This window comes from Salinivibrio sp. VYel1 (assembly GCF_009377945.1).
Classification (GTDB): domain Bacteria; phylum Pseudomonadota; class Gammaproteobacteria; order Enterobacterales; family Vibrionaceae; genus Salinivibrio; species Salinivibrio siamensis.
In genome coordinates, this window is the sequence record NZ_RSAM01000008.1 from 115344 (window position 1) to 173014 (window position 57671).

Consider the following 57671-nt stretch of genomic DNA (forward strand, 5'->3'; position numbering starts at 1 on the left):
TGCTGATTTTGCATACCGCTGGAGGTTTGGCTAGAAACCGCACTCACTTCTTCGACCGCACTGCTCAATTGAGTGACCGCGGCAATCACTTCTTCAATCAAGCTACGCAAGCTATCTTGCATGGCGATACTGGAGTCGGCCAATTTACCCATTTCATCATTACCAATCTGGCTACGATCCAACTGGTAAGTCAGGTCGCCCTTGGCAATCGCAGACGACTGCTCCATCACCAAGCGTAGCGGATTGATAATCGCGCGGGTGAAGATAATCGCGACCACAATCATAAAGGCAATCACCGCAAACAATACCCCGATAATGGTCATGCTCACCGTCGACACTTGATTCAGCATGGAGGTGCGGTTTGAGGTAATAAACCCTTGGGTCAGCTCAGACATTTCTTTAAGCGATTTATCCAACTGGCCAAAGGTGCCGAACGAGTTCGACAGGATTTTTTGCGCCGCGGTCAGTTGTCCCGCTTCGACCCTGTCAGGAAAGGCACTGAGCTCTTGATTGTATTGGTCCCAGTGATTTTGAATACGAGTAAAAATAGCACGCTCGTTGTCGTACCAAAGGCTTTCTTCATAGGCATCAAGCGCGCGGCTATAATCGCGCTTCATGACATCGATTTCACCCAAGATTTCACGTCGTTCTGCCGGATCACTAAAGGTGAGAACCGCATACTGATCTTGACGAATACGTATTATCTCTTCATTGAGTCGCTCGATCTCAAGCACTGCGGGGAGGGTATCGTCCGTAAAGTTCAGCATATTATCGCGCATGCCGCTGACTTGGGTATAGATATAAAACCCAAAGATCACCACAGCGATACCAATCAGGGAAAAAGCCGCCGTAAACTTTTTACCAATAGATAGATTTTTCAACATGGAAAAGCGAGTCCTCAACAAATTAGTGATTAGCGTGTTAATGCCTAGACATCCATGTTGAGGCGGGCTTGCGTGTCTGTCCTACACAGCGGCACGAATACTAGCACAAAAAATAACCAAAGTGTGATGAAAGACTCATTATTTTTGCAAAAAGTCTGTCATACGATGATGGCTGATTGTGTAAGCATTCTTGCCCTGAACAGCAACTTATCCCTTTTCCGCCCCAATGGTGTAGCGTATTCGGCTCTATTGACCGATTTATAAAAAGTAGATCAAAAATCGTCCGGCAGCGACTTTAATCACACATCGAGTAGAAAAAAGACAGAACAAGGCTGAGATAAAGAGAGGTTGACTACCGAAAGCACCCCGTTACTGTGCTTTCGGTTGGATTCTTGACATCAAAAGACTAACGCTGGCGAGCAAACCCGCCATCAGACAAACGGAAATAGAGTACCGATTGCCCTTTCTCGGTTTCGATTTGCAGAATATCTAACGCACCACTCTGTGTACGTTTAAAGCGGATCCACTGCCCTGGCTGGATGCGACTAATCGGCTTTCCCTCACCTTCAATATTAGCAATCGCATACAGATCGGTTAACGCTAGATCGTAGCGACGAAAGACTTTGGCCAGCGTGTCACCGGGCTCAATTTGATGGCTCACCCAAGGGCTATTTTCTTTTTTTTCAGCTTGTTGAGTCGCAGGCTCAGCGGTTGACGCCGCGACTGACGAATCACTTTGCGACGCTGACGATACATTCGCCCCTGTATTCAGGGCGACGGGTTGACGAGTTTGGGGCGAGGGGGCTTTGGGCGAGGGACTAGGAAGCACAGCCAACACCAATACAGTCGGGATAAGCACCATCAATAGGCGTCGGTGTAAAGCCGGTAGGCGTTGCCAACCCTGCTTTAGCCCCGTCAAACCATGTAGGCTTTTTACGCTAGGACGGTTTTCCCATCCCGCTGTGAGTTTCTCTCGCCATCCAGCACGCAGTTTGTTCCAGTATGAACGCATTGCTGTTAACTTCATTGCCACTCCGCGCATGTTTTGTTGTTTTGTCCTCATCTTGGACGCCTTATTGGCACAAAAGTTTACCCACGAAACCATCACCTGTTATCCTTTCACACTTTATTGACGCAAAAAAGAGAGACGTTATGTCTGACGTACAACTGGAAACTGTCGAGCAGAAGGCGAGCTATGGCATCGGCCTACAAATGGGCCAACAGCTTGCCGGTAGCGGCCTAGAAGGCTTACATGTTGATGCCATTGCAAAAGGCATCAGCACCGCGCTGGCTGGCGAAATGCCAGAGATTGAAATTGACGACATCAATAACGCATTGCGTGAGCTTCACACAAAAGCGGAAGAAGTTCGTCAAGAGGCTGCAAAAGCACAAGCAGCAGAAGGCGATGCCTTCTTGGCAGACAATGCCAAGCGCGAAGGCGTCACCGTGACAGATTCAGGTTTGCAGTACGAAGTACTGGTACAAGGTGACGGTGAAATTCCAACCAGCGATAAGCAGGTGCGTGTTCACTACCATGGTCAATTGATTGACGGCAGTGTATTTGATAGCTCAGTCACACGTGGTGAGCCGGTTGAATTCCCGGTGACTGGCGTGATTAAAGGTTGGATTGAAGCCCTGCAAATGATGCCAGTTGGCTCTAAGTGGAAGTTGTATGTGCCACAAGATCTCGCCTATGGCGAGCGTGGTGCGGGCGCAGCCATTCCTCCGTTTGCTGCCCTTGTCTTTGAAGTTGAGCTACTCGACATCCTGTAATCGCTGATTGAATACAAGCGCCAAGTCAGGAATGAAAAAAGCGATGCCTCGGCATCGCTTTTTGTCTTTTAGTCCGGCGTTATTGCACGTATTCACGTGGGTTCACTGCGCCCCACCAGCTATAGATTTCTGGGAAAATCACATCCGCATTGGTCTCATACTCTACCGCACCAATGGTTTTATCCCCTTGCTGACCGAATAGCACCACCTCATCGTTGGGGGCCACTTGATCGGCAATATCAGTAATATCAACCATAATAGTGTTCATTGACGCAACGCCGACAACAGGCACGCGATGCCCCTGAATGAGCACATCGGCATCATTACCCATTTTACGGGGGAAACCATCCGAATAGCCGACCGGTAAATTGGCCAGAATAGAATCACGCTCCAAGGTATAAGTGCTGTCATAACCAACCGTGCTGCCCGCGGGTAAATGATGCACAGAGGCCACCTTGGTCTTAAAGCTCATGATGGGCGGAAACTCCCGGTTGGTTGGCTGATCGCCATACAGCGCCCCACCAGGGCGAACCATATCAAAATGACCCTCTGGCACGTTTAAAGTGACAAACGAGTTCGCGGCATGCAGCAAGACATCTTCACGCTTCAAGTCTGCCTGTTCAATCAACCACTCACTGTTGGTTTTAAATTGTCCTAACTTGCTGCGCACATAATCGGCTTCGTAGTTAGGAAAGTGCGTCATGATACCGACCACGTTAAAACGCGGGTCAGTGGCAATATCCAACGCGACTTGCTTACCCGACTCCTCGTTCATCTCGATGCCATTGCGGCCCATTCCACCGGCATTAAACGCCATATGGACTGGAATGGTAATATCATGTTTCTCGGCAAGCTGACGCATTTGTTCGGCTTGCTCTGCCGACCCAATCAGCTCTTGCATATTCAATGCTAATGCGCTCTCCATTTCCTGTAAGGTCGCGGTGCGCACACGCATGATCTCGCCGGTAAAACCGCCTTCACGCAAGGTCCGCGCTTCTTCATTGCTAGCAATGCCAACACAATCAATGCCACTGGCAATCACAGTAGGTAAAAGACCAGCAATACCATTGCCATAGGCATCGGCTTTCATGACCACACAAATCTTGGTGCCTTCGCTGACTTTCTGCTGCACACGTTGAATATTGTCGCCAAAGGTGGAGGTGCTCACTTCTAGCCAGCCGTTGCCATGCCCCATATAACGATTGCCGGTATCAGGCGTCGACGGCGTAGGCGAGGAGTAATCCATGACGGCGGGTGCCCCAAGGGCAACGACACCGGCGACGGCAAGCGCCACTAAAGAGAATTTTTTGTTCATAAGCTTCACTGTTGGTCACATAAATGGAGCATCCGTGACGTGTTAAATAAAAGCTGACCGCTTTTATTTATGCCTCCTGGCAATGCGCGCTGTTTATATCACAGAACACTTCACGGCTGACGAGTCACTCAATAAAAAAGATAGACAAGTTCCGCGTGTTTGAACAAAAAAACGCCACCCTAGGGTGACGTTTGAGAGAAGCGTTGTCGCAGACAAGACTCAACACGCTATATGCCAGCGCCATCATTCAAGTCATCTTCGTGCAATCCACATTCGCGTTTTAGGCCAAAAAAGCGTGTTTGTTCATCTCGCATACCTGGCTCCAAGCGCTGGGTGGTATGCACATCCCCTACCGACACATAGCCTTGGTCTCGCAAGGGATGATACGGCAAATCATGCTCGCGCAAGTAGTCGTCCACCGCTTGGTTTGACCAATCAATCACGGGCAAGAACTTAAATACTCCATGCTGGACACTGAGTATCGGCAGATTGGCGCGAGAGTCTGATTGACCCCGGCGCAATCCCGACAACCAGGTGCCGGCGTTTAGCTCTCGCAACGCGCGCTTCATCGGCTCGACTTTGTTGATGTGATTGTATTGGGTGATCCCCTCCACCCCTTGCTCCCACAGTTGGCCATAACGCGCTTCCTGCCAAGCGGGGCTAAGTGCGGCGCGATACACCCGTAAGTCCAAATCCAACCTTGTGGTTAAGGTATCGATAAACCGATAGGTCTCTGCAAACAAGTAACCCGTGTCGGTTAAAATCACTGGAATATCCGACTTCACCTGGCTGACCAAATGCAGCATCAATGCCGCTTGCACCCCAAAGCTCGACGAGAGGACAAACTGCCCTTCAAGGTGCTCTAACGCCCAGGCGACACGCTCAGATGCCGAGAGTGCCTCCAAGGTGGCATTCACCTCCGCCAATGCCAAGGCTTGCTGACTTTTATTCATCGCGGCAATGTCAGCTAAGGCTAACGTCGCGTTAGGTTGAACGGTTTCAGGCATAAAAATCCCTCTTAGATACATGCACGGGGGCAATCACCTCGCGGCGGATCAAGAAATCACCAAAGTGCTCATCCGCTTCGCGCTCTGTCGCCCAGCGACCAATCAACTGATCCAATTCTTCAAGGATCTGACGATCGGTGATGTTCTCTTTGTACATCTTAGGGATCCGGGTACCTTCCCAATTCCCACCTAAATGCAAGTTATAACGACCCGGCGCTTTACCCACCAAACCCACTTCTGCCAACATGGCGCGGCCACAGCCGTTCGGGCAACCGGTTACACGCAGTACAATCGGATCATCTTGCACCTGATGTTTTTGCTGAATTTTCTCCACTTCCGTGACAAAGTCCGGCAAGAAGCGTTCGGCTTCAGCCATCGCCAGTGGACACGTTGGGAAGGAGACACACGCCATCGAGTTGGTGCGCTGCACACTGTGTTCGTCATCAATTAAACGGTAACGGCGCGCTAACGCCTCAATCTCGTCTTTTTGCGCTTCCGGGATCCCCGCGATGATCAGGTTTTGATTCGCGGTCATGCGGAAATCGCCCTGATGAACTTTAGCTATCTCCGCCATGCCGGTTTTGAGTGGTTTTTCTGGTGTATCTCGCAAACGACCATTTTCGATAAACAGGGCGAGGTGGTATTTACCGTCAATGCCTTTGGTCCAGCCTAAGCGATCGCCGCGTCCGGTAAAGGTATACGGGCGGCTTGGCGCAAAACTCACGCCGGCGCGCTTTTCCACCTCCGCTTTGAACACATCCGCACCAACGCGATCAAGTGTGTACTTGGTTTTCGCATTTTTACGGTTTGAGCGGTTTCCCCAATCACGTTGTGTGGTGACCACGGCTTCCGCGATCTTCAGTGTATGCTCAAGCGGAATAAAGCCAAAGTCATCCGCGCGACGCGGGTAGGTGTTGGTATCACCATGGGTCATCGCCAGCCCACCACCAACGAGGACGTTAAAGCCGACAAGCTGTCCGTTCTCAGCAATGGCGACAAAGTTGAGATCGTTGGCGTGCACATCCACGTCGTTTTGTGGCGGGATCACCACCGTGGTTTTGAACTTACGTGGCAGATAACGCTCACCCAAAATCGGCTCTTTGTCTTGGCTGCCTTCGACTTTTTCACCGTCGAGCCAAATCTCTGCGTAAGCGCGGGTTTTAGGCAGCAAGTGCTCGCTGATCCGCTTTGCCCAATCATAAGCTTGCTGATGGAGCTCTGACTCCACCGGGTTGGACGTACACAATACGTTGCGGTTCACATCCCCAGCGGTGGCAATCGAGTCAATGCCATATTCATTCAAGGTCTGGTGCATGAGCTTGATGTTAGGCTTAAGGACACCATGAAATTGAAAGGTTTGTCGGGTGGTCAGGCGAATACTGCCATAGAGCGAGCTTTCACGGGCAAACTTATCAATCGCCAGCCATTGCTGGGGCGTAATGATCCCGCCCGGCATCCGCGCACGCAACATCACATTGTGCAAAGGCTCCAGTTTTTGTTTTTGTCGCTCGGCACGGATATCGCGATCATCTTGCTGATACATACCATGGAAGCGGATCAGCTGGAAATTATCATCCGTGAATCCGCCAGTGATCGGATCATCCAAGTCTTGATCAATGGTGCCACGCAAGTAATCACTTTGCTCTTTCAAACGCTCGTTATCAGCTAGTGGGCCCAGTGTATCGCCCGCAAATTTCTGCTCACTCATTAGTACACATCCCTTTGATAGCGCTTATCTTTGCGCAATTCATTAATAAAGGTTTCCGCTTGCTCACGGCTTTGTTGACCCTGTGTCTGGGCAATCTCGATTAAGGCTTCATGGACATCTTTCGCCATTTGGTTGGCATCACCACACACATAGATGTAAGCGCCATTTGATAGCCATTGCCACACTGTCTCAGCACGCGCGAGCAACCGGTGCTGGACATACACTTTCTCAGCCTGATCGCGGCTAAAGGCCACATCCATCCGCGTCAGCAGGCCAGATTTAAGGTATTGCTGCCATTCAACCTGATAGAGGAAATCGTCAGTAAAGGTGCGATCGCCAAAGAACAACCAGTTATCACCCTTTGCCTCTCGTTGCTCTCGCTCTTGCAAGAAGGCGCGGAACGGCGCGATACCGGTACCGGGACCAATCATAATGATGGGAGTGTCATCACTGGTTGGCAGTTTGAAGTTATCGTTGTGCTCAACAAACACCTTAACCGTCTCGGCCGCTTCAGCGCGGTGGGCGAGAAAGCTCGAGGCGCCGCCTTGGCGTGATTCTCCGCTCTCATGCTGATAAGCCACCAGCCCAACGGTGAGGTGTACTTCATCTTCCACTTCTGCTTGGCTAGAGGCGATCGAGTACAAACGCGGCGTGAGCCGACGCAATATCGATTGAAATTGCTCGACATTCAGGTTGACGTCCGCCAGTGCCAGCACATCAATCAGCTGAGTGCGATTCGCGAACTCGCGCAAGGCGGCTTTGTCTTCGGTCAATGCGGTGAGTGTGTCGCTTTCCGATAACGCTGCCAGCGCACTGATCTGCTGTGGGTTAGAGGCGGTGATCTCATAGTGGGCAATTAGCGCGTCTCGCAACGAGAGGCTGTCACCGTCGATATCGACGGTTTCATCGCCACGCAGACCCACCTTGGCGACGATGCTGTCCACCAGTTCGGGATCATTTTGATACCACACCCCCAAAGCATCGCCTGGCTGATATTCAATGCCGGATTCATCCAGATCCAGCTCAACATGATAAACCGCTTTATCTGAGCCTCGTCCGGTAATGCGCTGGCAGGTGAGTAGCTCAGCGGTATAAGGCGACTGTTTGGTGTATTTTGCTTGCGCGGTGGCTTGATGAAGCGGCACTACCTGCGCATCACCACTGGCCTTAAATTGTTGCTTCACCTCGGCTAAGGTTTGCTCTCGCCAAGCACTGGCCGTGGCTTCATAATCCACATCGCAATCAAGGCGGGCAACCATCGGCTTGGCGCCAAGCTTTTGCAAAAAGGCATCAAAGTCTTTCCCCGTCTGGCAGAAGTACTCATAACTCGAGTCTCCCAAGCTCAAGACGGCATAATGAAGATGATCCAGTTTGGGAGCTTTTTTCGATTGCAAAAATTCATGTAACTCAATGGCGTTATCGGGCGGCTCGCCTTCACCATTGGTGGAAGCAACAATCACAAGATGGGTTTCTTTGCCCAGTTGCTTGCCTTTGTAGCTATCTGCTGCAACCAATTTGGCCGGGATCCCAGCCGCTTCCGCTTCCTGATGCAGCGCCTCCGCCACGCCTTTAGCATTGCCGGTTTGTGACGCATACAAAATGGTTAGTGTATGGTTGGGAGCAGAACTGGCTTGTGGCATAGCATTGGGTGCCGCCGCTTCACCAGCAGGTGTTTGGCTTAACCCCCAAAAATAACCACTGATCCAGGCCAGTTGCTGCGGTGACAACTCCGCCACGGCTTGTTGCAACTGGCCTATCTGCTGATCATTGAGCGGGCTGGTTAACCCGGAGAGATCCTTGAGTAACATGGTGACGACATTCCTTGCTAACATTGCGTGAATGCTAGCGTACCCTCACCAATTAATAACAATAAAGAATAGATGTGAATGTTTTATAACTTTTTGTAAGGTAGGTGCGCAGCGGCGTGTCATTGAGCGGGAACATAATGTTAGTCAGCAATACGAACTTGCTGAAAACCAATCTCAAGCGCATTCAACGTCGCTTGGTCAATATCGGTAAAGCATTGTTCAATCCCTTCAGCATTGGTAAGCGCCATTAAACCACCACCGGTGTGGCGACACTCAACAACCCACCCCTCGCTATCTAACGAAGGCTCAACAACCGCCTCAATCAAAAGCTGCTGACGGTATAAAGCACGTAGCTGTTCGGCTGTCATGATGCTTTGCCCACTGAATTGGATCACTTATTGAGTTTAGTCTCAGATAAGCAAAGCTGCCATGCAGGAGGCTTGATGAGCCGAGGCGATGTTGTCACCGCCTCCGCATTGAGGTGGTCTCTATTAAAAGAAACCCAATGGATCAATGTCGTAGCTAACGAGTAAGTTCTTCGTTTGTTGATAGTGACCCAGCATCATTTTGTGTGTCTCTCGCCCGATCCCTGACTTTTTGTAGCCGCCAAAGGCGGCATGCGCCGGATAAAGGTGATAGCAGTTTGTCCAGACCCGCCCTGCTTCAATCGCACGTCCGACACGATAGGCGCGGTTCATATCACGGGTCCAAAGCCCTGCACCCAACCCGTACTCGGTGTGGTTAGCAATCTCTAAAGCTTCCGCCTCATCTTTAAAGGTGGTCACCCCAATCACCGGCCCAAAGATCTCTTCTTGGAAAACCCGCATATTATTATTGCCCTCCAGTAGGGTCGGCTGCACATAATAGCCGCCGCCCAAATCCTGATGGCTACCGCCAATTAATACCTTCGCCCCCTCTTCTTGCCCGACCTTCAAATAGCTCATGATCTTATCAAACTGTTCGTCTGATGCTTGCGCCCCGACCTGGGTCTCGGTGTCGAGCGGGTTACCCTGTTTTATCGTGCCTGCGCGCTCAATCACGCGTGCGATAAAGTCGTCATAGATACTTTCCTGGATCAGCGCGCGCGACGGACAGGTGCACACTTCGCCTTGGTTGAAAAAGCCAAGCAACAGGCCTTCTACCGCTTTATTGATATATGCTTCTTCTTGCTGCATCACATCTTCAAAATAGATGTTGGGGGATTTACCGCCCAGCTCAACGGTTGAAGGAATGAGGTTTTCTGCCGCGCAACGTAGAATGTGATGACCCACTGGCGTAGAGCCTGTGAACGCCAGTTTGGCAATCCGAGACGACGTCGCAAGCGCTTGGCCCGCCTCTGCGCCATAACCATTGACCACGTTAACCACACCAGCAGGCAGCAGATCGCCAATCAACTCCATCAATAGCAAGATGGTCGTCGGGGTTTGCTCCGCCGGCTTGAGTACCACGCAGTTGCCCGCCGCCAAGGCCGGCGCAAGCTTCCATGACGCCATCAGTAAGGGGAAGTTCCACGGAATGATCTGCCCCACAACACCTAAAGGCTCGTAAATATGATACGCCACCGTGCCTGCATCCAGCTCCGCCGCGGTGCCCTCTTGAGCGCGAATACAACCGGCAAAGTAACGGAAATGATCGGCGCAGAGAGGAATATCCGCCGCCAAGGTTTCACGTACCGCTTTACCGTTTTCCCAGGTTTCCGCCACGGCGAGCATTTCGAGGTTCGCTTCAATCCGATCCGCTATTTTTAACAAAATATTGGCCCGATCAGTGACAGAGGTTTTCCCCCATGCGTCTTTCGCGCGATGCGCCGCATCCAATGCCAGATCCACATCGTCGCTACTTGAGCGCGGCACTTCAGCAAGGGTTTCGCCAGTGCACGGTGACGTATTGGCAAAATACTGCCCTTTCACCGGCGGCACCCATTCACCACCGATAAAGTTTTGATAACGCGACTTAAAGCTAACCACTGACCCATCTGTTCCTGGTTTTGCGTAGATCATACTCTTTCCTTATTCCGTGTTTGAGTAGATGGCGGAGCACGTACTGCTCTCTCCTTGCCGTTATTGCTCAAAAAGCGTGGCAGAGTTTTTATTGGCTGGGTATTAGGCGAAAGTCGCAGTGAGACATGGGCAACAGAAGCGAATAGGCGGAATCTTCAGGTATAAAAAAACCGCGCATGTGCGCGGCTTTTTACTCGTTGCCTTGACGCTCAACCGATTAAAAGTCGAGCTCTGCACCGACAAAGAAGCCAGTCACATCAAGCTCTCCGTCATTATTGTCAAAGTAGTCGAAGTCATGGTCGATCATGCGATAACCGCCTCGCACGTTCAAATCAGCGGCCACTAAACCTAACTGATATTGCAAGCCCGCTTCGGCATCCAAGGTGCTGGTGCCATCAAACTCGCCTTTGCTCACGGTGGCAAATACAAATAAAGGCGTGCCGACTAGACCTACACGTGCATCGGCATAAATGTTCGGTTGCCACTCGTCAAAGCTTTGCCCTTGAAACTTACCGGATTGGAAACGCTGCATATTAATGCCCGCATCGACCGACACGAGATCGTTATCGAGAAACTCGTAATAGGCAACAAAGTCAATTTGATCAAAATCAACATCAGGGTTATCCACGCTCACCGAGGTTTGGCGGATTTTCGCATTGGGGATCAATGGTAACGGATGCTCAATCGCCGCGTAATAAGAGCCAGCAGTGCTCGCATCATCGGCTTCTACATTATTGACGTCAGCATCCATAAACCAGGCATCCGCCCCTACTTTACCGCCTGCCAAGGTATCTGCCTGAGCGGGCATGGCCAAAAACGCAGTGAGCGCTGCGGCGGCAAGCGTCATTGAAGTGGTTTTCATGAAACTCTCCACATTGTCGATTAAAAAAGGTCGTCACGCGGAGGCGGCAAAGCCATGCCTTGTCGCCGATTGCTTAGAATAATAGCAAGCTTTGTGCCGAGGTGAAGAGAAAAACCCGCAACGGCGTGTGTTTGCTGTGTCGACGCGCAAATTTTGTGCGCTTAACGGCGACGGAATCGTGTCCAGCGCTTTTCGTTGATAATCACTTCAGGCTCACCTTTGCGGCTGCGACGCTGGCGTTTAACAAGCCACACAACCAAGGCGATCACCAAAAGCCATGGTAGTAGCTTAAGCAGCGTACCTATCATCCCGGCCAGCATCATCACGGCAAAGCCGGCCAGCATGGCCAGCACCATGCCCATGATGCTTACGCCTGTCATAAACAATACAACAGCAAAGCCAATCAGAAAGAGTATTTCGATCATTGCGATCTCCTTGTCTTGATAGCGAGACAGACTTTGCAGGTTTCAGGCCAATTTGTCACTCTATATTTTATCATTAATTCAATAGATTACAGCGTTGCCTTCAGGTCTTCATGAAGGTGCGGTTATATTTTAACCAATAATTGGTGCTTTTCACCGGTTCAGGCATCAAGCCATTGCTCAGGGATATGGCTCATTGCGGTGGTCAGTACCTCAACACCCGCGCCCGGCTTGTGCGCATTCTCGCTGATATAGCGGCGCCATTGCCGCGCGCCTGGCATATTTTGGAACAGACCTAACATATGGCGGCTAATATGGTTGAGTTGCGCCCCTTGAGTGAGCTGCTGTTCAATGTATGGGAACATCGCCTCGACTGCTTGGCGACGTGTAATGCGAGGGGTTGTCTTGCCAAATAAACGCTGATCGACCTCGGCCAACATAAACGGGCTCTGATAAGCTTGGCGGCCGACCATCACGCCATCAAGATGCGCTAGGTGCTGTTCCGCTTCCTCAAGGCTTTTCACCCCGCCATTGATGGCAAGTGTGAGGTGCGGAAAATCTTTTTTAAGCTGATAAACACGCGGGTAATCCAGCGGCGGGATCTCCCGATTTTCTTTGGGACTCAGCCCTTTTAGCCACGCCTTACGTGCATGCACGGTAAACATATCACAACCACTCTTTTCACTGACGGTACCCACAAAGTCAGTCAAAAATTCGTAGCTGTCTTGCTCATCAATACCAATGCGGGTTTTCACCGTAATAGGCACATCGGTCACTTCGCGCATGGCAGCCACACACTGCGCCACCAGCTCAGGCTCAGCCATTAAGCACGCCCCAAAACGCCCGTTTTGCACCCGGTCCGACGGGCAACCAACGTTGAGGTTAATTTCATCATAACCACGCTCAGCCGCCAGTTTGGCGCATGTTGCCAAGTCCGCCGGATCCGATCCCCCCAGCTGCAACGCCACCGGATGCTCCTGTTCGTTGTAGGCAAGGTAATCGGCCTTACCATGAATGATCGCGCCTGTGGTGACCATCTCAGTAAACAGCAAAGTGTGTTCTGATAGTAAGCGATGAAAATACCGGCAGTGGCGATCGGTCCAATCCAACATGGGCGCAACAGAGAAACGCTGCATCACCGTTTTTGGCGTCACATCAGGGCTGGCGGCGGTTTTGCTGGGGGTAGTCATGGTCTCGAATCTCTGCAATTACGTTGAACGACGGTCATTTTCGACAGGCGGACGCGGATTATACACATTGCACCGGTAAGATTTAAGCAGAACAGGTGAACGTGAAGGGTTTGAAATAGAAACGGATGAGAATACGAACGCGGCTGTAATGACCTAAAGTGGATGGCGACCCTTGTCTCCTAGCGCTGTTGCGAAATCCGAAAGTATTTCTCTGCCACTAAGTAGCTGATCACCGCCTCTTTTTGTCGGTCGCGAAATTGATTTACCCATTGATGGGCGTTGTTAATAATGGCCTCCGCTTCATGAGGGTGAGTAAGGTAGTAGTCCATCACCTCCTCGAGATTAGAAAAGTCCGCGTTGACCTCAGCATAGTGAACCCCGGGAATTAATCGTCCCTCCATAAACCAGGTTTCATACTCCATTGGTGGTGACACGCAAAGCGAGTTAGATGACATGATCCATTTTAAATTGGTCGCGACATCTTTCCCTTCCACACTCAGAATAAACTTATGCTGTAGCTGCGCTTGCGGTGTCAGCGGGGCTTTTCGATAGGCTTGGTCAGTATCATTCGCGGGGCGTGTATCCCCGACATCAATAGTTGGATGCGTGTAAAAGCGCTGAAGAAGCTGGCGGCGCTTATCATTGAAGCATCGTCCTCGCCATACCATACTGTCCCGCTTTTGCACAAAAGGCACAGGATCATCAATAAATTGAAAATGACGAATAGCATTGAGTTTCAGCAGGACAGCGTTTTGGTTATCACCATGAATCGGGCGACTTTTCACGAACGCAGGGCATGTAGGTACATTGATGACATCCCCACCTATATAGTGCAAAAATAACCCATCTGGAAAACGGCGCATAACTCGTAACATATCGAGAAAATAGGCAGAGCCGCAATCTCGTTTCAGGTTACCGGTTGCGTGTTTAATCAGCGAAGGAGCAAAAGAAAATGGTTGGACCATGCGGTTATAATACGCGACACGATAATCGATATCATTCTGATGTTGGCGATAAAGCTCATCGAAGTCTCTGTCTACTAACTTACGATATAAAAACTTAGGGATAGCGTTTATCGCAATGTTATAACTATAGTATTGAAACTTCTTCACGTTTGATAACTTACCATAAATACCACTTACAGGTTGCCAAATCACAACGACCTTGGCAAGCGAGAGAGCCGAACGAGGTGCTCTCTCGCGACAAGACTTATTCGATGGTGAATTTGCCTTTCATCACAGTCCAGTGGCCTGGGAATGAGCAGAAATAGGTTAAGTCTTTGCCTTGCAAACCTTCGGTTGAGAAGGTGATGGTGGTGCTTTCGCCGCCGCCAATCAGCTTAGTGTGTGCCAATATGCGATCGTCGCCTTGTGGCAGATAGTCGTTATCTGCGCCGGCACCGGCGCCTTTCATGGCGATATCTTGCAGGTTAGACGTTTCCGACAGCACCCAGTTGTGGCCCATAGAGGTCACAGGCATTGAGCCTTGATGCTCCAGCGTTAGCGTAACTTCGCTGCAGCTTGCTGGTACGGACAACGATGACTGGTCGTAGGCCATTTTATCGCCGGTGGTGACAGTTAACTCACACTCATTGGCAGCCGCTTGCGTTGAAACAGACGCGAACGCCATGGCGGCGAGGGCTAACAGTTTTTTCATCGGTACATACTCCTATTATGGATGTAAAGGTATGTTTTTAATGCCTGTGGCACGCTGTCATCATACTGACATGACAGCACAAAACAGTTAGCCGATTCAAAAATCGACTGATTGGTTTTTATTTTTACTTCTATCATTACTGTAGGGTAACTGATCGCGATCAAGTGATATTGGACTACCTATTTACACTTGTGGCAAAGCGCATAGGATGACGATAGGTGGGGTGCGATGTTATACAGCTATGGTAAGATAACTGACTGACTGTTAGCACTTTGAGGCGCTATGACCAACACCACTGGGTTACTGCACCGCGCACAGCAGCTTTGCGAGCAACGCGGCGTGCGATTAACGCCGCAGCGGACGCGCGTTTACGAGATTATCGCCAACTATTCACGTGCGATCAGCGCCTATGAGCTGCTAGACGAGCTGCGTGAAACAGAGCCACAAGCCAAACCACCAACGGTTTATCGTGCGCTAGACTTTCTGTTAGCGCAGGGGTTTGTGCATAAGGTGGAGTCAACCAATAGCTATATCGCTTGTTGTCATCTTGGCCACCAGGGGCACTGCTCCCAACTGCTCATCTGTGATCAATGCGGCACCGTGGAAGAGTGTCACACTGAGGAGCTTTCTGAGGCGTTGCGTGAAAAGGCGCAAACAATGGGGTTTGAGGTCCAACATCACGTGATTGAAACCCATGGTACCTGCGCACAATGCCTAGCTCACTAATACTGAATTGATTAGGACGGACATTCTTTATGGAAGCACAATTCGTCAACCCGTTTCTTACTTCACTGATCAATGTGCTACAGACGATGGCACAGCTGGAAATCCAGCCAGAGAAGCCTCACTTGAAAAAGTCAGAGATCGCCAAAGGGGACGTTTCTGGGTTAATTGGCATGGTCGGCCCACAGACTAAGGGCTCCTTTTCCGTCACCTTTGATGAAGATATGGCGCTTGAAATCATGCAGCGTATGCTTGGAGAGCGGTCAGAGTCGATTGATGAAGAAGTGACGGATATGGTCGGTGAGATCACCAATATGGTGACAGGTGGCGCGAAGCGTATTTTGTCAGAAAAGGGCTTCGAGTTTGAGATGGCCACCCCTGTGGTCGTATCCGGCAAAGGCCATACCATCAATCACAAAAGCGATGGGCCTGTGATCATCATGCCATTTAAGTCCCCGCACGGCACTGCCTTTATTGAGATCTGCTTCGATCACTAAACGGACATACGTCGCAAGCGATCATGCGCTGTGCCAAAGGCGACAGCTCACTAGGTGGCCTCCAATGGTTGGACCCCAAAAATATAAAAACGCCGCGATAACCATCGCGGCGTTTGACTTTCTCAATCACGGTTACGCTCAGTTTAGGCTTGGCGCCACTGTTTAAACGCGTTGATCAGGCCATTGGTTGAGCTATCGTGGCTTTCGACCTGCTGCGCATCACCGAGCTCAGGCAGAATGTTACTCGCCAGCTGTTTACCGAGCTCAACGCCCCACTGATCAAAGCTGAAGATATTCCAAATCACTCCTTGGGTGAAAATCTTGTGCTCATACATGGCAATCAGCGCGCCGAGTGTATAAGGGGTAATTTTCTCCACCAAAATCGAGTTGGTTGGACGGTTGCCTTCAAACACTTTAAATGGCGCAATCGCAGCCACGTCTTCGGCTGATTTGCCCGCTTGCGTCAACTCAGCTTCGACTTGCTCACGGCTCTTACCAAAGGCTAGCGCTTCCGTCTGGGCGAAGAAGTTCGCCATCAATTTGGCGTGATGATCGCCAATCGCATTATGACTGTGCACAGGAGCAATGAAGTCGCATGGGATCAACTTGGTGCCTTGGTGGATCAGCTGGTAGAAAGCGTGCTGACCATTCGTGCCTGGCTCGCCCCAGATGATAGGCCCTGTTTGGTAGTCAACCGGGCGACCATTGCGGTCGACATACTTACCGTTTGATTCCATATTGCCTTGCTGGAAGTAAGCCGCAAAACGGTGCATGTATTGGTCATACGGTAAAATAGCTTCTGATTCCGCCCCGTGAAAGTTGTTGTACCAAAGACCAATCAGTGCCAACAAAACCGGCATGTTCTGTGCCATCGGCGCGGTTTTGAAGTGATTGTCCATTTGGTGCGCACCATCAAGCAGCGCGACAAAGTTGTCGTAACCTACACCCAAGCAGATAGATAGACCAATCGCCGACCACAGTGAGTAGCGGCCGCCAACCCAATCCCAGAACTCGAACATGTTGGCGGTATCAATACCAAAATTTGCCACGGCATCGGCATTGGTTGATAGCGCGGCAAAATGCTTCGCCACCTGGGTCTCATCCCCTGCTGCATTCATAAACCAGTCACGCGCCGTGTGTGCGTTGGTCATGGTTTCTTGGGTGGTAAAAGTTTTTGACGCCACCAAGAACAAGGTGGTTTCCGGGTTAAGATCTTTTAACGTCTCAGCCATATGGGTGCCATCGACATTAGAGACAAAGTGCAGGTTAAGGTGATTCTTATACGGCGCCAACGCTTCAGTGACCATATAAGGACCCAAGTCTGATCCGCCGATACCAATATTCACCACATCGGTGATCGCTTTACCAGTGTAACCTTTCCATTCGCCACTGATCACGCGCTCGGAAAAAGACTGCATCTGCGTCAGTACCGCATTAACCTTAGGCATCACATCTTCGCCGTCAACCATCACAGGCGTGTTGCTACGATTACGTAGTGCTGTGTGGAGAACCGCGCGATCTTCTGTACGGTTGATTTTCTCACCGCTAAACATTGACTCAATCGCTTCAGCGACCCCGGTTTCGTCGGCGAGTGCCAATAACTTGGTCAGCGTTTCTTCGCTGATCAAGTTTTTGGAATAATCCAACAGAATGCTGTCTTCGAATTGCGTTGAGAAGTGGGCAAATCGCTCTGGGTTATCAGCAAACAGATCAGCCAGTGTGTAGTCCTGCGCTTCTTCAAAATGGGCGGTCAGTGATTGCCACGCCACGGTCTGAGTGGGATTCGTTGTCTTTAGCATCATGTCATCCAAATCGCGTTGTGAGTGCTGCTGTGGGTATCACAGCAGGCAAGGATCCTGTATAACGTCAGCACCACCACGCTGTACGCAGCGGTCATTGGTGTAATATTACATAATCATGGCTCGATTCTCACATCTAATCGCTGTGAGTAGGTTGCGATCAATCATAGAATAGTTGGATCGCCTGTGAGCCAACAGCATACGATAAAGATCACAACAAGGATTGCTTATGTGGTATCAAACTGAGGTTCGTCTGCGTGCTCTGCCGCGCGGGTTTCACCTGATCACCGACGAGATCGTGCACGCGCTCCCCATGTTGGGCGACATGGATGTAGGTATGGTGCAAGTATTTATCAAGCACACCTCGGCGAGCTTAACCCTCAATGAAAACGCCGACCCGACCGTGCGCCAAGATATGGAGACGCACTTTAATCACTCAGTGCCTGAGCGTGCGCCTTATTATCGCCACACCTACGAAGGGGACGATGACATGCCAGCGCATATCAAAGCGTCATTGTTAGGCGCAAGCGTCACGGTGCCCATCAGCCAAGGTCGGCTGAATTTAGGCACGTGGCAAGGGATTTATCTAGGCGAGCATCGCGATGAGGGCGGCATGCGTACCTTGGTAGTGACCCTGCAAGGCGCACCACAAGCCAACGTCTAGTCTCGCTGGCCAGCATGCGTTTAGATAAGGGGGCAGGGCCTAACCCGCCGCCCGCCGCTCAGAGGTGGTGGTCAGGTATTGGCGCGGCACTCGGCCGGTCACTTGGCACACGAGCTCATAGCCGATGGTATCGACCAAGCGGGCAATGCGCTCGACGGGAAGCTCAGGCCCCCATAACACCGCCTCATCCCCCACTTTGTCAGCGGCATCTGGCCCTAAATCGACCGTGATCATATCCATCGATACCCGCCCAGCGAGTGGTACTTCGCGGCCATTCAACCAAACAGGGGTGCCATCGGGCGCCAGTCGTGGGTAGCCATCACCATAACCGATGGCTATCACACCAATCAGCGTATCGCGCTCGCTACGCCAGCGCGCGCCATATCCTACCGGCTCACCGGCTTTTAGCTTGCGAACGGCCATCACCCTTGAGGTTAAGCGCATCGCCGGTTTCAAGCCCAGCTGTTCACCCGTCAGTTCAATCCGCGACGAAATACCATATAGGCAAATGCCAGGGCGCACCCAATCAAAGTGACTTTGCGGCCAAAACAAGGTTCCCGACGACGCCGCCAGTGAGCGTTCACCGGGCAGTCCTTCTGTCACCTGTGTGAAGGTGTCTATTTGCGCTTGCGTAATGGGATTATCCATCTCGTCGGCGCAACCGAAATGACTGAGAAAGCCAATTTGCGGCGCCACATTGTCACACGCTTTCAAGGCAGAGAGTGCGTCTGGCACTTGCTCAGGCTCAAAGCCTAAGCGATGCATCCCAGAGTCGACCTTTAACCACACGGGTAACGGCTCACTCAGTGCCGCGTTAGTCAGCATGGTGACTTGCTCATCACAGTGCACCGTGGCGGTCAGTTGGTGTTCAACCAATAGCGGCAGCTCGTCGGCTTCATAAAAACCTTCCAACAAAACAATAGGCAAGCATATACCGGCCTGCCGTAACGTCAGTGCTTCTTCAATCCGTGCCACCCCAAAAGCATCGCTATAAGGCGCAAGTGTGGAGGCCACTGAGACCAAACCATGGCCGTAACCATCCGATTTAACCACTGTCATCACTTTGCTATTGGGCGCTTGGCGACGCATCACCTGGATGTTGTGTATCATCGCCTCCGGATCGATAACGGCTTTGGCCGCATTCGTCATGATAAAAGGATTACTCGTCATCAAACGCCGGCCCTGCATAATTATCAAATCGCGAATACTGCCCTTGGAAAGTCAGTCGTACTGAGCCAATCGGGCCGTTACGCTGTTTACCAATCAGGATTTCTGCAATCCCTTTCATCGCACTTTCCGGGTTATAGACTTCGTCGCGGTAAATAAACATGATCAAGTCAGCATCCTGCTCAATGGCACCCGATTCACGCAAATCCGAGTTAACCGGGCGTTTGTCGGCCCGTTGCTCCAACGAACGGTTAAGCTGTGATAGCGCCACCACAGGCACATTCAGCTCTTTCGCGAGCGCTTTGAGGGAGCGGGAGATCTCGGCAATCTCAAGAGTTCGATTCTCTTGCAAGCCAGGAACACGCATTAGCTGCAGATAGTCGACCATGATCATGCTCACCCCACCATGCTCACGGGCAACACGGCGCGCGCGTGAACGCACATCCGTCGGCGTCAGGCCGGAGCTGTCATCGATGTACATGTTCTTTTTCTGCATTAAGATCCCCATCGATGACGAGATACGCGCCCAGTCTTCATCATCAAGCTGACCGGTACGGATCTTGGTTTGGTCAACCCGTGAGAGCGAGGCCAACATACGCATCATCAGCTGTTCAGCTGGCATCTCGAGCGAGAAAATGAGTACCGGCTTTTCTTGATCCATCGCCGCGTTTTCACACAGGTTCATCGCAAAGGTGGTTTTACCCATTGAAGGACGAGCCGCCACGATCACAAGATCAGAAGGCTGCAGACCTGCCGTTTTCTTGTTCAGATCAGTAAAGCCGGTCGATACGCCCGTGACTCCATCTTGTGGGGTTTTGAAAAGCTCTTCGATACGCTCAAGGGTTTTACTGAGCACCGAGTCGATATGTTGCGGCCCTTCGGTCTCACTGGTTCGTGACTCAGCAATCGCAAACACCTTGCTCTCCGCCATATCGAGCAGATCTTCTGACGTGCGCCCTTGGGTGTCATAGCCGGCATCCGCAATTTCATTGGCTACCCCGATCAGGTTACGAACCATGGCTCGTTCGCGGACAATATCCGCATAAGCGACAATATTCGCCGCACTTGGCGTATTTTTAGCCAACTCAGCCAGATAGGCAAAACCGCCCACATCATCCAAATGACCGGTTTTTTCTAGGTGTTCAGATAAGGTGATTAAGTCAAGCGGCTTGCCTTCATCAAGCAAAGACTTGGTGGACTCATAAATCAATCGGTGCGGACGACTATAAAAGTCATGGCCGACCACTTTTTCCGCAACCGCGTCCCAACGTTCGTTATCCAACATCAAACCACCCAACACAGACTGCTCGGCTTCGATAGAGTGTGGGGGCACTTTGAGGTTAGCGACTTGCTGATCTTTTGCGGGTTTACGATTGTCTGCCATAAAAACTCACCTATTGCTACTGGGGGTCATTATACCCGCTGTCCTCGCAGGACGCTGCCCCATGCAGCATTTTTTTCCAAACGCTGAATAAGTCCCCGAGATTTTAACTTAAATTTGACCGCCTAGGAGGCCAGGACACCTAGGATAAGGCGCGATATTGTCAACAGGTGATTCACGATGAAAGTGCCGTCCCTCTTCCTTGTGATGTCCACATTATATATCCCTTTTAGCCACGCCACGGAGACCACGTCATCCCCTTGGCAAAGTGATTTGTCGTTAGGACTGCAACAGTTAAGCGGCAATGCCGATTCACAAACAGTCAACGGGGAAGTGAATGGTCAATATGATGGCGAACAAACACGTTATCAAGCCAGCGCGAGCGTGCTACAAGTGGAAAAAGATGGCGAGGAAGATAAACGTAAAACAGAATTAGAAGCCCAAGCAAACCGTGGTATTAGCGCGCGCAGCTATGTCTTACTAAACGCTACCTATGTCGCTGACCGCTACGGTCCCTATTACGATGACTTTATGTTAGCCACAGGGCTTGGCCACCAATGGTGGCAAAGTGACACCTTCCAACTCAGCACGGAAGTGGGGCCAGGGTATCGCTACCAGCGTCCCAATCTTGATGAAATCGACGATGACGATCTCATCATGCCTTACTCGGTTCGCGAGCCGGTGATTCGTGCACAGGCTAAAGGAGAGTGGCAACTGGTCGACAGTGTCAGCTTAGAGGGGAGAAGCATTGTAATCTCGGGCGCCAGTAATACCAGCGTGGAAGGTGCCGTCACTCTGGCTTCTACCATTACCGAAAAGCTTTCGATAAAAATAACCAGCAAACACAACTATATGACGGATGTGCCTCCAGGATTGAAGCACCACGACAGCGTGCTAACCGTCGGCCTTCGCTATCAGTGGCTATAAAAAAACCAGCCCGAGGGCTGGCTTTTTATCAACGTTTTGATGCGCGATTACGCAGCAACAACGTTTACTTTTACGGTTGCGAACACGTCATAGTGCAGCTGTACGCTGATTTCGTACTCACCAGTGTGACGCAATGCGCCCTCTGGTAGACGCACTTCGTTTTTCGCAATTTCAACGCCTGCTGCAGTCACAGCATCAGCGATGTCACGGGTACCGATAGAACCAAATAGTTTACCTTCATCACCCGCTTTAGACGCGATTTCAACGGCTTCTAGTGCTTCAACTTTTTCTGCACGCGCTTGAGCGGCTGCCAGTTGCTCAGCAACTTTCGCTTCTAGCTCAGCACGACGTGCTTCAAAGTGTTCGATGTTGGCTTTGGTTGCCATAACTGCTTTACCCTGAGGGATAAGGAAGTTACGCGCATAACCAGATTTAACAGTTACCTGATCACCTAGGCCACCCAGGTTACCGATTTTATCAAGTAGAATAACTTGCATTCTTCAATCCTCTCTAACTTGGACAGTTCCGATTACTGATGCTTGTCAGTGTACGGCAGCAGGGCCAGGTAACGAGCGCGCTTGATAGCACGAGCCAGTTGACGCTGATACTTAGCACGAGTACCAGTGATACGGCTAGGTACGATTTTACCTGATTCGGTAATGTAATTTTTTAGAGTCGCTACATCTTTGTAGTCGATCTCTGTAACGCCTTCTGCAGTGAAACGGCAGAATTTACGACGACGGAAGAAACGTGCCATGGGCTTATCTCCTGATCTAAATGTCTATGATGTTGTCGGCATGCAATACCCATTTACCCTCGCCTTGTCGGCTGGTTTGGTAGGCGAGAAACCCGCTTACCTTGATATGGCTGCCTAAAACTAAATTTTGCGTTTGTTGTGTTGACACTTGCCCACTGGCTACCACAGATAAGCGACAAAACACTTGTCGAGGTAGGTCAGCTTCAACCTGCGTGGAACGGTGCTCTAACACAAAGTGACAGTGCGGAATTCCTGCAGGACTTTGGCGACGGACCGGACCTTTACTGATAACACCAGCAAGCTCCAACCGATTGGTCATCACAGCAATTACTCAGCTGCGTTTTCGCCTTCAGCTTGCGCTTCAGCTTTTGCTTCTGGTTTCGCTTCTGGGCGCTCTTCACGCTTAGCGGTACGCTCTTCTTTAGCCTTCATCATGACAGATGGCTCAGTGATAGCGTCTTTGGTACGCATGATCATGTTACGGATCACCGCGTCGTTGAAGCGGAACATGCTTTCCAGCTCGTCAATCACAGCCTGCTCAGCTTCTACGTTCATCAGAACATAGTGTGCTTTGTGCAGCTTGTTGATTGGGTAAGCCAGTTGACGACGGCCCCAGTCTTCTAGACGGTGGATTTGACCGCCTGCATCTTTGATAGACGCAGTGTAACGCTCGATCATGCCAGCAACTTGCTCGCTTTGATCAGGGTGCACCATGAATACGATTTCGTAATGACGCATTGAGTTGCTCCTTACGGATTAATCAGCTTCCACAATTGGCTCGGTCGTCCAGCGGAAGCAAGGAACGAAAAGTAAAAGACCGAGAATCAGGCGCGAGATAGTACAGAATTGCAGCGGCATAAGCAAACAGATTTTCTCTTTATCCGCTTTTCTTTCTGTCACCGTGTCACCACAACGTCAAAAGGCCCTCGCTGCGTTACTTATCGGAACACGCGCCTTATCCTCCCCCTTTACAACATAGAATGTGCGCACCACTTAATTCGCTCAAAACAACAACCTACTGATAACATTCTCCGTGACATAGACCGAAAAAGCATGACAAATCGCAAAAAAATCAAGAAATCAAGCCTGCAAACTGTCAAGTTTGTTTAATTTTCAACCGACATCACGCTATTGATGCACTTCTTTTTTATCGATAATTAATTTCTGAACCCGCGCTCAAATTATTACACCTTCGCCTCCATTTCTTGGCATTCATTGCCCAATATAACCACTTTGTTGCCTAGACTTGACCTGAAAGTCGGTTTTTTAGTGCAAAAAGCGTAGGGAAGGACGCATCAATCGCTAACTGTATTGATGAAATTCGCTTCAAAAATTTTGGGAGCAAAATATGAAACTGATGACGCCATCACGTGCCGTCGCGCTAGGTTTGGCGGGGCTCGCGTTAACTAGCCCCAGCGTGCATGCTGCGGTTGATTGCCAGCCTCTGCCCGATTGGCAGAATGGCAATACCTACACCAAAGGGGATCAAGTCAAAGCGGACAATACCGCCTATGAGGCAAGGTGGTGGACGCAAGCCGATCCTGCCACTCAGTCTGGCGAGTGGAAAGCATGGAAAATCCTCGGCCAGTGCGCGGGCAGCGTTAACCAAGCCCCTACCGCAACCTTAACCGTGTCACCGTCTGGACCCGTTGAGGTTGGCGACACACTCACCTTCACCCTCGCCGGGGCCGATACGGATGGCACAGTGACCTCATTCGTACTCTCACAAGGCGACACTGTCTTATATGAAGGTGCAGAAGCGACCACCATTGACTGGCAAGCCGAACAAACGGGGCGCTTTACGTTTAGTCTCACCGTGACCGACGACAAAGGCGCGACCGATACCCAAACATTGCAACAGGTGGTGGGTGATGACCAAACCGGCGGCGATGAGTATGCCTGTCGTCCGGCTGGTTTATACACCACCCCCGATGTCGACGTGCCGTATTGCTCGGTGTATGACGAGAACGGCCTTGAATACATGGGCGCTGATCACCCTCGCCGTGTTATCGGCTATTTCACCAGCTGGCGAAACGGTGCCAACGGCCAGCCCGCTTATTTAGTCAGCGATATTCCTTGGGACAAGATCACCCACATTAACTACGCCTTTGCTCACGTCAATGCGGACAACCAATTGTCTATCGGCGATCCCAATGCCCCCGATAATCCAGCAACCCAAATGACCTGGCCGGGCGTGGCCGGCGCAGAGATGGATCCAACCCTGCCGTACAAAGGCCACTTTAACTTGCTCAACAAGTATAAAAAGCAGCACCCCGACGTGAAAACGCTGATCTCCGTGGGTGGCTGGGCCGAAACTGGGGGCTACTTCGGTGAAAACGGCGAGCGTATCGACAGTGGCGGTTTCTACACCATGACCACCAATGCCGATGGCAGTGTCAACCAAGCAGGCATCAGGGCTTTCACCGACAGTGCCGTCGCCTTCTTGCGCCAGTATGGCTTTGATGGTCTAGACATTGATTATGAATACCCATCGTCAATGAAAGACTCGGGGCATCCGGACGATTTCGAGTACTCTAACCCACGTCGGGCGCACTTGAATAAATCCTACCAAGTGCTGATGAAATCGCTACGTGAAGCGCTCGATAAAGCCAGTGCACAAGATGGCAAGCACTATATGCTGACCATCGCCGCACCGTCATCGGGTTACTTATTGCGCGGGATGGAAACTTTCCAAACCACCCAATACTTAGATTACGTCAACATCATGAGCTATGACCTACATGGGGCATGGAATGATCATGTTGGCCATCAAGCGCCACTGTATGACACCGGCGAAGACTCAGAGCTTAAACAGTGGAATGTCTACCAAACGCCTGAATTTGAGGGGATTGGTTATTTAAATACCGACTGGGCAGCAACCTATTTTATGGGCGGTATGTCACCCGGCCGTATCAATATCGGTATCCCGTATTACACCCGCGGCTTTAAAGACGTACAAGGCGGCGATAAAGGCCTTTGGGGACGCGCGCCACTGCCAAACCAAAGTGAGTGCCCAGCCGGCACCGGTGTCGGTGAGAAAAACAAATGCGGCAACGGTGCAGTCGGGATAGATAATCTTTGGCACGATGTGGACGAGCTCGGCAACGAAGTGCCTGCAGGCTCTAACCCATTGTGGCATTTGAAAAACCTGCTCGATGGCAAACTACCGGCCTATGCGGCGGAGTACGGACTCGACCCAGAGCAAGATCCTAGCGACCGTCTCACCGGTAACTATCAACGTTATTACGATGACATCGCCAAAGCGCCGTGGGTTTGGAACGAAGAAAAACGCGTATTCCTATCGATGGAAGACGAAACCTCGATGGCCGAAAAGGTCGACTACGTGATCAATAAAGGTCTAGGCGGGGTGATGTTCTGGGAGCTGGCGGGGGATTATCGCTATGATGATCAGCGTCAAGCCTACTTTATGGGCGATACCCTGACTTCGCTGGCGTACCAAACCTTTAAGCAAGCTGGCAGCGACTACTCACTGCAACGTGGCGATGCCAACTTCCAAGTGCCAAGCGAGCAAGTGGATGTCACCTTTGACGCGCTGGACTTCCCGGTGGGCGATGACAACTATCCTATTCGCCCTACGTTCCGCTTTACCAACCACTCCGATCTGGACTTATCGGGCGCCACCATCAGCTTTGATGTGCCCGTTTCCACCTCGGCCATTTTTAAATCTGACTGGAACGCTCAGAAAAAGCTACGCATGGAAGTTGTGCGTGATAGCAGCAACGCCAGTGGCAACAATATCGGCGGGTTTGATGCTACGCACCATCGCTTTGCCATCACCCTGATTAACGAATGGGGCGGCATTGAGCAAAGCTTTAAGCCCGGTGAAACCTTGGATGCTCAGGTGATGTACTACATGCCGATCACCAACCCGACCAATATCACCATCGAAAAAGATGGCCAGCGCTATGCGGTGAAGCAGGAGTATCCAAGCCTTCCGCCTGCGCTACCCGGTAGCACCAGCCAAAGTGGCGGAGAGTCTCAGTGTCCCGGCGTCGATGTTGCCAGCCTGAGTACCTATCCCAACTGGCCTAACGGGGGCAACCATGCCAGCGGTGGCGACCAACTTATCTACCAAGATGCGGTATGGGAAGCCAAGTGGTGGACCCAAGCGGCACCCGGTGGTCAAGCTTGGCGCCAAGTCTGCAGCCTCTAATCCATTTCTGGTCTTGAATGCGGGGGCTGCGTGCCCCCGTTAAGGAGTCGTTATGTTCAAGTCTTCGTTCACACAGTTTTCCTGTCGTACCGCCGTGGCCCTTGCGCTGGTCGCAAGCAGTTCACAAGTGATGGCACATGGCTATTTAGACAGCCCCAAAGCACGCCAAGCGATTTGCCATGAGCAAGGGGGCTATTGGTGGCCTTCAGATGGGTCACGTATTCCCAATGCTGCCTGTCGCGCTGCGTTCTTAGAGTCGGGGCACTACCCGTTTGTGCAACACCACGAATCAGCGCAATTGGTGGCGGATTACCGCAATATGGATGCGGTGAAAGCGGCCGTGACCGATGGCAACTTATGTGGTGCCGGCGATCCCAATAAAGCCGGGATCAGTTTGCCCTCACCGGATTGGCAACGGACCGAAGTCACCCCAGATGGCAATGGCCAAATTGACGTACGTTTTCGCGCCACCACACCTCACAACCCAAGCTATTGGGAAATTTATCTCACCAAGCCAGACTACAACGGCGCGACCGATGCGCTGACGTGGGATGATCTCGAGAAGATCGACACCTTTGGCGATCTGCCCATTGTGATCGGCGATAACGGAAACCGTTATTACGAGATGACCGTGACCCTGCCCGCCGATCGTCAAGGTGACGCCATTCTCTATAGCCGTTGGCAACGCATTGATCCGGCCGGTGAAGGCTTCTACAACTGTGCCGACATCACTATCACCCCCAGTCAGACAGCGCCAGCCCAATGGCACGAGCTGGGCTACTTTGTCCCACATCCACAAATGGCAGCTTTGGGCGATCGCGTACGTGCCCGCTTGCACAACCGCCAAGGCCAAGAAGTGGTAGATGTCACACTCACTCTGACGGACCAAAATGTGGCGGAGTGGCCACACGCGCTGGCCAGCCTTATCGAACAACAGGCTAACGAGCCCTTACGTATCGGGGTGATGCGCCACGGTGAGATCCAGTTTAATGCCGATGACGTGGTGCAAAACCAAGTCTTTAGCCACCACGATAGCTATAGCTTCAACCTGTCGGTGATCCCGGCTACCGACGAACCCACCAGCAACCTGCCCGCGTGGAGCGCTTCTGAGGTCTATGTGGCCAAGGATCGCGTGCGCTACGGCGACAACATCTACCAAGCAAAATGGTGGACACGAAACGAGCAACCCGGCGCTGCCCTTGTTTGGCAACGCGTGACACAATAAGGAGCAAACATGAAGCCAATGACCCTACTCTCTCTGGCGATTGCTGGGGCACTGGGTGCCAGCCACGCCGTGGCGGCCCCCTCAACCCCAAGTTTGGACTGGAAGCCACAAAACTATTCTTTTGTTGAAGTCGACGAATATGGCCGCGGATCGTACAAAGATCTGGTACAACGCGTGGACGAAGTCCAAATTGAAATTAAATGGAATGCCTGGTCCGGTGATGGCGGTGATAGCTACAAGGTGTACTTTGACGATCAGGTCGTCAATCAAGGCACCTTACCGGCAGGAACCAAATCTGGCGTTGTCACTTTCCCCTATGACAAAGGAGGCCGCCACCAGCTTAAACTCGCCTTATGTGAGGGAGGCGTGGATGGCCAGTGTGCGACCAGTGCCGCCAAACCCATCGTGATCGCAGACACCGACGGCGTGCACCTTGACCCACTGCCGATGAATGTCGACCCGAACAACAATGACTACCCCAAACAGCCTGATACCGTGGTGGGGGCATACTTTGTCGAATGGGGCATTTATGGCCGTAACTTCGATGTCAGCCAGGTGCCCGCGGGGAATCTCACCCACATCTTATATGGCTTTATCCCCATTTGTGGCCCCAATGAGTCATTGGGCGACATCGAAAATGGCAACAGCTTGCGCGCACTTGAGCTCGCCTGCCAAGGCTCAAAAGACTATGAAGTGGTGATCCATGACCCTTGGGCGGCGGTTCAGAAAAAACTGCCCGGCACACCAGCTAAAGATCCGATTGGTGGCACTTATGCGCAAATGATGGCGCTCAAGCAGCGCTACCCGGATCTGAAAATTCTCCCATCTGTTGGCGGCTGGACCCTATCAGACCCCTTCTATGATTTCACCGACAAAGCCAACCGTGATGTCTTTGTTGCCTCGATGAAAGAGTTCCTACAAACCTGGAAATTCTATGATGGGGTCGACATTGACTGGGAATACCCAGGCGGTGGCGGTGCCAACCCAGATCTAGGCAATCCAGATAAAGACAGCCAAGCCTACGCAGCCTTAATGCGTGAGCTGCGCGCGATGCTGGATGAGCTCGAGGCCGACACGGGCCGTGAGTACCAACTCACCTCGGCCGTCGGTGCCGGTTATGACAAAATCGCCAACGTCGATTACAGCGCCAGCGCGCCGTACATGGATTACATCTTTGCCATGACCTACGACTTCTTCGGCGCGTGGAATAATGTCACCGGTCACCAAACCGCCCTTTACTGCGGCAGCCATATGAGCGCCGATGAATGTGATGGTACTGGCGTCGATGATAACGGCGAGCCCCGCAAAGGCCCGGCCTACACGCTCGATAATGGCGTGCAATTACTGCTAGAAAGCGGCGTACCACCGGAAAAAATGGTGATCGGTACCGCGATGTACGGCCGTGGTTGGGAAGGCGTTTTCCCTGCCAATGCGACCGATCCTAGCAACCCGATGACCGCACCCGGAAATGGCCCGATCAAAGGCAGCACCGCAGACGGTATTTGGGAAGCCGGTGTGATTGACTACAAAGGCATCGTCAAGTCCATGCTCGGCAGCGCGGGGAACGGTATCAATGGCTTCCAACCCGGTTATGATGAGCAAGCCGAAGCGGCTTATGTTTGGAACCCAGACAACGGTAAGCTCGTCACTTATGACAACCAACGCTCGGTCAAAGCCAAAGGCCAGTATGTGCGTAATCATAACTTTGCCGGTTTGTTTGCTTGGGAAATCGATGCCGACAATGGCGATATCCTCAATGCGATGCACGAAGGCCTAGCACAGGATGGTCAGCCGCCAGTCAATAATGCTCCCACCGTTACCATTGCGCAGCAAAGCTATACGCTGGCGCCCGGAGCGTCGTTAACCATTGCCGCCAATGGGCGTGATCGGGATGGCGATACACTGACCTATCGCTGGCAAGGCGATGCGGCGTTGGCTCTGACCAATAGCGACACGGATTCGGTCACAGTGACCGCTCCCGATGTGAGCACCAGCACCGACTATTCCCTGTCGGTGACGGTGTCAGACGGCCAAGCCGATGACGAGGCCAGCGCCATCATTAAGGTGGTGGTACCGGGTGAAAACCAAGCCCCCACCGTGGCGCCTATCGCCCCTGTTAGCCTGAAAAGCGGTGAGCAAACCAGTGTGACGATTGAGGCAAACGACCCAGATGGCGATACACTTAGCTACACCTACCGTGCATCCGGCGATCTGGCCGTTTCTGGCTCCGGTGATCAGGTCACGCTGACCGCGCCCACCGTGACGGAGAATCGCGACTATGTGGTCACGGTCGAGGTCAGCGATGGCGACAACACCACGCAATCGCAATTCACGGTAACCGTGACGCCGGCCAGTGGCTTACCAACGTGGGATGAAAACACTGTGTATGTGGGCGGCGATCGTGTCCTATATCAAGGGGTGGAGTATCGCGCCAAGTGGTGGACCAAAGGCCAGCGCCCAGACCAAGGCGACCCATGGGAGCGCGTCGGGGATAGCCAAGCCAACCAAAGCAGTGAATGGCAAGCAACCGTCGCTTATTCGGGCGGCGCTGAAGTTGAATATAACAACCAACGCTACCAAGCCAAGTGGTGGACGCAAGGCGACAAGCCGGGCAGCGCCGCAGTCTGGCAACTACTGTAACGAGCTGCTTTTCCTCCCAAATAAAAAACGCCCCAAGCTGGGGCGTTTTTCTTCAACGTTGAGCAAGAGGCGCTGTGCTTAACGACGCTGACGCACCGCTTCATACAAACAGACGCCGGTCGCCACGGACACGTTCAAGCTCGACACACTGCCCGCCATCGGGATCCGGATCAGCTCATCACAGGTTTCACGCGTCAAACGGCGCATGCCGTCACCTTCTGCGCCCATCACTAAGGCGAGCGGCCCCACCAATTTGGTGTCGTAAACATCATGATCGGCTTCACCCGCGGTGCCCACAAACCACACGCCCTGCTCTTTGAGCGCACGCATGGTTCGCGCTAAGTTGGTGACGCGCACTAAAGGCACGACTTCAGCGGCGCCACAGGCCACTTTTCGCGCCGTGGCATTAAGCTGAGCGGATTTGTCTTTCGGGACAATCACCGCACTGACTCCCGCCGCATCCGCGGTACGTAAGCACGCCCCCAAATTGTGCGGGTCGGTGACACCATCAAGAACCAGCAACAAAGGGTTCTCGGTATTGGCGAGGATCGCCTCCAAGTCATTTTCGTTGTACTGACGGCCCGCTTTGACACGTGCCACTATCCCTTGGTGCGACGCACCTTGGGTTTTGTCGTCTAAGGCCTTGCGACCCACTTGTTGGATGCTGACCCCCAACATCGCAATCTCATTTAGCACAGGTACCAGACGTTCATCCTGGCGCCCTTTTAACACCATCACTTCGATAAAGCGGGAAGGGTCGGTCGCTAAAATCGCTTTAACGGCATGAATACCGTAAATTACTTCATTACTCATGATTTACTTCTTTTTCTGACCCGCTTTGGCTTTTTGTTTCTTCGCCTTTTTCTTACGCGCTTTTTCCGCAGGCGATTTCACTTTACGCTTTTTGCCGTTTTTATCTGCAGGCGCCTTGTCTTCTTCAACACTTGGCACCGCACCACGTTTAAGCTGTTGGCGAACCGAGGTTCGCTCACGACGGGCTTGCGGGTCTTTATTCGACTCCGCTCGGCCTTTTTTACGTTTGTCACGAGCCGTTTTACCCGGGCGACGAGCTTTGCGTTCAGAGCCTACCAGCTCAAAGTCGATTTGTCGCTCATCCAAGTTCACCGCCAAGACTTTCACTGTCACCTGATCGCCGAGTCGGAACACACGGCCAGACCCTTCGCCCACCAAGCGTTGCCCTACCATATCAAAGCGATAGTAATCATTATCGAGGTTGGAAATATGGACTAAACCATCGATATGTAGCTCATTAAGGCGGACAAAGAAACCAAAGCCAGTGACATTAGCAATCACGCCTTCCAGCTCATCGCCAACGTGATCTTGCATGTACTCACATTTGAGCCAGTCCGATACATCTCGGGTGGCATCATCGGCACGTCGCTCTGTTTTCGAGCATTGCTCACCCAGCACATCCATATCATCAAACGAGTAGTGATAGCCGCCAGTGGGTGTCCAACGATCTTGGTTTTTACCCGCTTGTTTGGCAATCAGGTATTTAAGCGCTCGGTGGAGAAGCAAATCCGGATAACGACGAATAGGCGAGGTAAAGTGCGCGTATTGCTTGAGCGCCAAACCAAAGTGGCCTTGGTTATCCGCTTGATACACCGCTTGCTTCATCGAGCGGAGCAGCATGGTTTGAATCAGTTCACTGTCAGCACGACCATGCACCACATGCATCAGCGCCGCGTAATCTTTCGGCGTCGGCTCAAGGCCGCCGCTGAGACTCAAGCCTAACTCGCCTAAGAAATCTTTAAAGCCGCTGAGGCGCTCTTCGCCCGGCGCTTCGTGGACACGATAGAGCGCCGGCTCTTTATGTTTTTCCACAAAACGGGCAGACGCGACGTTGGCCAGGATCATACACTCTTCGATGATCTTGTGTGCATCATTACGCTCCACCGGCACAATGCGGTCGATTTTACGCTGTGCGTTGAAAATAAACTGGGTTTCCACCGTCTCGAATTCAATCGCCCCGCGTTGCTGACGTGCATCGCTCAGCACCTTATACATATCGTGTAAGGTTTCTAAGTGCGGGACCAGAGAACGGTAGCGCTCACGCAGCTCCTCGTCGCCTTCCAAGATATGGGAAACCTTGGTATAGGTCAGACGCGCGTGGGAGTTCATCACCGCTTCGTAATGTTTGTAACCAGATAACGCCCCTGATTCTGAAATCGTCATCTCACACACCATACACAGGCGGTCGACTTGCGGATTCAGCGAGCATAAGCCATTAGAAAGCACTTCCGGCAACATCGGCACGACTTGGTTAGGGAAGTACACCGAGTTACCGCGGTTTTGCGCTTCTTTATCCAGCGCCGAGTCAGGACGCACATAGTAACTGACATCGGCAATCGCCACCCACAAGCGCCAGCCGCCAGAGCGTTTACGCTCACAATACACCGCATCATCAAAGTCGCGGGCATCTTCACCATCGATGGTCACCAGTGGTAAATCACGCAGATCGACACGCCCCTCTTTGGCTTTTTCTGGCACCTCTTCACTCAAGTTTTTGACTTGTTTAAGCACGGCATCCGGCCATTGATGGGGAATATCATGGGTGCGCAGTGCAATCTCGATTTCCATGCCCGGCGCCATGTTCTCGCCCAGCACTTCGACAATCTTACCGACAGGATTGGTTTGGCGGGTTGGGCGCTGCATGATCTCGACCACCACCACATTGCCCATACGCGCACCTTGGGTTTGTTCTTTGTCGATCACAATATCTTGACCAAGACGGCTATCATCGGGCACCACAAAGCCCATACCGTCTTCCACAAAGTAACGACCTACAATCTGGCCTTGGCGCGCTTCGAGCACGCGAACCACACGGGCTTCTTTGCGCCCACGCTTATCGGTGCCAACACCCTGGGCTAAAATCACGTCACCATGCATCACGCTCCGCATTTGATGATGCGGCAGCATCCAATCATCGTGATTGCCTTTGCCTTCTGGGCGTAGAAAGCCAAAGCCGTCACGATGACCAATCACGGTCCCTTTGACCAAGTCCAACCGCTCGGGTAAGGCATAGCATTGGCGACGGGTGAACACCAATTGTCCATCACGCTCCATGGCGCGCAGGCGTCGACGTAGCCCTTCATACTGCTCATCACCAGCTAGGCCCAGATGTGAAAACAGATTATCGCGACTCACTGGTGCCTTGAAGCTGCGGATAATTTCCAGCAAATGCTCGCGGCTGGGCACCGGATTCTCGTATTTCTCCGCTTCGCGTGCCTGGTGAGGATCGGCTGCGAGGCTGCTCGGGGTATTATTTGTCGAACCTGTGTCTTGCGACATAGACCTTTTCCTATTGGCGTATGTTGATTTCATTATATCTGTAAACTGTCGCTATTGCGCCGCGATGATCGCAGTTTGACGTTTTGTTTCAGCGCCTTGCTTGCAGGCAACGAGAGGAGCATGGCGCATTGGCCATATCAAATCAGATTGGGAACAGATGTGTATAGAGAGTGTAACGGATTTTGCGCGCAAAGTCGCCTACTGACAAGACCGACGGCTACCAGTAGCTGGTGCGCCGTTTAGCACGGGCGATAATGTTTTGCGGCATCCGCGCCTCAAGTGCTGAACGTAACTGTGCGATACGATTACGGGTGCGAGAATCCGCGGTGATGGTTTGATATAACCAGCGGTAAGCGTCTTCATAATCAAGCGGCGAACCGACATCGTCCACCAGCAACTCTGCCAGCTGGATCCGGGCACGCGTATCCCCCAACGAGGCAGCTTCACGTAAATAAGGGATCGCACGGTGCTGATCTTGCTGCACCAGTGTGCCATTGGCGTAGTAACGGCCAATTTGCTCCAATGCGGCGGGTAGCCCTTGCTGAGCCGCTTGCTTCATGTAGTAAACACCGAGATCCGCGTCTTGCTCAACACACACCCCCCACGCCAGCATATCGCCATATAAAAATTCATAGGCAGGGGAGCCCACACGGGTGGCACGGGCTTCAATATCTTGTACGAGCTGACATTCGTCTTGTTTGACGCGCTCAAGGTGAGAGTTGGTTTCAAACAGCGTGATAAGCTCACTTTCTTCGTATAAAGGCACAGCCGCCCCGACGTCCGCATGGGCCGTTGCTGTCGTCAGCGTCGCTGTCGTCAAAGAAAGTGAAAAAATCAGCGTTCGAAACTTCATGCCTACTCGCTATTCAACCAAGAAACCCAACAGCAACGCGCACGCTCGCCGTGTGCTTTTTTGTATCGGCACCTTGCATACTGACTTTAGCAAAGGCGGCAAGTTTTTTCCGCTTTCACGCGATTTGGCTTCCTACGCCACACTAAAATATGAAAAAAGCCAGCGATCAACGCTGGCTTTTGGTATCGAACCGTCTTACGTGCTTAACTATTAAAAGGATGCACTTTGATAATGGTTTCGTTACGGTCTGGACCGGTCGAGACCACATCGATAGGCACACCAGTCAGCTCTTCGATACGCTTGATGTAGTTCAGTGCAGCTTGTGGAAGCTCATCCAGAGACTTCACCCCAAAGGTGTTTTCACTCCACCCCGGCATGCTTTCATAGATAGGCTCAATGTTCTCATACGCGTCAGCAGCTAATGGAGACACCTCAACGGTTGAACCGTCTGCCATCTTGTAACCGGTACAAATTTTGATTTCTTCCAAGCCGTCCATCACGTCAAGCTTGGTTAAGCAGAAGCCTGATACCGAGTTAATCTGTACGGCACGACGCATGGCCACCGCATCAAACCAACCACAACGACGCTTACGGCCAGTGGTGGCACCGAATTCAGCGCCCTTGGTACCAAGGTGCATGCCAATCTCATCATCCAGCTCAGTTGGGAATGGGCCTGCCCCTACACGGGTGCAGTAAGCTTTAGCAATCCCCAACACATAGCCAAGATGACGAGGACCAAAGCCTGAGCCCGCTGCTACACCGCCAGCGGTAGTGTTTGAGGAGGTCACATACGGATAGGTGCCGTGGTCGATATCAAGCAAAGTGCCTTGCGCGCCTTCAAACATGATTTTGTCACCACGCTTGCGGGCATCATCCAGCTCTTGAGTCACGTCCATCACCATGCCGGTGAGGATGTCCGCTTGCTCCATGACTTTCGCCAAGGTCTCTTCGTAGCTTACTGGCTCGGTTTTGTAGAAATGCTCAAGCTGGAAGTTATGGAACTCCATCACTTCTTTAAGCTTTTCAGCAAAGGCTTCTTTGTCGAACAAATCGCCAACGCGTAGGCCACGACGGGCGACCTTGTCTTCGTACGCAGGACCAATACCACGGCCTGTGGTACCGATAGCTTTCTTACCGCGTGCTTGCTCACGTGCTGCGTCAAGCGCAATGTGATAAGGCAGGATCAGTGGACACGCTTCTGACAGGAATAGGCGCTCACGCACAGGCACGCCACGTGCTTCCAGCTCACCCATTTCTTTCAGCAAGGCGTCCGGGGACAGCACCACACCATTGCCGATAATGCATTTAACGTTGTTGCGGAGGATACCAGAAGGAATCAAGTGTAGGACGGTCTTTTCACCGTCAATGACAAGAGTATGACCTGCGTTGTGACCGCCTTGGTAGCGAACCACGTATTTTGCATCTTCAGTCAAAAGATCAACGATCTTTCCCTTACCTTCGTCACCCCATTGGGTGCCGAGAACGACTACGTTATTACCCATCTTCTTCGATATGCAGCTAGTTAAAAATGGATTCTAGCACCTTAAAAACTCGGTTGCAGTCATTTTTTAACCGTATTGACATTTTCACTTGTCTGCTCGGTGCCAGGTGGCTGAATGCTAGGTTAAAAGCTGGTAAGCCAGCACACTCCCAATCACCACTAAGCAGCCACCAATACGCCGCAACTGGGTGTCAGATTGTTCACCCAAAGCCATGACCATCTGTCGCCACTGTTTCGGCAGTAACATCGGCCCTAACCCCTCAACCACTAATACCAGCGCTAGCGCGCCCCACAGGCTAGTCATTCTTACCTCCTACGTCGAAAATAGGGGATGACGACATAAAAAAAGACAAGGCCAGAGCCTTGTCTTTTATGCGTCGCTACCCATCTAACGATTTACTTTTCTATCGCTTCAGGTTGCTTCATGTATTTGAAGAAATCACTCTTCGGATCCACGACGAGCATATCGCTCTTGCTGTTAAAGCTCTTACGATACGCTTGTAGCGAGCGAACAAAGCTATAAAACTCAGGCTCTTTTTTGAAAGCGCTGGCAAATAGCTTCGCCACTTCTGCATCAGCTTCACCACGAGTGATCCGCGCTTGACGTTCTGCTTTGGACAGAATCGTCGCCACTTCTAGCTCCGCTTGCGCACGAATGATTTCCGCTTGCTCGCGACCCTGTGCACGATGGCGACGGGCGACGGCCTCACGCTCAGCACGCATACGCGCATAAATCGACTCACTGATTTCACTCGGTAGGTTGATACGCTTGATACGCAAGTCAATCAACTCAATCCCTAAATCACGCGAACCCTCGCTGGCCGCCCGCTCAAGGACACTTTTCATCACTTGATCACGTTTTTCAGACACAATCTCTTTGATGGTCTTGTTACCAATTTCGGCACGCAGGCCATCGGCAACACGACGTTGCAACAGAGATTCAGCCGTCAATTTATTACCGCCCCCTGTGGACAGATAGTACTGGCCAAAGTCTTTAATACGCCATTTGACGTAAGAGTCGATAATAACGTCTTTTTTCTCCGCGGTAACAAAGCGGTCAGCGCGATCATCCATGGTTTGAATACGCGCATCCAAGGTCTTAACGCGATCAAATAACGGCAGTTTGAAGTGCAGACCGGGCTGGTAGATTTTCGCCACGTCGTTATCCGCTTTAAGCACACGTCCAAAACGGATCACAATGCTACGCTCACCTTCACTCACCACGAAGATCGACATCAAAAAGACCACTGCCGCTAGGACGACAACTGGGATCATCATCTTACGCATGCTTAGTATCTCCCTTCTCGTGATGAACCAGAACGCGGCGCCGACTCTTGCTGTTGAGGCTGAGAGCTTTGCTCAAGCTCAATACCATATTGGCTGCTCGACGTTTCTTTACGCTGGTTAGCGCCGACGGCTGCGCCTCCCATTAGCTTATCCAGTGGGAGATACATGAGGTTGCTGTTTCCGCTTTGCGAATCCACCATCACCTTACTCGTATTGCTGTACACTTCTTCCATGGTCTGGATGTATAGCCGGTTACGCGTCACACGGGGTGCATCACGATACTCAGGCAAGAGTTTCTCAAATTGAGAGACTTCACCCTCTGCTTCGTTAACGGTACGCTCTTTGTAACCCAATGCCGCTTTTTTCAGCGTTTCAGCACGACCCGTTGCTTTCGGCAACACATCATTACGATACGCTTCGGCTTCACGGATAAAGCGGGCCTCATCCTCTCGCGCTGCAATCGCATCATCAAAGGCGTCTTTGACCTGCTCCGGTGGGCGCGCATACTGGAAGTTGACATCCACCACCAACAAGCCCATATCGTACTTGTCGATGATTTCGTTCAGCTCAACCTGAGTGCGCTCACGCACTTCTTGACGGCCACGAGTGATGATGTCATCCATCAAAGAGTCACCGACGACCGCACGCAATGCTGAATCGGTTGCTTGACGCAAGCTGTCATCTGCATTGGTCACGCTATAAAGATATTGCTGTGGATCCATCACGCGGTACTGAACGTCCATCTCCACGTTGACCACGTTTTCATCTTTGGTCAGCATCAGGCCAGAGCTATTGAGCGAACGAATCGACTCTACATCCACCGTGCTGACCGTATCCACAAAGGTTGGCTTCCAGTTCAGGCCCGGTTGAACGATACGATCATACTGACCAAACCGCAGCACCACACCACGCTGAGCTTCCCCGATGGTATAGAACCCGGAAATACCCCAGACAATGATACCTACCAGCGCGAGAACGCCTAGCCCTGCCATACCACCGCCGAACGATGGTCCTTTACCTTTGCGGCCACCTAAGCCGCCCAATTTGCGGCTTAGTTTGTTAAACAATTCATCAAGATCCGGTGGCCCTTGATTACGGCCTCCACGATTCCCCCAGGGGTCTTTGTCGGGACCGCCATTGTTTCCTGGCTCATTCCACGCCATTCGCGCACTCCATCAAATTGATCTGACGATAATTTTTTACTCTAGCAGCCTAATCACTGACGATAAAGTCGCCGAGCTGGTTGCCTTCTCTTTTTTCTAACCGATACCAGTCCGTTTGCGGCAGCCTGACATCGACGAGTAGATGCCCATCATCTTGGTACTCTTCACTGATAACGCATCGCATCTGGTGAAATTTACTTTGCATTCGCCCAGCCATACTTGGTGGCAGCCGTAATTGATGCCGCACCATGGTGCCAGATAAACGCTCGGTAAGGGCTTCAAATATGAGCGCGATACCTTGACCAGACAACGCTGACACCCATACTGCTTTCGGAACGCCCTCTTCGTCCCGTTCAATACGAGGCTCAGCCTGATCCAGACTATCTATTTTGTTCATAATGATAAGATGAGGCACATCCGCCGCATCGATTTCATCCAACACACTGTTGACCGCTTCAATGTTGTCACCAAAGCGTTCATCACTGGCATCGACCACGTGTAGTAGCAAGCTCGCTTCTTGCGTTTCTTGAAGCGTTGCTTTAAATGCCGCGACCAAGTCATGCGGTAAGTGACGAATAAAGCCGACGGTATCCGCCAATATCGCGGTACCCAAGTCGTCCACTTCAATACGGCGCAATGTCGGATCCAAGGTGGCAAACAGCTGATCGGCCGAATATACCCCCGCTTCGGTGATCCGATTAAACAAGGTCGATTTGCCCGCATTGGTATACCCGACCAATGACACAGTCGGCACTTCCGCCCGCGCGCGCGCACGTCGCCCTTGCTCACGCTGCTTCGCAACCTTATCCAGTCGCTTTAAAATCGCTTTCACCCGATCACGCACTAAGCGACGGTCTGTTTCTAACTGTGTTTCACCCGGGCCACGCAAGCCAATCCCGCCTTTTTGACGCTCAAGGTGAGTCCAGCCTCGCACAAGCCGGGTAGATAAGTGGCGTAACTGAGCCAGCTCAACTTGCAACTTACCCTCATGGGTACGCGCACGCTGGGCAAAAATATCGAGGATCAATCCGGTTCGGTCTAACACTCGGCATTTAAATCGCTGCTCTAGGTTGCGCTCTTGGGCCGCGGATAAAGTGTGATTAAAAATCACAATGTCCGCGCCGACTTGTTGCACAGTATCTGCTATTTCTTGGGCTTTTCCCTCGCCAACAAAATATTTGGGATGAGGGGACTGACGGCTGCCGACAACAACTTGCAAGGCATCGACACCCGAGGATGACACCAGCATTTGAAATTCGCTGAGATCATCCCACTCGCCATCATGGGTAAAGTTTATATGAACGAGTACAGCCTGTTCACCGGCCTCGTAACGGTCAAACAAGCGATAGACTCCTTAGCAATAGAATGCTTTATTCCTCAGGTTTTTCTTGCTGACGTTCGCCCTGTGGACGCTCACCAGCCCCTTGATTATTGTTGTGGTGGCTCACAGCACGTGCCGGCACAACGGTTGAAATCGCGTGCTTGTACACCATTTGATTAACCGTATTTTTTAGCAGGATCACGAACTGATCAAACGATTCGATTTGGCCTTGCAACTTAATACCATTTACTAGGTAAATGGAAACAGGAATGCGCTCACGACGTAACGCGTTCAGGAATGGGTCTTGTAATGATTGCCCCTTAGCCATTATTTCTTTTCCTTATTTGTTTGTAATTGTAGTCAATTGTCGCGGTTAAGCAGCGTCCTTGTCAGTGACAGTATACATCAAGTTTCCGTCCCTGCCGTCAACGCTTTTGTCACCGTTTGTAAAGACAGCGACGGCGTGTCGCTATCAAGCCACGTCACATTATCCCAGCCTCTTAGCCAGGTTATTTGACGCTTGGCTAACTGGCGCGTCGCGCAAATCCCACGGTAAACGGCTTCATCATGGGTGCAACGTCCGGCCAAATAGTCCCACATCTGACGGTACCCGACACAACGAATCGATGGCAGATCGACATGCAGATCATCGCGTTCGTATAATGTGCGTACCTCTTTTTCAAACCCCGCGTCGATCATTTTATCGAAACGAAGCTCGATGCGGCGATGCAATTCGCCTCGATCCTGAGGCGCTATTGCAAATTGGTGTACCTGATACGGCAAAGGTTCACCTTTTTTTTCTGTTAATGCTGTTAGGGTCTGCCCACTGATCCGATAGACTTCTAACGCCCGCATGATTCTTTGCGGATCGTTAGGGTGGATCCGAGCGCCCGACACGGGATCAACCTCGCATAACTGAGCATGTAATGCTTCCCAACCATGCTGTTGCGCCTCGTTTTCTAACCCCTCACGGATATCAGGATCCGCACTCGGCAACGGCGATAGCCCTTCTAACAATGCTTTAAAATACAGCATGGTGCCTCCCACCAACAGTGGGATCTTACCATCGGCGACAATCGTCGCCATTTCTGTGAGCGCATCTTCACGAAAATCTGCCGCCGAGTAGGCTTGAGACGGATCACGAATGTCGATTAGACGATGCGGCGCTTGCGCTAATTCCTCCGCTGTCGGCTTGGCGGTGCCAATATCCATCCCGCGATAAATCAGTGCCGAGTCGACACTAATGATTTCTACCGGCAAGATCTGGCGCAGCGCAATGGCCAGATCCGTTTTCCCGGACGCGGTCGGTCCCATCAAAAAAATCGCTTTAGGCAGCGGATTAGTCATGCTGTAGTGCTTCTATCACTGAGGTCAGGTCGATGCGTTTAAAGTAGCGCTGGCGGCCCTTTTCTAACGCGTCCCCCTGCCAATATTGTTCAACGTCCGATACGGTTTGTACCGCTTGCGCAAGGCTGACTGGATCCGATGCTACTGTCAACTGCTTTGCCAGCCAACAGCACATACTCGCGCTGTGATCCATGTGGGATTGCTCAGGATCTAATTGCGCTAAAAACGCCAATAACGCAGGGATAAAAGCCTGTAAGTTATGCTGTCTTAGTGGCTGACAGACTGACATCACCATTAATTGCTGCCCTTTAGGGCGAATATGAATACCAAACTGGCCAAGTAACGCCTGATACTGGATCACGCGCTGACACTCTTCTGTAGAGGCAGATAATCGTTGTGGGATCAATAGAGGTTGCGTGACTAGCCCCTCACCCAGAGCGGGTTGTAGCACGCCTTGATGGCGCCAGCATTCTAACCGGTGATGATCGGCCAGCCATAATCTCTCACCCCATGCCATCAGCACATAGTGCTGCTCAACCACTGAAAGCACCTTCCCTAATCCAGGCTGACCCGTGCTCGTGGTTGTTGAGACGGTATCAAGAGCTGCCGGGACGCTGTCGAATGGCGACAAACTCGTCGCACGCGTTGGCGTGGCATCACCTAGGTCAGTCCCGGCATCCGGTTGGGGGGTCATCAATGCTTGATACGCTTGCGTCGCTTGCTTTGAGGGTGAACGAGAAGGAGCATCCGCTCTCCCCGGCCAGTCTGAACCGTGAGAAGGTCGGCCACGCGTTGGGCCGTCATCGGCGTGGTGCTTATACGCTGTATCACGCGACCAGGAAGCCGGTGATGCCCCGTCTTCCTGCCGTTTACCAGGGTAATCAGGGAACGCGTCAACCGCTTGTTGGTAAGGGTTGGGGTTGGCGGTCGCAGAGGCACGCGGCTGATAAGTGACCGCTTCTCTCACTTCGCCCGTCTCAGGATTCACACTGTGGTCTTCAGGTAACGACGCTTGTTGTAAGCCGTCATAAATGGCTTGATAGATAAAATCATGCACCAAGCGCGCCTGATGAAAACGGACTTCATGTTTCGCTGGGTGCACATTGACATCCACTTGATGCGGATCGACATCAATATACAGTACGAAAGCGGCGTACTGATCCCGTGCAAGGCTTTGTTCATAACCTTGGCGAATCGCGTGATTAATCAGCTTATCTTTCATCATGCGCTGATTAACAAAGCAATGCTGCATATCACTTTGCTGACGAGCACCTTCTGGTGTGCAAATCCAGCCTGTCAGTGCCATGTCGTGATGATGCAGGTCAATCCGCAACGCATGCTCAACAAACTTTTGCCCACAAATCGCCTTCACGCGGCGTAATGGATCGCCGTTTTCTGGCACACGTCGATACTGGCGCACTTGGGTACCGTTATGGCGCAGGTTGATGGTGATATCAAACCGGCTCAATGCAATGCGCCGCAGTAACTCATCAATGTGGCCAAACTCGGTTTTCTCAGTGCGTAAAAATTTGCGCCGCGCTGGGGTGTTAAAGAATAAGTCCACCACTTCAACGGTACAGCCAACCGGGTGGGCGGCGGGCTTTACATTCACCGCCATCTCTCGCCCCTCAGCAAACGCCGACCATGCTTCTTGCTGGTCAGCAGGGCGCGAGGTGATAGTAAGACGTGATACCGAGCTTACACTCGCTAGCGCCTCACCGCGAAATCCGAGGCTCATGATCGCCTCAAGATCATCCAAGCTGTGGATCTTAGACGTGGCGTGTCGACTGAGGGCAAGTTGCAGATCCGCTTTGCTGATCCCACACCCATTATCACGCACGCGGATCAGCTTGCTTCCCCCTTTTTCAATATCCACATCAATACGGGTCGCTCCCGCATCAATGCTGTTTTCGACCAGCTCTTTCACCACCGAGGCGGGACGTTCGACCACCTCCCCAGCAGCAATCTGGTTAGCAAGGCGCGCGGGTAAAATCTCAATCGCCATATCAGCTTCCTGGGATGATCAAGGTTTGCCCGACCGCCAGCGTATCAGAGCGTAATTCATTGGCGCGGCGGAGGCTCTCAATGGTCACTCCGTAATTGCTGGCAATTTTGCCAAGGTATTCACCGCGTTTGACTTTGTGTTTGACCGCTGGCGATGTCGCACCCGGCACTTTCAGCTTTTGCCCCACCCAGAGCGTGTCAGACTTCAAGTTATTCGCGCGGCGCAGCGTCGCCACCGAGACCTGATAATGCTCGGCAATTTTGCCAAGAAACTCTCCGCGACTCACGGTGTGCGTCAGCGTACGCGTTGACGTCGTTTTGCTGGTCTTGCCTGCTAATTTAGCGACATCAACATTGGGGATCGATAACACTTGGCCAACCCGCAAGGTATTGGAGGTTAATCCATTCGCCGATTTTATCGCGGCGACGGAACTCTTATATTTTTTGGCAATGACCGACAGTGACTGGCCGGCACTGACTTCGTGTTTTACCCCGTTTTTGCGCGCAGCAAACAAGGTGCCATCCGGCGGGAAGCGCTCAAAATAATTGCGAATACCATGATAGACCGCATCCGCGAGCCGGCGCTGATGATCCCGCTGAAATAGCAGGCGTTCTTCTTGTGGATTAGAGATAAAGCCAACTTCGACGAGCAAAGACGGTATGTCTGGTGACTTTAATACCGCGAGGCTGGCGTGCTCTGGACTCGATTTATGTAATTTGGTGACTTTGCCGAGCTCCTTTAGTACGCGTTTCGCAACATTAAAGCCTTCCTTTTGCGAGTTACTAAACTGCAAGTCCAATACCGCACGACTTAAGTATTCGTCCTCATTATTCTGTGCCAGCAAAGAGCCCCCACCCAACAAGTTAGATTGCTCTTCATGTTTTTCTATCCAACGACCAATTTCACTGTTCGCACGGCGACGAGAAAGTACCCATACCGATGCGCCACGAGGTTGTGGTTTATGGAAACCATCTGCGTGCACCGAGACCAATAAGTGGGCTTTGTGTTGACGCGCAATTTCAGACCGACGGTTCAAATCGACAAAGTAGTCCCCCGTCCGCGTTAAAACCGCACGCATGCCAGGAACAGCGTTAATGCGTGCCGCCGTTTGCTTAGCGATAGAGAGCGTGACATATTTTTCAAATTTACGGCTAGGCCCCACCGCACCGGGATCATTACCGCCATGCCCGGCATCGATTGCCACTACGATATCCTCGGTGCCAAAAGGCAATGCAGCCACCGTCTCACGTCGCTTCTTTTCAGCAACAGACAACGCGGGTTTATTTTTATCTACTTTCTTAGGATGGGGTAAATCAACCACCAGCCGGTGGCCATATTCTCCCCCGGGGGCGAGCGAGAAGATATGCGGCTTGGCACCGTCTTTTAACTCAAAAACTAACCGATACGTCGATGCCTCGGGCGGACTGCTCTTACGGATTTTACGCAAGATATCACTGCCTTTGACCGGCTTAGGTAAGCGCGTAGCCAGCTGGCTCTGCTTTAAATCAACCACCAGCCGATCGGGACGTGACAGTGAGAAATAGCTAAAATCCGGTTTATCTTCAAGATCTACCACCACCCGTGTCTCATTGGGGGCGGGCCATATCCGAATATTTTCAATCTTATTGGCCCAACTTGTTGCACTCAACAAACTGGCGATCATCAAGATGCAAAGCCGCTGCCACATCATGCTAGTCTTCCCATTCTAGACGGTCGATAATTGCGTTCCCAACGCGGGTATTCGCGTCAATAACCAGTTCACGCTGCTCACCGTCATAGCGCAGAGTAATGTCTAGATCGGCGCGCGGTAACCAGCCTTGGCCTTTTTCCGGCCATTCAATCAAGCAAAGCGCCTGATCATTAAAATAATCACGGATCCCCATAAACTCCAGCTCTTCCGGATCGCCCAACCGATAAAGGTCAAAATGGTATATGTGCCAGGGTGGCAATAGGTAAGGTTCCACGAGCGTATAGGTGGGGCTTTTCACATTCCCGGTATGTCCCATTGCTTGCACAAAACCGCGGCAGAAGGTGGTTTTGCCGGCGCCAAGATAACCGTGCAAGTAACAAGTGGTATTTTGCGTACATGCACGCGCCAACGCGGCACCAAACGCCACAGTGCGATCGGCATCAGTCAATGAGGTGGTAAAAGTCTGGGTCATACTACAAAGGGATCTCATCTTTATATGGGTATTCGTCGCACCTTGCATGGCTACCGCCACCCGTGCGCTAATCTACTAATTGTTGCAAATAGGGGAATAGATCGCTGGCCAATAACCCCCGTTCACCTGCCTCGGCCGCCTTATCACCCGCTTTGCCATGAAGATAGCACCCCAGAGCCGCGGCAGGAAATAAGTCTACGCCTTGCGCCAGAAGACTGCCTATGACACCCGACAACACATCGCCCATTCCCCCAGACGCCATGCCAGGGTTACCGACATTAGCAACAGCATAATTTGTGCCATCATATACGATTGTTCCCGCTCCTTTAAGTACGGCAACGCCACCATAACGCGTGTGTATCGCTTTGACGGCAGCAAAGCGGTCAAGTTCCACTTCTTTGGTTTCACAACCTAATAAGCGCGCCGCCTCACCGGGATGTGGGGTGAGGATCCAGTCATCGCGATGTTGTGGCTGCCGCGCTAACTTATTGAGGCCATCCGCATCAATCACCTTGGGCGTCCGGGCACTCATGGCGATCGTCCACAACGCATCCGACCACGCACTCTGGCCGAGTCCCGGGCCAATGACCAAATGTGTTGCCCATGCCAACGTCTCACTGAGTGATTGGCCGGGCTCCCAACCTTGCGTCATCAGTTCTGGCTGACGTGTTACCAGCATCAGGGTATGCGCTTTTTGCGTCACCACTTTGACAAGCCCGGCACCGGTTCTTAACGCCGCTTGCGCTGACAAGGCCACTGCGCCCCCCATGCCCTGGTCGCCCCCTAAACACAGGACGCGACCGAATTGTCCCTTGTGTGCGCTGCGTGAGCGTTTAGGTAAATGCTGCTCGACCCAGTCATCACGAACAAGGTAACCCGCAGGGGTGGACTGACGCGAGAATGCTGTCGCGACATTCAGGCCCGCAAACATTAACTCACCGCGATGGGCAACCGCTTGGCCGGTGAGCAATCCTTGCTTTAACGCAATCAAGGTGACGGTCACATCGGCGTCAATAGCCACGCCTTTCACACAGCCACTATTGGCACAAAGCCCAGAGGGAATATCTACTGCAACCACAGGTACCGCCGCGAGGTTGATGGCGCTGATCGCCTGAGCAAACTCCCCCTCCACGGCACGCGATAATCCGGTACCCAAGATAGCATCGACCACCACATCGAACTGGCTGATCGTTGGTGGGTGTTCAACATAGCTACCACCACAATCTTGCCACTCTTGCCAAGCGGTCGCCGCATCACCCTCCAGTTTGCTTGGTGTCACTAGCGACCACACGGTAACGCTTAACCCCGAGGATTTGGCAAGCCGCGCAATCACATAACCATCACCCGCATTATTACCGGCACCACATACGATTAATAGTCGAGCCGCATTGGGATAATGTTGATTGATACAGTCAAACACTGACTGCCCAGCACGTAGCATTAGCTGATACATGGGAATCGACAGTGCACGCGCGACCGCTTGCTCGCCTTCACGAACTTGCTCTGCGCGATAGAAACTCTGTGGTAAACTTGTCGCCATTAAGTGCCTCCATTGATTGTACTGCACCACCCAAGGCCTCAGGATCTATCGCTATGTCGCAACCCAAGCCCGATGCATCCATTGATTTCGACCAACTTGCCCAACGTATCAAGCAATGGGGGCAAGCGCTAGGCTTCCAGCAAGTGGGGATCACGGATGTTGATCTCAAGCAACATGAAGCGCAATTACAGCGCTGGCTCGACAACGGGTATCACGGTGAGATGGCGTGGATGGCCAGACATGGCATGATGCGTGCGCGACCGGACGAACTGGTGCCAGGCACAGTGCGCGTGATCAGTGTGCGGATGAACTACTTGCCGCCTAACGCGGGCTTTGCCCAAACACTGGCAAACCCTGATTTAGGATATGTGAGTCGTTACTCGCTGGGACGTGATTACCATAAACTGATTCGGAATCGACTCAAAAAGCTGGGCCAACAGATTGAGGCTGAAGTGGGCCCATACGGATATCGTCCTTTTGTCGACTCTGCACCTGTTTTAGAGCGCCCGCTCGCGGAGAAAGCCGGCTTAGGTTGGACAGGCAAACACTCCCTGATCCTCAATGATGAAACCGGATCCTGGTTCTTTCTCGGTGAGTTATTGGTGGATCTTCCTTTACCCGTCGACACCCCTGTCGAGAATCAGTGCGGTAAATGTGTTGCCTGCATGACCAGTTGTCCCACTCAAGCAATCGTCGCAGAAGGCGTGGTCGACGCGCGCCGCTGCATTTCCTACCTGACTATCGAATATGATGGCGTGATCCCCTTAGAGTTTCGCCATGCCATCGGCAACCGTATCTATGGTTGCGATGACTGCCAGCTGGTTTGTCCGTTTAACCGTGAGGCCGAGATCACCTTAGAGGCTGATTTTCATTGTCGCCCCAGCCTCGAGCAACAGCCACTCACCACGCTGTTCAACTGGGATGAGGAAACCTTCTTATCACTAACACAGGGGTCGGCGATACGTCGCATCGGGATCCAAAAATGGCGGCGCAACCTAGCGATTGCCATGGGCAATGCCCCCTTCAATCAAGCGATCATCGACAGTCTCAAGGCGCGGCTCGGTGAGGACAAGCTGGTTGACGAACATATTCACTGGGCGCTCAGCGAACAAGAGAAAAAACGACAGCGTATTGATGTCAAACCATTACCCACAGGGACGCGTCGTCTCGTGCGCATTATAGAAAAAGGATTGCCTCGTGACGCTTAATCGGAGGCTTACAAGCGGAAGATGACGCTATTCACATAATGTGGAAAACCGTCACGCAATGCGCATTTATGGTGCGCTTTTTGATAGTTAAACACATTGATGGTGCATTAAGCGAGCAAGATCACGTAAGTGAATAACACTGTGGAAAAGCGTTAGCTAACCTGAAAGAAAACCATGTATTTTTCTTATTTTACAAGCATTTAAGGTATGTTTGCGTTTATTTCACATGTGCAACATAGATACCGTGCCTGATGATAAGATAACCAGCACCGTACACAGCAACAAATCCATTAACTGGTTTATCCACAACGCTTTCTCTGTGGATAAGTCTGTGCAGTATTGGTAAAAACCGCGCCACCGTGCGCTTTCAGAGAAAGCATGGACGGATGGGATTTGTGTAAGAAATGATGCTTCACAGCATTAAAGATGGCGCTATCTTAAACGCCACACTGGTGGTTAACCAAGTGATTGGAGCGACACACGGGGTTCGAACCCGTGACCTCAACCTTGGCAAGGTTGCGCTCTACCAGCTGAGCTAGTGTCGCTTATTCCGAATTGTTGTTTGGAGCGACATACGAGGTTCGAACTCGTGACCTCAACCTTGGCAAGGTTGCGCTCTACCAGCTGAGCTAATGTCGCATTGCTGATGCATTACATCGCATTTTAATTTGGAGCGACACACGAGGTTCGAACTCGTGACCTCAACCTTGGCAAGGTTGCGCTCTACCAGCTGAGCTAGTGTCGCTTAGATCGACCTGATCAACATCAGATCGATATTAATTTGGAGCGACATACGAGGTTCGAACTCGTGACCTCAACCTTGGCAAGGTTGCGCTCTACCAGCTGAGCTAATGTCGCTTTCAACAGACGATTCACGTCGTTAGGGCTGCGAATTATACGAAGAAAAAACCGGGTTGCAAGTGCTGGTGAGCAATTTTTTGGTTTTTTCTTTTAATCGCTCAAAAGAGCATCAGATCGATGGCTGACCCATCAGATCGTTAAGATCCTCTCTCGATAGAAGCGTAATTCTGCAATTGATTCTCGGATGTCGTCAAGCGCTAAATGGGTTCCCTGTTTAGAGAAATCATTCAACACCTCAGGTTGCCATCGACGTACCAGCTCTTTTAACGTACTCACATCCACCGTACGGTAATGAAAATAGCGCTCGAGCGCTGGCATGTGGCGATAGAGGAAGCGTCGATCTTGCCCCACACTATTACCGCAAATCGGTGACGCGCCAGACGGCACCCATTGCGATAAGAAAGCGATGGTCTGCTCAATGGCGGTTTGCTCGTCAATATCACTCTGTTGTACGCGCGCCACTAAGCCAGACTGGCTATGGGTACGCGTGCACCAATCATCCATTTTGTCGAGCTCGCTTTGCGGTTGATGTACCGCCAGGACGGGCCCCTCAGCCAGAATATTCAACTGTGCATCGGTGACAATTGTCGCGATCTCAATGATCTTATGTGTATCCGGATCCAGCCCCGTCATTTCCAGATCAATCCAGATTAAATTGTTTTCACTGAACGCCATTGAACTTGCCTTTTTTATCGATAAACCATGTATCATACTGTGCTTGATATGAAAGCCAACTTAACCGATAAGAGTCAACGTGGCAAAAAAGAAAAAACTGACGAAGGGTCAACTGCGACGGGTAAGATCCAACCAACAACGCCGGATCAAAGAGAAAGATACCGATCTGCAATGGGAAGATGCCGCACTGGAATCCGCGCGGGAAGGGCGGGTTATCACGCGGTTTGGACAACATGCTGATATCGAAGATCCCGACACAGGTAAGATACACAGATGCAATATTCGTCGCACTGTCCATAGTCTGGTCACTGGCGACCGTGTAGTATGGCGACCCGGTAAAGAAGCGCTCGATGGCTTTGCTGGCGTTGTGGAGGCGGTGCATGAACGTGACTCCGTGCTCACTCGTCCCGATTATTACGATGGGGTCAAGCCCGTCGCGGCGAACATTGATCAGGTGGTGATCGTGGCCGCTATTTTACCCGAATTGTCGCTCAACATTATCGACCGCTACCTTATTGCCTGTGAAGCACTGGATATCGCGCCCCTGATTGTGATCAACAAAGTCGATTTGTTGGATGAAGAAGGCCATGAGATGGTCGATGATCTGCTCGATATCTATCGAGATATTGGTTATCCCCTCGTGATGGTCAGTGCGGACTCGGGCGAAGGCATGTCAGCGTTGATGACACACCTAGACCAGCATGTGAGCGTCTTTGTTGGGCAGTCCGGCGTCGGGAAGTCCAGTTTGGTCAATACCCTACTCCCCGATGTGCACGCGCATACGCATCAGGTATCGGAAAATTCAGGGCTTGGTCAACATACCACCACCGCCGCACGCTTGTATCATTTTGATCAAGGCGGCGATCTGATTGACTCCCCCGGCGTCCGTGAGTTTGGCTTATGGCATTTAGAACCGGAACAAATTGCTCATGGCTTTGTCGAATTTCGTGATTATTTAGGTGGCTGTAAGTTCCGCGATTGCAAACATGGCGATGATCCTGGTTGCCTACTGCGACAAGCGGTCGAAGACGGACACATTAGTGTCGAACGTTTTGATAGCTACCATCGCATCATTGAGAGCATGAAAGAAGCCAAAGACAACCGTCAGTTCTCGCGGAATAAACAACACTGAGCGATTGTCACTTTACTGACAGATTCGCTACACTGCGCGCCAATAAAAGGCACGTCACTGACATCAACAACCCGATAATTGGTTAGGACTACACTGTGCGAGACGATTTGAAAGTCGGCCTACAATACCTTACGCCGAAACACGCGTTGACCCGATTGATGGGGAAACTTGCTAACTTGAAAGCGGGTTGGTTCACCACCGCTGTGATCAAATGGTTTATCAAGCAATATCACGTGGATATGAGCGAAGCAAAAGTGAGCGATCCCAGCCACTATCGCACCTTTAATGATTTTTTCGTTCGCGAGCTGAAGCCGGCGCTGCGCCCCATCGATGGCGACGAGGCAACGCTGGTCTTTCCGGCTGACGCCTGTGTCAGTCAAGCAGGCGCGATTGAACAGGGCCGCCTGATTCAAGCCAAAGGCCATAGCTTCTCTCTGACCGAGTTAGTGGGCGGAGATGACACGCTTGCGGCGCAATTTGACCAAGGCGAATTCGCCACCTTGTACCTTTCTCCTCGCGACTATCACCGCGTTCACATGCCGTGTGACGGTGTGTTGCGAGAGATGATTTATATTCCTGGCGATTTGTTTTCAGTGAACCCACTGACGGCAGAAAACGTGCCAAACCTCTTTGCGCGGAATGAGCGCGTCGTGTGCGTCTTTGATACCGCGTTTAGCCCCATGGCACAAATATTGGTCGGCGCCACCATTGTTGGCAGTATCGAAACCACGTGGGCCGGGACGGTGACCCCGCCAACCGGTGGCAGTATTCGTCGTTGGCAATATCCAACCGACGGTGAGCAGGCGATGCACTTTGCTCAAGGAGAGGAAATGGGCCGATTCAAACTGGGCTCTACCGTGATTAACCTCTTCCCGAAAGGGGCGGTACGCTTTGATGACGCCGTCTTACCTGGTGAGCCGACACAATTGGGGCAAGCTTACGCACACCGCCAGCACTAACGTCCCGCTAAAAACCTGAGAAAAATGTGAAATATGGGGCATTTATGCCCCTTTTTTGTGTCGAAATTCGGATATTTTTCCCGTTAATCCAAGATAAAGCGCCGTATGATACGGATATTCCATTACTGATAATAAGGCGCACGCGACTCTTCGCGTCTAAGGCGGAACGCGCTCGCCCATCCATGACGAAGGAGCGTATTTGTGGTTAATGCTCGTTTTATCAAATTGCTGGTCGCCCTCGGCTTACCGCTGTTACTACTGTTAGTCCCTACCGATTGGTTACCCATTGCTAACCTCACTATCATTCAGCACCGTTTGTTAGCGATATTTCTGATGGCGGCCTTGCTGTGGGTCCTTGAGCCTGTGCCGGTGTTTTCAACCTCGTTGCTGATCATTACCCTGCAGTTGGTGATGATATCCGATAAAGGCTTACACTGGTTTCGCGGTATCACACTGCATCATCCTCGCGGAGACTTAATTCCTTATACCGACATTCTCAGCGCCTTTTCATCCCCTATCATTATTCTGTTTATGGGCGGGTTTTCACTGGCTATTGCCGCATCAAAATATGAACTCGACATCAATTTGGCACGTGTGCTGTTGAGGCCGTTTGGTCACCACCCTAAATTTATCATGCTTGGCCTGATGCTGATTACCGCGGTATTTTCGATGTTTATGTCAAACACTGCCACCACGGTGATGATGCTGGCCCTATTAACGCCAATTATCGCGGTGTTACCCAAAGGTGATCCTTTGGTCAAGGCACTCGTGCTTTGTATTCCCGTGGCAGCGAATACCGGTGGCATTGCCACACCTATCGGCACACCACCTAACGCTATTGCCTTACAGTATTTAACGGGGGAGTATAAAGTCTCTTTTCTGGGTTGGATGCAGATGGGCCTGCCTTTCGTGATCGTTCAGCTCACCTTCGCCTGGTGGCTATTACAACGGCTCTTTCAGAGTCAACAAACCCGCGTGAACCTCGCTTTAGAAGGGCGTTTTTTACAAAGCTGGCAGGCTTACACTGTCTATATCACCTTCGCCCTCACGATCGTGCTGTGGCTCACCACCAGTTTGCATGGCATGAATACTTATGTGGTGGCGGTGATCCCACTGGCGATTTTTACCCTCACTGGCATTATTGGTAAGCCAGAGCTCAAACAAATTAACTGGGATGTGTTGTGGCTGGTCGCTGGCGGGATTGCCATGGGGATCGCGCTCGACCAAACCGGCCTAGCCGCGGCGCTCGCTCATGCGGTCGATTACAGCCTGCTTACCGCCATGACGGTGCTGGTTACCTTGTCGATTATCTGCTGGCTGATGGCGAACTTTATGTCCAACACAGCCACCGCTAACCTCTTAATGCCGATAGCTGCGGCCATCGCGACCTCCATGCCCGCACTGGGAAGCATTGGCGGTATGCAGGGGCTATTGATTGTGGTCGCTTTTTCCGCTTCCTTGGGGATGATACTGCCGGTCTCGACGCCACCCAACTCCCTAGCATATTCAACCGGATTTATCAGCAGTCAAGATTTGGTCAAAGTCGGTATCATCTTAGGCATAAGTGGCTTAGGCCTAGTTTATACCGCTGTCCTCTTACTCACATGACAATCGTTTAACGATTGAGACACAAAACGATAGATTCGCCCCAGAACGAGAAAATTGATATTTTTCATCCGCTAAAAATGGGATAACACTGATGATGTGAGTAAGACAGCCAGCTGAGCTTTGAGGATAAATCCACTTTTTGCAAAATTCTTTATCCCTCATCGACTCAAGCTTTCTACAATTAAGCAGACACTCAATAAGAAAGTGTCATCAAAACGTGGTAGTACGAGGGATCTTTAATGAAATTCACCATCAAGACCAAAATATTGCTTGCTGTTGCTTTGGTCGTTGCCTTAGTCAGTGCAGTACAGGCATGGTTTTCGGTTAACCAATTGGAACAAGAGACGCAGCAAAACGTCACTGAGCAAATGCGCGATGTCGGTCTTTCCACCAGCAACTTTATCGAAGAGTGGCTAGATATCCGCAGTGACATGCTAGTCGCCAATGTGCCACTGATTGCGACCCAGCCGAATGTCGATCGTGAATTATTGCTGACCAAGCGCCAGGGTAACTTTCTCACCGTTTACGCCGGCTTTGCAGACGGCTCGATTGCTTATGGTGACAAAACAGAAAGCTGGCCGGCCAATTATGACCCGCGGACTCGACCTTGGTACAAACAAGCCAACGCCGCCAATGAGCTCATTATCACACCACCTTATGTCGATGCCAATGGTGCCGGGATGGTGATCAGTTTTGCCAAATCGTTCAATCAACGCTTTGAGGGCGTTATCGCGGCGGATCTCTCCGTTGACGCTATTGTGCAAGAAGTGCTCAACGTGCGGTTACCCAACCAAGGTTTCGCCTTTTTGGTGGACGGGAATAACAATGTCGTCGCTTATCGGGATACCGCGCTCAGTACCAAAGCGCTCACCGAGGTTGACGATGAGCTCACCCCCGCTTTTATCCAAAAGGCTCGTAACAGTGACGCACTCGCGAGCATTACCTTTGACGGTGACGGAAGAGAAAAGCTGCTCGCCGTGACGCCCGTTGAAGGCGCTGACTGGAGCCTTGGCGTGGTACAAGACAAAAAGTTGGCGTTTGCGTCTGTCTCAGAGCAGATTGTGTCCACCTTGGTCACGTCAGTGATTCTCTTTGTGATCATTGCATTGATTGCCGGCGCCCTTATCCACCGGATGTTAGCCCCCCTGACCCAACTGACACAGGCAGTGAGCTCGCTGTCAAAAGGCAGTGGGGATCTGACTCAGCGCCTTGATATTGTCCGTAAAGATGAAATCGGTGAGCTAGCCGGGCACGTCAATGCGTTCCTTGAGCAGTTACAAGCGATGATAGGCCGCAGCGTCACCCAGAGTGTCACCTTATCGGATCGCGCAGACCAATGTCGCAATCTTGCTCACCAGTCCAGTAGCTTGGTGGGGCAGCAACAAGGCGATGTCGATCAAATTGCTACCGCCATCCATGAGATGTCGACCACCGCCAACGAAGTTGCGAGTAACGCTGAACAAACCGCTCGCTCTGCCCAAGAAGCGGAGAGCTCTTGCCGTGATGGATTAGAGGTGGTGGAGAGCAACCGTGATGCCATTACCCAACTGGCGGAGCAAGTGGAGCAAGCGACGGATGTGATTCGAGAGTTGGATACCAATTCACAAAGCATCAACCAAATCATCTCCACCATTCAGGATATTGCTGAACAAACCAACCTACTCGCGCTTAACGCCGCCATTGAGGCCGCCCGAGCCGGCGAACAAGGTCGTGGCTTTGCTGTCGTCGCCGATGAAGTGCGTGTATTGAGTCAGCGTACTCATGACTCCACGGAAGAGATCCGTAACATGATTGAAACGCTACAAAACACCACTCAACGCGCGGTGGATGGCATGACCCAAAGTAATGATATGGCGACCTCAAGTGTCGAGCGCGCGGCCTCAGCGAGCGAGAAACTCAACGAAATCACTCGTGCAATTGGCGACATTTCTGAGATGGCGGCACAAATTGCCAGCGCGGCTGAAGAGCAACGTGCGGTGACCGAGGATATCAACCGCAATACCCAAGCGGTGCGTGACCTATCGTTAGAGATCCACCAAAAATCCAATGAAACGGGCGAGCAAGGTGAGCAAATGGCGCAAGATGCGCAAGAAATGCACAACGACCTCTCCAAGTTCAAAGTATAACCTGAGCCACTGCAGTCTGCCTGCCTGGGTAGGCAGACTGTCACTGGCAGAAAGATCACAGATTCATCCATCTTCTTGCGCTTTGCCGCTGTTGTGACCGCATTTTGTCTTATCGATCCAACTTTAGTGCAAACGTTGCGTATACACTTGTGACACTTTTCAAGCAGATGGAAATGTGTCTATGCCCAAGCCAACCATTAAGCTAAAAATCATTGTGGCGATTGCCTTTATCGTGGCCTTGGTCAGTGCGGTACTTGCCAGCATTTCTGTGCGTCAACTCCAAAGCGAGACGACCAGCAGTATCACCAAGCAAATGCATGATGTCGGGGATGCCACCGTCCAGTTTATCGATAGCTGGCTGAGTACGCGCGCCGATATGCTATTGGCAAACGAGTCACTGATCGCCAATAAGGCTAATGTGGATCGCGAGCTTCTTGTCACCAAGCGAGCGGGGCATTTTCTCTCCGTATATGCCGGCTTTGAAGATGGCCGTATCGCCTACGGTGATAAAAGCGAAGATTGGCCCGCCGACTATGATCCGCGCACTCGCCCTTGGTATCAAAGCGCCAGTGACGCCAATGGCTTAATCATTACCGAGCCCTATCAAGATTTCGACGGCAGTTTGGTGGTCAGTCTCGCCAAGGCCTTCAATGGCCAATATCAAGGCGTGCTGGCTGCCGACGTCACCGTCACCGATATTGTCGAGCAAGTGTTAAATTTGAAACTCAGTAATGGCTTTGCCTTTCTCGTCGATGGTGACAACCGCTTAGTGGCGTATCGCGACACAGATCTCAGTCGCCAACCCCTCACTGAGCTGGATGAAGAGCTCACCCCGACATTTATGGCCAATGCAAGCGCACAACGCCAACTCACCACCTTTGAGCTCAATGGCAAAGAAAAGCTACTCGCGGCTATCGAAGTACCCAATACCGATTGGACCTTGGGTATCGTTGAAGACAAGACGCAAGCCTACGCCTCAGTATCAGAGCAAATTACCTTTGTGCTGATCGCCTCAGTGATTTTGTTTATTGTGATTGCCTTTGTCGCCGGCGCGTTAATCAAACAACTGCTAAAGCCATTAGGCGAGCTGACAGGGGCCGTGCGCACGCTCTCTGCAGGTGAAGGCGATCTGACGCAAAGGATCAACATCGCCCGCCAAGATGAAATTGGCGAATTGGCTGAATACGTCAATGCCTTCCTCGCTCAGCTCCAGCAAATGGTGGGTAAAGCAGTGAACCAAAGCATGACGCTGTCAGAAAGCGCGGAAGAGTGCCGCACCCACGCCCTGCAATCCAGCCAGTTGGTTGATAAACAGCAAAATGACGTTGACCAAATAGCGACAGCTATCCACGAAATGTCGACCACGGCCAACGAGGTGGCCAGTCATGCTGAAGATACGGCCTCATCGGCGCAACAAGCGGAGCAGTCATGCCAAGAAGGGTTGAGCGTGGTCGGCGATAACCGCAATGCCATCACTCAGTTGGCCGAGCAAGTGGAGCGAGCCACTAATGTGATCCGCGAGCTGGATGAAAATGCACAGAGTATTAACCAAATCATCGCGACGATTCAAGGGGTGGCAGAACAAACCAACTTGCTTGCCCTAAACGCGGCGATTGAGGCAGCGCGGGCAGGCGATCAAGGGCGCGGTTTTGCGGTAGTCGCCGATGAAGTGCGCGTGCTCAGCCAGCGTACCCATGACTCCACCGAAGAAATTCGCAACATGATTGAGACGCTGCAGCACACCACGCAGCGCGCGGTCGATGATATGACTCAGAGTAACGAGATGGCGACATCAAGTGTGGAGCGCGCCGAAGCGGCCAGTGAGCGCCTGAATCAAATCACCAGCGCCATTGGTACTATCTCAGAAATGGCGATTCAAATTGCTAGCGCCGCCGAGGAGCAGCGCGCGGTCACTGACGATATCAATCGCAATACCCAAGCGGTGAAAGATCTATCTTATGAGATCCACCAGCAAGCCAGTGCTACCGGCAATCAGGGAGAAAGCATGGCGCAAGCCGCGCGGGATATGCAT

At 51.7% G+C, this 57671-nt stretch carries 49 protein-coding genes and 4 tRNA genes (2 of these 53 cut by a window edge); 14 read left to right on the plus strand and 39 right to left on the minus strand.

The features are described from left to right. Window positions 1–884 carry the 5' portion of a methyl-accepting chemotaxis protein gene (locus EHW58_RS09370; protein ID WP_077638675.1) on the minus strand. It extends 748 nt beyond the left edge of the window, so only the first 884 of its 1632 coding nucleotides appear in the window; its start codon is at window positions 882–884; the stop codon falls past the left edge of the window. A 406-nt stretch (window positions 885–1290) separates the two neighbouring features. Beyond that, entirely contained in the window at window positions 1291–1911 is a 621-nt protein-coding gene (locus tag EHW58_RS09375; protein ID WP_158075458.1) for a LysM-like peptidoglycan-binding domain-containing protein, read from the minus strand. Between the two features lie 125 nt (window positions 1912–2036). Here EHW58_RS09375 and EHW58_RS09380 point away from each other — a divergent pair, with 125 nt between their 5' ends. Next, on the plus strand, window positions 2037–2657 hold the full coding sequence (locus tag EHW58_RS09380) for an FKBP-type peptidyl-prolyl cis-trans isomerase (protein ID WP_077606404.1): 621 nt from the start codon (window positions 2037–2039) through the stop codon (window positions 2655–2657). Between the two features lie 79 nt (window positions 2658–2736). On the opposite strand, the gene alr (EHW58_RS09385) is transcribed toward EHW58_RS09380, so the two are convergent. The 11 genes from alr (EHW58_RS09385) to azu all read right to left on the minus strand — a co-directional run bounded on the left by alr (EHW58_RS09385) (window position 2737) and on the right by azu (window position 14625). Further along, window positions 2737–3972 (minus strand): alanine racemase, encoded by a 1236-nt coding sequence (gene alr, locus EHW58_RS09385; protein WP_077578821.1) that lies wholly within the window; start codon window positions 3970–3972, stop codon window positions 2737–2739. Between the two features lie 227 nt (window positions 3973–4199). Further along, window positions 4200–4979 (minus strand): phosphoadenylyl-sulfate reductase, encoded by a 780-nt coding sequence (locus EHW58_RS09390; protein WP_077666599.1) that lies wholly within the window; start codon window positions 4977–4979, stop codon window positions 4200–4202. After that, window positions 4972–6687 (minus strand): assimilatory sulfite reductase (NADPH) hemoprotein subunit, encoded by a 1716-nt coding sequence (cysI, locus tag EHW58_RS09395; RefSeq protein ID WP_152796097.1) that lies wholly within the window; start codon window positions 6685–6687, stop codon window positions 4972–4974. Before cysI ends, EHW58_RS09390 begins: the two co-directional genes overlap by 8 nt. Continuing rightward, window positions 6687–8495, minus strand: a complete 1809-nt coding sequence (locus tag EHW58_RS09400) for an assimilatory sulfite reductase (NADPH) flavoprotein subunit (protein ID WP_152796099.1) — start codon at window positions 8493–8495, stop codon at window positions 6687–6689. The genes cysI and EHW58_RS09400 overlap by 1 nt, the downstream gene beginning before the upstream one ends. Before the next feature lie 140 nt (window positions 8496–8635). After that, complete coding sequence (locus EHW58_RS09405) at window positions 8636–8863, minus strand: hypothetical protein (protein ID WP_046074318.1); 228 nt, start codon at window positions 8861–8863, stop codon at window positions 8636–8638. Between the two features lie 123 nt (window positions 8864–8986). Next, a complete protein-coding gene (locus tag EHW58_RS09410; RefSeq protein WP_152796101.1) occupies window positions 8987–10495 on the minus strand; it encodes an aldehyde dehydrogenase family protein in 1509 nt (502 codons plus the stop codon). A 217-nt stretch (window positions 10496–10712) separates the two neighbouring features. Further along, entirely contained in the window at window positions 10713–11357 is a 645-nt protein-coding gene (locus EHW58_RS09415) for a TIGR04219 family outer membrane beta-barrel protein (RefSeq protein WP_046074319.1), read from the minus strand. A gap of 161 nt (window positions 11358–11518) precedes the next feature. After that, on the minus strand, window positions 11519–11782 hold the full coding sequence (gene pspG, locus EHW58_RS09420; RefSeq protein WP_152796103.1) for an envelope stress response protein PspG: 264 nt from the start codon (window positions 11780–11782) through the stop codon (window positions 11519–11521). Window positions 11783–11940: 158 nt separating this feature from the next. Further along, on the minus strand, window positions 11941–12969 hold the full coding sequence (dusA, locus tag EHW58_RS09425) for a tRNA dihydrouridine(20/20a) synthase DusA (protein WP_152796105.1): 1029 nt from the start codon (window positions 12967–12969) through the stop codon (window positions 11941–11943). Window positions 12970–13148: 179 nt separating this feature from the next. Continuing rightward, the gene (locus tag EHW58_RS09430; RefSeq protein WP_172970027.1) at window positions 13149–14081 is read right to left on the minus strand and encodes a glycosyl transferase family 90; all 933 of its coding nucleotides are present in this window, start codon (window positions 14079–14081) and stop codon (window positions 13149–13151) included. Between the two features lie 97 nt (window positions 14082–14178). Next, window positions 14179–14625 (minus strand): azurin, encoded by a 447-nt coding sequence (gene azu / locus EHW58_RS09435; RefSeq protein WP_152796107.1) that lies wholly within the window; start codon window positions 14623–14625, stop codon window positions 14179–14181. A gap of 282 nt (window positions 14626–14907) precedes the next feature. Between azu and zur the strand changes: the two genes are divergently transcribed. Both zur and EHW58_RS09445 read left to right on the plus strand, forming a co-directional pair. Beyond that, window positions 14908–15351, plus strand: a complete 444-nt coding sequence (gene zur / locus EHW58_RS09440) for a zinc uptake transcriptional repressor Zur (RefSeq protein ID WP_074214093.1) — start codon at window positions 14908–14910, stop codon at window positions 15349–15351. Window positions 15352–15380: 29 nt separating this feature from the next. Then, complete coding sequence (locus EHW58_RS09445) at window positions 15381–15845, plus strand: chemotaxis protein CheX (protein WP_046074362.1); 465 nt, start codon at window positions 15381–15383, stop codon at window positions 15843–15845. Between the two features lie 143 nt (window positions 15846–15988). Here EHW58_RS09445 and pgi read toward each other — a convergent pair whose 3' ends face one another. Further along, window positions 15989–17644 (minus strand): glucose-6-phosphate isomerase, encoded by a 1656-nt coding sequence (gene pgi, locus EHW58_RS09450; protein ID WP_046074363.1) that lies wholly within the window; start codon window positions 17642–17644, stop codon window positions 15989–15991. Window positions 17645–17873: 229 nt separating this feature from the next. Between pgi and EHW58_RS09455 the strand changes: the two genes are divergently transcribed. Beyond that, the gene (locus EHW58_RS09455; protein ID WP_152796109.1) at window positions 17874–18308 is read left to right on the plus strand and encodes a secondary thiamine-phosphate synthase enzyme YjbQ; all 435 of its coding nucleotides are present in this window, start codon (window positions 17874–17876) and stop codon (window positions 18306–18308) included. Window positions 18309–18347: 39 nt separating this feature from the next. Here EHW58_RS09455 and alr (EHW58_RS09460) read toward each other — a convergent pair whose 3' ends face one another. Next, window positions 18348–19478, minus strand: coding sequence for an alanine racemase (gene alr, locus EHW58_RS09460; protein WP_227486527.1), 1131 nt, complete (start codon window positions 19476–19478; stop codon window positions 18348–18350). Then, a complete protein-coding gene (locus tag EHW58_RS09465) occupies window positions 19468–20859 on the minus strand; it encodes a replicative DNA helicase (protein WP_077578833.1) in 1392 nt (463 codons plus the stop codon). The genes alr (EHW58_RS09460) and EHW58_RS09465 overlap by 11 nt, the downstream gene beginning before the upstream one ends. Before the next feature lie 177 nt (window positions 20860–21036). Between EHW58_RS09465 and EHW58_RS09470 the strand changes: the two genes are divergently transcribed. Next, a complete protein-coding gene (locus tag EHW58_RS09470; RefSeq protein WP_152796111.1) occupies window positions 21037–21783 on the plus strand; it encodes a YdiY family protein in 747 nt (248 codons plus the stop codon). Between the two features lie 47 nt (window positions 21784–21830). Here the strand turns inward: EHW58_RS09470 and rplI are convergent, their stop codons facing one another. The 4 genes from rplI to rpsF are packed head-to-tail and all read right to left on the minus strand — an operon-like array spanning window position 21831 to window position 23278. Beyond that, window positions 21831–22280: a 50S ribosomal protein L9 gene (rplI, locus tag EHW58_RS09475; protein WP_046074368.1), complete on the minus strand. Its 450-nt coding sequence runs from the start codon at window positions 22278–22280 to the stop codon at window positions 21831–21833. 32 nt (window positions 22281–22312) lie between these two features. Continuing rightward, entirely contained in the window at window positions 22313–22540 is a 228-nt protein-coding gene (gene rpsR / locus EHW58_RS09480) for a 30S ribosomal protein S18 (protein WP_021023493.1), read from the minus strand. A 16-nt stretch (window positions 22541–22556) separates the two neighbouring features. Beyond that, on the minus strand, window positions 22557–22859 hold the full coding sequence (priB, locus tag EHW58_RS09485; protein WP_046074369.1) for a primosomal replication protein N: 303 nt from the start codon (window positions 22857–22859) through the stop codon (window positions 22557–22559). Between the two features lie 8 nt (window positions 22860–22867). Next, window positions 22868–23278, minus strand: a complete 411-nt coding sequence (rpsF, locus tag EHW58_RS09490; protein WP_046074370.1) for a 30S ribosomal protein S6 — start codon at window positions 23276–23278, stop codon at window positions 22868–22870. A gap of 610 nt (window positions 23279–23888) precedes the next feature. On the opposite strand from rpsF, the gene EHW58_RS09495 reads away from it, so the two are divergent. The 3 genes from EHW58_RS09495 to EHW58_RS09505 are packed head-to-tail and all read left to right on the plus strand — an operon-like array spanning window position 23889 to window position 30579. Continuing rightward, complete coding sequence (locus EHW58_RS09495) at window positions 23889–26714, plus strand: glycosyl hydrolase family 18 protein (RefSeq protein ID WP_227986298.1); 2826 nt, start codon at window positions 23889–23891, stop codon at window positions 26712–26714. Between the two features lie 52 nt (window positions 26715–26766). Then, window positions 26767–27939, plus strand: coding sequence for a lytic polysaccharide monooxygenase (locus EHW58_RS09500; RefSeq protein ID WP_152796113.1), 1173 nt, complete (start codon window positions 26767–26769; stop codon window positions 27937–27939). Between the two features lie 9 nt (window positions 27940–27948). After that, window positions 27949–30579, plus strand: a complete 2631-nt coding sequence (locus EHW58_RS09505; RefSeq protein WP_152796115.1) for a glycosyl hydrolase family 18 protein — start codon at window positions 27949–27951, stop codon at window positions 30577–30579. A 78-nt stretch (window positions 30580–30657) separates the two neighbouring features. Here EHW58_RS09505 and rlmB read toward each other — a convergent pair whose 3' ends face one another. The 14 genes from rlmB to EHW58_RS09575 all read right to left on the minus strand — a co-directional run bounded on the left by rlmB (window position 30658) and on the right by EHW58_RS09575 (window position 47070). Then, window positions 30658–31392, minus strand: coding sequence for a 23S rRNA (guanosine(2251)-2'-O)-methyltransferase RlmB (gene rlmB / locus EHW58_RS09510; RefSeq protein ID WP_077606416.1), 735 nt, complete (start codon window positions 31390–31392; stop codon window positions 30658–30660). 3 nt (window positions 31393–31395) lie between these two features. Next, window positions 31396–33891, minus strand: coding sequence for a ribonuclease R (gene rnr / locus EHW58_RS09515; RefSeq protein WP_152796117.1), 2496 nt, complete (start codon window positions 33889–33891; stop codon window positions 31396–31398). A 217-nt stretch (window positions 33892–34108) separates the two neighbouring features. Continuing rightward, a complete protein-coding gene (locus EHW58_RS09520; protein ID WP_046074374.1) occupies window positions 34109–34744 on the minus strand; it encodes a tetratricopeptide repeat protein in 636 nt (211 codons plus the stop codon). A gap of 203 nt (window positions 34745–34947) precedes the next feature. Further along, window positions 34948–36246, minus strand: coding sequence for an adenylosuccinate synthase (locus tag EHW58_RS09525; protein WP_046074376.1), 1299 nt, complete (start codon window positions 36244–36246; stop codon window positions 34948–34950). A gap of 117 nt (window positions 36247–36363) precedes the next feature. Then, window positions 36364–36549: a DUF2065 domain-containing protein gene (locus EHW58_RS09530; RefSeq protein ID WP_046074377.1), complete on the minus strand. Its 186-nt coding sequence runs from the start codon at window positions 36547–36549 to the stop codon at window positions 36364–36366. A 92-nt stretch (window positions 36550–36641) separates the two neighbouring features. Next, the gene (gene hflC / locus EHW58_RS09535; RefSeq protein ID WP_046074378.1) at window positions 36642–37532 is read right to left on the minus strand and encodes a protease modulator HflC; all 891 of its coding nucleotides are present in this window, start codon (window positions 37530–37532) and stop codon (window positions 36642–36644) included. Window positions 37533–37534: 2 nt separating this feature from the next. Further along, window positions 37535–38695, minus strand: a complete 1161-nt coding sequence (gene hflK, locus EHW58_RS09540) for an FtsH protease activity modulator HflK (RefSeq protein ID WP_046074379.1) — start codon at window positions 38693–38695, stop codon at window positions 37535–37537. 49 nt (window positions 38696–38744) lie between these two features. After that, window positions 38745–40037: a ribosome rescue GTPase HflX gene (gene hflX / locus EHW58_RS09545; protein WP_152796119.1), complete on the minus strand. Its 1293-nt coding sequence runs from the start codon at window positions 40035–40037 to the stop codon at window positions 38745–38747. A 28-nt stretch (window positions 40038–40065) separates the two neighbouring features. Continuing rightward, window positions 40066–40344, minus strand: coding sequence for an RNA chaperone Hfq (gene hfq, locus EHW58_RS09550; RefSeq protein WP_046074381.1), 279 nt, complete (start codon window positions 40342–40344; stop codon window positions 40066–40068). A 77-nt stretch (window positions 40345–40421) separates the two neighbouring features. Continuing rightward, window positions 40422–41363, minus strand: coding sequence for a tRNA (adenosine(37)-N6)-dimethylallyltransferase MiaA (gene miaA / locus EHW58_RS09555; RefSeq protein ID WP_152796121.1), 942 nt, complete (start codon window positions 41361–41363; stop codon window positions 40422–40424). After that, complete coding sequence (mutL, locus tag EHW58_RS09560) at window positions 41356–43368, minus strand: DNA mismatch repair endonuclease MutL (RefSeq protein ID WP_152796123.1); 2013 nt, start codon at window positions 43366–43368, stop codon at window positions 41356–41358. The genes miaA and mutL overlap by 8 nt, the downstream gene beginning before the upstream one ends. A gap of 1 nt (window position 43369) precedes the next feature. Further along, complete coding sequence (locus EHW58_RS09565; RefSeq protein ID WP_152796125.1) at window positions 43370–45058, minus strand: LysM peptidoglycan-binding domain-containing protein; 1689 nt, start codon at window positions 45056–45058, stop codon at window positions 43370–43372. 1 nt (window position 45059) lies between these two features. Further along, window positions 45060–45530: a tRNA (adenosine(37)-N6)-threonylcarbamoyltransferase complex ATPase subunit type 1 TsaE gene (gene tsaE, locus EHW58_RS09570; protein ID WP_152796127.1), complete on the minus strand. Its 471-nt coding sequence runs from the start codon at window positions 45528–45530 to the stop codon at window positions 45060–45062. A gap of 67 nt (window positions 45531–45597) precedes the next feature. Continuing rightward, window positions 45598–47070 carry an NAD(P)H-hydrate dehydratase gene (locus tag EHW58_RS09575; protein ID WP_152796129.1) on the minus strand — a complete coding sequence of 491 codons (1473 nt, stop codon included), beginning with the start codon at window positions 47068–47070 and terminating at the stop codon, window positions 45598–45600. 80 nt (window positions 47071–47150) lie between these two features. On the opposite strand from EHW58_RS09575, the gene queG reads away from it, so the two are divergent. Next, a complete protein-coding gene (gene queG, locus EHW58_RS09580; RefSeq protein ID WP_158010030.1) occupies window positions 47151–48278 on the plus strand; it encodes a tRNA epoxyqueuosine(34) reductase QueG in 1128 nt (375 codons plus the stop codon). Window positions 48279–48747: 469 nt separating this feature from the next. Here the strand turns inward: queG and EHW58_RS09585 are convergent. The 5 genes from EHW58_RS09585 to orn form a co-directional block, all read right to left on the minus strand. After that, window positions 48748–48823, minus strand: a tRNA-Gly gene (locus tag EHW58_RS09585). Between the two features lie 18 nt (window positions 48824–48841). Next, window positions 48842–48917, minus strand: a tRNA-Gly gene (locus tag EHW58_RS09590). Window positions 48918–48947: 30 nt separating this feature from the next. Then, window positions 48948–49023: transfer RNA gene (locus EHW58_RS09595), tRNA-Gly, on the minus strand. 37 nt (window positions 49024–49060) lie between these two features. Beyond that, window positions 49061–49136, minus strand: a tRNA-Gly gene (locus EHW58_RS09600). A gap of 132 nt (window positions 49137–49268) precedes the next feature. Next, entirely contained in the window at window positions 49269–49814 is a 546-nt protein-coding gene (orn, locus tag EHW58_RS09605; protein ID WP_046074388.1) for an oligoribonuclease, read from the minus strand. A 79-nt stretch (window positions 49815–49893) separates the two neighbouring features. On the opposite strand from orn, the gene rsgA reads away from it, so the two are divergent. The 5 genes from rsgA to EHW58_RS09630 all read left to right on the plus strand — a co-directional run. Then, window positions 49894–50946, plus strand: coding sequence for a small ribosomal subunit biogenesis GTPase RsgA (gene rsgA / locus EHW58_RS09610; RefSeq protein ID WP_046074389.1), 1053 nt, complete (start codon window positions 49894–49896; stop codon window positions 50944–50946). Window positions 50947–51104: 158 nt separating this feature from the next. Next, window positions 51105–51905, plus strand: coding sequence for an archaetidylserine decarboxylase (gene asd / locus EHW58_RS09615; protein ID WP_152796160.1), 801 nt, complete (start codon window positions 51105–51107; stop codon window positions 51903–51905). Window positions 51906–52106: 201 nt separating this feature from the next. Next, a complete protein-coding gene (locus tag EHW58_RS09620; protein ID WP_172970026.1) occupies window positions 52107–53513 on the plus strand; it encodes an SLC13 family permease in 1407 nt (468 codons plus the stop codon). A gap of 239 nt (window positions 53514–53752) precedes the next feature. Then, window positions 53753–55639, plus strand: a complete 1887-nt coding sequence (locus EHW58_RS09625) for a methyl-accepting chemotaxis protein (protein ID WP_077667695.1) — start codon at window positions 53753–53755, stop codon at window positions 55637–55639. Window positions 55640–55820: 181 nt separating this feature from the next. Then, window positions 55821–57671, plus strand: the 5' portion of a protein-coding gene (locus tag EHW58_RS09630; RefSeq protein WP_152796131.1) for a methyl-accepting chemotaxis protein. 27 nt of this gene lie beyond the right edge of the window; the window shows 1851 of its 1878 coding nt (coding positions 1–1851); its start codon is at window positions 55821–55823; its stop codon lies off the right edge, out of view.

What these genes read in the sequence shown, in the direction of transcription:
- pgi (WP_046074363.1), bottom strand. Translation starts at nt 17,644, where the DNA reads ATGCTAAAGACAACGAATCCCACTCAGACCGTGGCGTGGCAATCACTG.
- EHW58_RS09575 (WP_152796129.1), bottom strand. Translation starts at nt 47,070, where the DNA reads ATGGCGACAAGTTTACCACAGAGTTTCTATCGCGCAGAGCAAGTTCGT.
- rplI (WP_046074368.1), bottom strand. Translation starts at nt 22,280, where the DNA reads ATGCAAGTTATTCTACTTGATAAAATCGGTAACCTGGGTGGCCTAGGT.
- orn (WP_046074388.1), bottom strand. Translation starts at nt 49,814, where the DNA reads ATGGCGTTCAGTGAAAACAATTTAATCTGGATTGATCTGGAAATGACG.
- alr (WP_077578821.1), bottom strand. Translation starts at nt 3,972, where the DNA reads ATGAACAAAAAATTCTCTTTAGTGGCGCTTGCCGTCGCCGGTGTCGTT.
- EHW58_RS09405 (WP_046074318.1), bottom strand. Translation starts at nt 8,863, where the DNA reads ATGACAGCCGAACAGCTACGTGCTTTATACCGTCAGCAGCTTTTGATT.
- alr (WP_227486527.1), bottom strand. Translation starts at nt 19,478, where the DNA reads ATGACGAGTAATCCTTTTATCATGACGAATGCGGCCAAAGCCGTTATC.
- rpsF (WP_046074370.1), bottom strand. Translation starts at nt 23,278, where the DNA reads ATGCGTCATTACGAAATCGTATTCATGGTGCACCCTGATCAAAGCGAG.
- EHW58_RS09525 (WP_046074376.1), bottom strand. Translation starts at nt 36,246, where the DNA reads ATGGGTAATAACGTAGTCGTTCTCGGCACCCAATGGGGTGACGAAGGT.
- cysI (WP_152796097.1), bottom strand. Translation starts at nt 6,687, where the DNA reads ATGAGTGAGCAGAAATTTGCGGGCGATACACTGGGCCCACTAGCTGAT.
- dusA (WP_152796105.1), bottom strand. Translation starts at nt 12,969, where the DNA reads ATGACTACCCCCAGCAAAACCGCCGCCAGCCCTGATGTGACGCCAAAA.
- hfq (WP_046074381.1), bottom strand. Translation starts at nt 40,344, where the DNA reads ATGGCTAAGGGGCAATCATTACAAGACCCATTCCTGAACGCGTTACGT.
- rpsR (WP_021023493.1), bottom strand. Translation starts at nt 22,540, where the DNA reads ATGGCACGTTTCTTCCGTCGTCGTAAATTCTGCCGTTTCACTGCAGAA.
- EHW58_RS09375 (WP_158075458.1), bottom strand. Translation starts at nt 1,911, where the DNA reads ATGAAGTTAACAGCAATGCGTTCATACTGGAACAAACTGCGTGCTGGA.
- EHW58_RS09465 (WP_077578833.1), bottom strand. Translation starts at nt 20,859, where the DNA reads ATGGCAGACAATCGTAAACCCGCAAAAGATCAGCAAGTCGCTAACCTC.
- EHW58_RS09495 (WP_227986298.1), top strand. Translation starts at nt 23,889, where the DNA reads ATGAAACTGATGACGCCATCACGTGCCGTCGCGCTAGGTTTGGCGGGG.
- priB (WP_046074369.1), bottom strand. Translation starts at nt 22,859, where the DNA reads ATGACCAATCGGTTGGAGCTTGCTGGTGTTATCAGTAAAGGTCCGGTC.
- EHW58_RS09500 (WP_152796113.1), top strand. Translation starts at nt 26,767, where the DNA reads ATGTTCAAGTCTTCGTTCACACAGTTTTCCTGTCGTACCGCCGTGGCC.
- EHW58_RS09530 (WP_046074377.1), bottom strand. Translation starts at nt 36,549, where the DNA reads ATGACTAGCCTGTGGGGCGCGCTAGCGCTGGTATTAGTGGTTGAGGGG.
- azu (WP_152796107.1), bottom strand. Translation starts at nt 14,625, where the DNA reads ATGAAAAAACTGTTAGCCCTCGCCGCCATGGCGTTCGCGTCTGTTTCA.
- EHW58_RS09410 (WP_152796101.1), bottom strand. Translation starts at nt 10,495, where the DNA reads ATGATCTACGCAAAACCAGGAACAGATGGGTCAGTGGTTAGCTTTAAG.
- pspG (WP_152796103.1), bottom strand. Translation starts at nt 11,782, where the DNA reads ATGATCGAAATACTCTTTCTGATTGGCTTTGCTGTTGTATTGTTTATG.
- asd (WP_152796160.1), top strand. Translation starts at nt 51,105, where the DNA reads ATGGGGAAACTTGCTAACTTGAAAGCGGGTTGGTTCACCACCGCTGTG.
- hflC (WP_046074378.1), bottom strand. Translation starts at nt 37,532, where the DNA reads ATGCGTAAGATGATGATCCCAGTTGTCGTCCTAGCGGCAGTGGTCTTT.
- EHW58_RS09455 (WP_152796109.1), top strand. Translation starts at nt 17,874, where the DNA reads ATGTGGTATCAAACTGAGGTTCGTCTGCGTGCTCTGCCGCGCGGGTTT.
- EHW58_RS09625 (WP_077667695.1), top strand. Translation starts at nt 53,753, where the DNA reads ATGAAATTCACCATCAAGACCAAAATATTGCTTGCTGTTGCTTTGGTC.
- EHW58_RS09565 (WP_152796125.1), bottom strand. Translation starts at nt 45,058, where the DNA reads ATGATGTGGCAGCGGCTTTGCATCTTGATGATCGCCAGTTTGTTGAGT.
- EHW58_RS09445 (WP_046074362.1), top strand. Translation starts at nt 15,381, where the DNA reads ATGGAAGCACAATTCGTCAACCCGTTTCTTACTTCACTGATCAATGTG.
- EHW58_RS09415 (WP_046074319.1), bottom strand. Translation starts at nt 11,357, where the DNA reads ATGAAAACCACTTCAATGACGCTTGCCGCCGCAGCGCTCACTGCGTTT.
- EHW58_RS09505 (WP_152796115.1), top strand. Translation starts at nt 27,949, where the DNA reads ATGAAGCCAATGACCCTACTCTCTCTGGCGATTGCTGGGGCACTGGGT.
- zur (WP_074214093.1), top strand. Translation starts at nt 14,908, where the DNA reads ATGACCAACACCACTGGGTTACTGCACCGCGCACAGCAGCTTTGCGAG.
- EHW58_RS09470 (WP_152796111.1), top strand. Translation starts at nt 21,037, where the DNA reads ATGAAAGTGCCGTCCCTCTTCCTTGTGATGTCCACATTATATATCCCT.
- rlmB (WP_077606416.1), bottom strand. Translation starts at nt 31,392, where the DNA reads ATGAGTAATGAAGTAATTTACGGTATTCATGCCGTTAAAGCGATTTTA.
- tsaE (WP_152796127.1), bottom strand. Translation starts at nt 45,530, where the DNA reads ATGACCCAGACTTTTACCACCTCATTGACTGATGCCGATCGCACTGTG.
- rnr (WP_152796117.1), bottom strand. Translation starts at nt 33,891, where the DNA reads ATGTCGCAAGACACAGGTTCGACAAATAATACCCCGAGCAGCCTCGCA.
- EHW58_RS09390 (WP_077666599.1), bottom strand. Translation starts at nt 4,979, where the DNA reads ATGCCTGAAACCGTTCAACCTAACGCGACGTTAGCCTTAGCTGACATT.
- hflK (WP_046074379.1), bottom strand. Translation starts at nt 38,695, where the DNA reads ATGGCGTGGAATGAGCCAGGAAACAATGGCGGTCCCGACAAAGACCCC.
- mutL (WP_152796123.1), bottom strand. Translation starts at nt 43,368, where the DNA reads ATGGCGATTGAGATTTTACCCGCGCGCCTTGCTAACCAGATTGCTGCT.
- EHW58_RS09520 (WP_046074374.1), bottom strand. Translation starts at nt 34,744, where the DNA reads ATGAAGTTTCGAACGCTGATTTTTTCACTTTCTTTGACGACAGCGACG.
- miaA (WP_152796121.1), bottom strand. Translation starts at nt 41,363, where the DNA reads ATGACTAATCCGCTGCCTAAAGCGATTTTTTTGATGGGACCGACCGCG.
- EHW58_RS09380 (WP_077606404.1), top strand. Translation starts at nt 2,037, where the DNA reads ATGTCTGACGTACAACTGGAAACTGTCGAGCAGAAGGCGAGCTATGGC.
- EHW58_RS09400 (WP_152796099.1), bottom strand. Translation starts at nt 8,495, where the DNA reads ATGTTACTCAAGGATCTCTCCGGGTTAACCAGCCCGCTCAATGATCAG.